This window comes from Streptomyces novaecaesareae (assembly GCF_000716875.1).
Taxonomy (GTDB): Bacteria; Actinomycetota; Actinomycetes; order Streptomycetales; family Streptomycetaceae; genus Kitasatospora; species Kitasatospora novaecaesareae.
This window is the reverse complement of sequence record NZ_JNWQ01000049.1, coordinates 1-53141: the sequence shown is the minus strand read 5'-3', so window position 1 is coordinate 53141 and position 53141 is coordinate 1. Positions and strand designations below refer to the sequence as shown.

Here is a 53141-nt window from a genome sequence, read left to right as displayed (position 1 = left end):
TGAACTCCCCCGAGTACCTCGCAGTACCCATGAGGACATCCTCTCCACGGACCCCAAGATCCGCTTCTCAGAAGTGTCCACAAACCGGGGTAAAGCCCACTGAAAGCCTTCACCCGAAAGAGCGAACGCCCCGACCTGTGAGTCTCACAGGGGTGGCATAAATGCCACCCCTGTGCCATCGAAGCTGAGACTGTGCCACGAAAGCTGAGACCCTACAGTGGCCCGGGCTCAGTCCCGGGTCATGTCGACGAAGCGCGAGTAGTGGCCCTGGAAGGCCACCGTGATGGTCGCGGTCGGGCCGTTACGGTGCTTGGCGACGATCAGGTCGGCCTCGCCCGCGCGCGGGGACTCCTTCTCGTAGGCGTCCTCGCGGTGCAGCAGGATGACCATGTCGGCGTCCTGCTCGATCGAGCCGGACTCTCGCAGGTCCGAGACCATCGGCCGCTTGTCGGTGCGCTGCTCGGGGCCACGGTTCAGCTGGGAGAGCGCGATGACGGGGACTTCCAGCTCCTTGGCCAGCAGCTTGAGGTTTCGGGACATGTCCGAGACCTCCTGCTGGCGGTTCTCGGCCCGGCGGGAGCCGCCGGACTGCATCAGCTGGAGGTAGTCGATGACGACCAGCTTGATGTCGTTGCGCTGCTTGAGCCTGCGGCACTTGGCGCGGATCTCCATCATCGACAGGTTGGGCGAGTCGTCGATGAACAGCGGTGCCTCGCTGACGTCCGGCATCCGGCGGGCGACCCGGGTCCAGTCGTCGTCCGTCATGCTGCCGGAGCGCATGTGGTGCAGCGCCACCCGGGCCTCGGCGGACAGCAGGCGCATGGCGATCTCGTTGCGCCCCATTTCGAGCGAGAAGATCACGCTCGGCAGCTTGTGGTGGATCGAGCAGGCCCGGGCGAAGTCCAGCGCGAGCGTGGACTTACCCATGGCGGGGCGGGCCGCGATGACGATCATCTGACCGGGGTGCAGCCCGTTGGTGAGCGCGTCGAAGTCGGCGAAGCCGGTCGGCACGCCGGACATCTGGCCGTTGCGGGAGCCGATCGACTCGATCTCGTCGAGGGCGCCCTCCATGATGTCGGCGAGCGGGGCGTAGTCCTCGTTGGTGCGCTGCTCGGTGACGGCGTAGATCTCCGCCTGGGCGGCGTTGACGATCTCGTCCACGTCGCCCTCGGCCGCGTAGCCCATGCCCGCGATCCGGGTGCCGGCCTCGACCAGTCGGCGCAGCACCGCGCGCTCGTGGACGATCTGGGCGTAGTACTCGGCGTTGGCCGCCGTCGGGACGGAGTTGACCAGGGTGTGCAGGTACGGGGCGCCGCCGACCCGCTGCAGCTCGCCGCGCTTGGTCAGCTCGCCGGCCACGGTGATCGGGTCGGCCGGCTCGCCGCGGGCGTAGAGGTCGAGGATCGCGCCGTGGATCAGCTCGTGCGCGGGCCGGTAGTAGTCGGCGGGCTTGAGCACCTCGACCACGTCGGCGATGGCGTCCTTGGAGAGCAGCATGCCGCCGAGGACGGACTGCTCGGCGGCGAGGTCCTGCGGGGGGACGCGCTCGAAGCCGTCCGCGCCGCCCTCGCCGTCGCCCTCGCCGCGGCGCTGCCAGCCGCCGTCCCGCTGGCCGCCCTCGCGCGAGGAGCCGTTCCGGCCGCCCTTGCCGCCCTGGAAGCCGCCCTTCTGGAAGCCGTCGCGGCCACCGCCCTGACCGCCGCCCTGACCGCTGCGGCCGCGCGAGACCGGGAGGCGGTCACCGGGGCCGTCCGGGAAGGGCGCGTCGTCGAAGGCGCCGGCCGGGAAGGGGTCCTCGGCGGTCTGCCAGTCCTCCTCCGGCGGCGGGGCGTCGTGGTCGTCGTACTGGGGGCCGGTCACGCGTGTTCCCCGATCAGCGAGTGGTGCGAGTTGGAGCGGGCCTTGCCGGTGGCTGGGTGGAGCGGATCCGATCCTCTTTGTACGCCACGGCTCCGACAAATCGGACGCCGGGGGCGGTGGGAGTGTCGGGCGGAGAGCCCACGCTAAGGCGCCGGGCACCCTTGCGCCAAGGCGGTTATCCACAGGGGGTGTGGATGAACGGCCCCGTCCTGTGGAGAACTGCACCAAAGCTGTGGACGCCCCTGTGGACGTCCCTGTGGATAACCCGACGATCGCTCCACCGTCAACCTGCTGACCTGGGATTACCTCTTCTCGGGCCTGTGCATGAGAAAAACTTCACACACCTCCGAACGGCTGTGGGCGCAGAGCGGACGAACGACGCCGCTCAAGATTTCGAGTAATGGGCACAACCTACTGGCGTCCATTACCTGTGGATGAGTAGCCTGGAGCCCATGACCGCCTCGCCCCCAACCCCCGTCCCCGCGAGACGCCGGCACGACCGGGAGATCCTCGCCCTGGCCGTCCCGGCCTTCGGCGCGCTGGTCGCCGAGCCGCTCTTCCTGATGGCCGACTCGGCGATCGTCGGCCACCTGGGCACCCCGCAGCTGGCCGGGGTCGGCGTCGCCTCCGCCGCGCTCACCACCGCGACCGGGGTGTTCGTCTTCCTCGCCTACGCCACCACCGCGGCGGTCGCCCGCCGGATCGGCGCCGGGGACCGCCGGGGCGCCGTGCAGCAGGGCATCGACGGCATCTGGCTCGCGTTCGGCCTGGCCGTCCCGGTGGTGCTGCTGACCCTGCTGACGGCCCCCTGGGTGGCCGACGTGCTGGGCGCCTCGCCGACCGCGGCGCCCTACGCCGTGACGTACCTGCGGATCAGCTCCCTGGGGATCCCGGCGATGCTCATGGTGCTGGCCGCCACCGGCGTGCTGCGCGGGCTCCAGGACACCCGGACACCGCTGCTGGTGGCCGTCGCGGGCTTCGCCGCCAACATCGGCCTGAACGCCGGACTGGTGTACGGCGCCGGGCTCGGGGTGGCCGGCTCGGCCTGGGGCACCGTCATCACGCAGACCGGGATGGCCGCCGTCTACCTGGTCGTGGTGGTCCGCGGCGCCCGCCGGGAGCGGGCCTCGCTGCGGCCGGACGCGACGGGCATCCGGGCGAGCGCCAGGGCCGGCGGCCCGCTGCTGGTCCGGACGATCAGCCTGCGCGCGGTGCTGATGATCGCCACCGCGGTGGCCGCCCGGCTGGGCGACGACCAGGTGGCCGCGCATCAGATCACCATGACGCTGTTCAGCTTCCTGGCCTTCGCGCTGGACGCCATCGCGATCGCCGGTCAGGCCATCATCGGCCGTTACCTGGGCGCCTCGGACGTCCCGGGCGCCAGGGCCGCCACCCGGCGGATGGTCGAGTGGGGCATCGGCTCCGGGGTGGTGCTCGGCCTGCTGGTGGTGGTCGCCCGCCCGCTGTACGTCCCGCTGTTCACGCCCGATCCGGCCGTGCGGTCACAGCTGGCCACCGCGCTGCTGCTGCTCGCGCTCAGCCAGCCGGTCGCCGGCCTGGTCTTCGTGCTGGACGGGGTGCTGATGGGCGCCGGGGACGGCCCGTACCTGGCCTGGGCGGCGCTCGCGACCCTGGCGGTGTTCGCCCCGGCGGCCCTCGCGGTGCCGGCCACCGGCGCCGGGCTGGCCGGGCTCTGGTGGGCGATGAACCTGTTCATGCTGGTCCGCGCCGCCTTCCTGGTGCGGCGCGCCCGCGGCGGCAGGTGGCTGGTCACCGGAGCCGTCCGCGGCTAGCACGGGCTCCCCGCGCGCCCCGGGCCCCGCGCGTCCCGGGAACGACCGAGGGCCGGACTCCCGGAGGAGTCCGGCCCTCAGGCCACTGCTACGGAACTCAGGCAGCGACGACCGCGATGTCCAGGTTGGCCTGGACGTCGGAGTGCAGCTTGACCGAGACCTTGTGGGTGCCCACGGTCTTGATCGGCGAGGCGATCGCGACGGCGCGCTTGTCGACCGACGGGCCGCCGGCGGCCTTGATGGCCTCGACGACGTCGGACTGGGTCACCGAGCCGAACAGACGGCCGGCCTCACCCGAGCGAACGGCCAGCTTGACCTGGACGCCCTCCAGCTTGCCCTTGACCTCGTTGGCGGCCTCAAGGGTCTGGATCTCGTGGATCTTGCGGGCGCGACGGATGGCGTCGACGTCCTTCTGACCACCCTTGGTCCAGCGGATGGCGTAGCCACGCGGAACCAGGTAGTTGCGGGCGTAGCCGTCCTTGACCTCGACGACCTCGCCGGCGGAGCCGAGACCCGGCACCTCGTGCGTGAGGATGATCTTCATTACTTGGTCACCCTCTCTTAGCGCGCGGTGCTGGTGTAGGGCAGCAGCGCCATCTCACGGCTGTTCTTCACGGCCGTGGCGACGTCACGCTGGTGCTGGGTGCAGTTGCCGGTGACCCGGCGGGCACGGATCTTGCCACGGTCGGAGATGTACTTCCGCAGCAGGTTCGTGTCCTTGTAGTCAACGTAGTTGACCTTGTCCTTGCAGAAGACGCAAACCTTCTTCTTCGGCTTGCGAGCAGGCGGCTTCGCCATTGTGTGCTCCATTTGGGGTTCACGGCCCGGCGGGCGTCCGAGGACGCCGACGGCCGGGCCGCACGAAATCTGTCAGCTCTTTAGAACGGGGGTTCTTCCGAGTAGCCGCCGCCACCGGACGGCGCGGCACCCCAGCCGCCACCACCCTGGTTGCCGCCGGACGGGGCGCTGGACGCCCACGGGTCGTCGGAGGGGCCGGACTGGCCACCGGAGTTTCCACCCCAGTTGCCGCCCTGCTGGCCGCCACCGCCGCCCCAACCGCCCTGGCCGCCACCCGGCTGGCCGCCGAAGCCGCCACCGGGGCCGCCCTGGCCGCCGGACCGGTTGGCCCGGGTGACCTTGGCGGTCGCCGAGCGCAGGCTCGGACCGACCTCGTCGACCTCGACCTCGAAGACCGTCCGCTTCTCGCCTTCCTTGGTCTCGTAAGACCGCTGGCGCAGTCGGCCCTGCACGATGACGCGCATGCCGCGCTGCAGCGACTCGGCCACGTTCTCCGCCGGCTGCCGCCAGACGTTGCACGTGAGGAAGAGGCTCTCGCCGTCCTTCCACTCGTTCGTCTGACGGTCGAAGGTGCGGGGGGTGGACGCGATACGGAACTTCGCGACCGCCGCACCCGACGGGGTGAAGCGCAGCTCGGGGTCGTCGACGAGATTGCCGACGAGGGTGATGACGGTCTCGCCTGCCATGGTGGTGATGACCTCTCGGGAAGATGTCCGTTCACCGCTGTTTCACGTGAAACAGCGGACGCGAGCTACCCGAGACCCGAAGGCCTCAGAGGTGGCTCAGTGGGTGTCCGGGCGCAGGACCTTGGTCCGCAGAACCGACTCGCTCAGGCCCATCTGGCGGTCGAGCTCCTTGACGACCTCAGGCGTGGCCTTCAGGTCGATGACCGAGTAGATGCCCTCGGACTGCTTGTTGATCTCGTAAGCCAGACGGCGACGACCCCAGGTGTCGACCTTCTCCACCTTGCCGCCGCCGTTGCGGACGACAGTGAGGAAGTTCTCGATCAGGGGGGAGACAGCGCGCTCCTCGACCGACGGGTCGAGGATCACCATGATCTCGTAGTGACGCATGGGTAACCCACCTCCTTTGGACTCAGCGGCCACGGTCTCTCCGTGGCAGGAGGGTTGTGCGTAGCGTCGGCACCGGTGCGGTGACGACTCCGGCCACCGTAGCGGCCGGGTCGGACAGTCGGGCCCCGCACCACCCGGAAGGGGGTGGCACCCGGAAGAGGGCGCAGGGGGGCACAACTACACCAGTGCAGACGGCACAGCCTACCCGCACCCGGACGGCCGAACAAAACGCATAGGGGTTGTGAGACCGACCCAACCGCCGCAATCTGGACGGAACGGGATTCCTGCCCGTTCGTCTCCACGCCTGGAGGTGGGACTCATGGCCCAGTCCGTCCACCGCATGCCCGCGCTCACGCTGAACACCGACGGCCACCCGCACCCCCGCGAGAACACCCTGGTGGCACTCACCGCCGTCCTGGGCGTGATCGCCTTCACCACCTCGTTCTTCTACAACCTCCACCTGCTGACCTCGTGGACCGGCCTGGCCGGCATCGTCACGGGCCTGTGGGGCATGTTCGTCTCGGTCACCACCGCCGAACGCTTCGTCCTGATGATCACGCTCGGCGCCTCCGCGATCGGCTTCTACCTCGGCATCGCCCGCGGCGGCCTCTGGGGCTGAGCCCGCAGGAAGGCCGCCCAGGAACCCTCGGCGCCCCCGTCGCGTATCTGCAAGGAGACAGGTACGCGACGGGGGCGCCGTCCTGCCCGCCAGGGTGGGCGCCCGGGCCCCGGACGATAGGGTCAAGCCCGAGAACCTGGGGCCACCGCAGCCCGACCGACGAGGAGCACCGAGCAATGAGCCTGCGCCTGAGGACGATCACCCGCGAGGAGCACCTCGCCTTCATCAGGAGCCGTGCCTCGGCCAGCCACATGCAGGTGCCGTCGTGGGGCGACGTCAAGGCCGAGTGGCGGTCCGAGTCGATCGGCTGGTTCGACGACGCCAACCAGCTCGTCGGCGCCGGCCTGGTGCTCTACCGCCAGCTGCCGAAGCTCAAGCGCTACCTCGCCTACCTGCCCGAGGGCCCGGTCATCGACTGGTTCGACCGCGACCTCGACCGCTGGCTCTCCCCGATGCTGGCGCACCTGAAGGCGCAGGGCGCGTTCTCGGTGAAGATGGGCCCGCCGGTGGTGATCCGCCGCTGGAACGCCCCCACCATCAAGGAGGCCATCGCCGCCAAGCAGGCCAAGCGCCTGCGCGACGTCGAGGCCGACTGGTACGAGGCGCGCGCCTTCGAGGTGGCCGACCGGCTGCGCAAGGCCGGCTGGCTGCAGGGCGAGGACGGCGGCGCCGGCTTCGGCGACGTCCAGCCCCGCTACGTCTTCCAGGTGCCGCTGGCCAACCGCTCGCTGGACGACATCCACAAGAACTTCAACCAGCTGTGGCGCCGCAACATCAAGAAGGCCGAGAAGAGCGGCGTCGAGGTGTTCCAGGGCGGCTACGACGAGCTGCCGATCTTCCACCAGCTCTACCTGGTCACCGCCGAGCGCGACAAGTTCACCCCGCGCCCGCTGTCCTACTTCCAGCGGATGTGGAAGGCCCTCACCGCCGAGGACCCGAACCGCATGCGGCTCTACATCGCCTACCACGAGGGCGAGCCGCTGGCCGCGACCACGATGCTCGTGGTCGGCGAGCACGTCTGGTATTCCTACGGCGCCTCGGCCAACCACAAGCGCGAGGTCAAGCCGTCCAACGCCATCCAGTGGCGGATGATGCGCGACTCCTACGCCCTCGGCGGCGGGGTGTACGACCTGCGCGGCATCAGTGACACCCTGGACGAGAACGACCACCTGTTCGGCCTGATCCAGTTCAAGGTCGGCACCGGCGGCCAGGCGGCCGAGTACCTCGGCGAGTGGGACTTCCCGCTCAACAAGCTGCTGCACAAGGCCCTCGACCTCTACATGTCCCGCCGCTGAGGAGGCTGCCCGATGACGCTGTCGCTCTACCTCGACACCGAACGCTGGCGCACCCACCAGCGCTCCGTCCTCGCCGAGTTCCCCGGCCTGGTGCCGGTCGCCAAGGGGAACGGCTACGGCCTGGGCAACCACCGGCTGGCCGAGGAGGCGACTCTGCTGGGCACCGGGGTGCTCGCCGTCGGTACCGCGTACGAGGCGGCCGACGCCGCCGAGTGGTACGGCGGTGAGCTGCTGGTGCTCACCCCGTACCGGGTCGGCGAGGAGGTGCTGCCGCTGCCGCACGCCCGGGTGATCCGTACGGTGGCGAGCCTGGACGCGCTGCGGGCGCTGCACGGCGCCCGGGTGGTGCTGGAGTGCATGACCACCATGCGCCGGCACGGCGTGAGCGCCGACGACCTGCGGACCGTCGCCGCCGAGCTGGACGGCGTCGGCTTCGAGGGCCTGGCGCTGCACCTGCCGATGGACCGGCCGGACGGCTCCAGCCCGGTCGAGGAGGTCGCGTACTGGGTGGACACCGCCCGGGCGGCGGGCATCCCGGTGCACACCGTGTTCGTCAGCCACCTCGGCGCGGCCGGCATGGAGCAGCTGGCCCAGCGCTACCCGGAGACCGTCTTCCGGGCCCGGATCGGCACCCGGCTCTGGCTGGGCGACCACGCCGCGCTGGAGGTCCGGGCCACCGTCCTGGACGTCACCCCGGTGCGCAAGGGCGACCGCTACGGCTACCGCCAGCACCCGGCGCCGACCGACGGCCACATCCTGGTGGTCGCCGGCGGCACCGCGCACGGCATCGGCCTGGAGGCGCCCAAGTACGTGCAGAGCATGGCCTCACGGGCCAAGGGCATCGCCCGGGCCGGCCTGGCGACCGTCAACAAGACCAAGTCGCCGTTCCACTGGTCCGGCAAGCAGCTCTGGTTCGCCGAGCCCCCGCACATGCAGGTGTCGCTGCTGTTCCTGGACGGCGAGACCAAGCCCCCCGCGATCGGCGAGGAGCTCGGTCTGCAGGTCCGCCACACCACCACGCACTTCGACCGCGTGGTGGACCGCTAGGCACCTCTTGATGGCGCTCGGCTCGCCTCTCAAATAGCGCTCGCTCGCGTTACGGCTTCTCGGCCGGCTCCAGCAGTTCCGGCTCGCCCAGCCACTGCTCGGGGCCGGCCGGCGCGTACGCGGCGTAGGTCTCCTCCTCGCGCAGCCGGCGGGCGGTGCCCAGCACGAACACGTCCGGGGCGCGGTCGAGTACCCCGCCGGAGGGGTCGTCGCTGCCGTCCCAGCGGACCGGGTCGCGGTCCGGGTGCAGGACGTCGCGGACGACGAGGGTGACCAGGTAGAGCGTGCCGATCAGGTGCAGCCCGATCGCGAAGTGGTACCAGGCCTCGCCGATCCCGTGCTGCTTGGGCCCGGTGACGAAGCCCAGGTGGGACCAGATGCCGAGGGTGTAGAGCACCTCACAGGCCTGCCAGATCAGGATGTCCCGCCAGCGCGGCCGGGCCAGCGCCGCCAGCGGCAGCAGCCAGAGCGCGTACTGCGGTGAGTACACCTTGTTGACCAGCACGAACAGCGCGACCACCAGGAAGGCCAGCTGCGCGAAGCGCGGGCGGCGGGGCGCCGAGAGGCCGAGCCACGCTATGGCCGCGCAGCCCAGCACCATCAGCACGCCGATGTAGACGTCGAGGTCGGCCAGGCCGACGCCGCGGGTCTGCATCAGGATCAGCCAGACCGAGCCGTAGTCCTCGCCGCGGTGCTTGCTGAACACGTAGAACGTCGACCAGCCCTGCCAGTTGGCCAGCATGACCGGCAGGTCGACCAGCAGCCAGGAGCCCACCGCGCCGGCCAGCACCAGCCGGAACTCGCGCCACTTGCCGGCCCGCCAGCAGAGCACCAGCAGCGGGCCGATCAGCAGCACCGGGTAGAGCTTGGCGGCGGTGGCCAGGCCGATGAAGACGCCGGCCCAGCCCGGCCGGGAGCGGGCCCACCAGGCCATCGCCACGGCGGCCAGGGCGACGGCGAGCAGGTCCCAGTTGACCGTGCCGTTGAGCAGCAGGACGGGCGAGAGCGCGAACAGCACGGCGTCCCAGGGCCGGCGGCGGTGGGTGCGCGAGAGCGCCACGACGGCGATCACCGCGCAGGCCATCAGCATCCCGGCGTTGATCGCCCAGAACCACTGCTCCTGGCTCTGCTGGTCCCCGCCGCCGGACGTCAGCCAGGCCGCGACCTGCATGAACAGGCCGGTCAGCACCGGGTACTCCAGGTACTGCAGGTCCCCCGAGGAGCCCGGGATGCGGTCCACGTACGGGTGCAGCCCGGCCGCGAAGCCGCGCCCGGAGTACAGGTGCGGGATGTCGCTGTAGCAGGCGTGGATGTACTGCGGCGAGCCCGGCTGGAACCAGGCCTGCTCGTAGCAGGGCAGCTTCTGCACCATGCCGAGCACCGAGACCACGATCACCGCGAGCGCCAGGAAGCGCGCCGGGATCCACCACGAGACGCCGAGCAGCGCCCGGCGTCCGGGCGGCCCGCCGATCACCTCGCTGCCGGCCGCCGCCACCGGGTCCTCGTCGGCCGGGACGACCACGGTGTCGGCCGCCGGTGCGGCCGTGGCGACGGCTGCCGGGGAGGGCCCTGCGGCGGCGCCGGACCCGACCGGGCCGGCGGTTTCGTCACGATCGCTCGACGTCATGCCGGACATCCTGCCGCACCGTCCCCGCCGGAACGAGGAGGCCCCCGCGACGGCCTGCGGTGCTGCGCGGCGGCCCGGGCCGCGAATCGTGACGAAAACGGCGGCGGCGGCCCTCCGGGGAGGACCGCCGCCGCCGTCGCGGGTCTGCCGGGGCTACTGCCCCGCGGCGCCCTGCGCGGCGCCGGTGGAACTCGGCGTCGGCTTGGTCGGCTTGCCACCGCCGCCCGGCGTGGTGGTGTCCGTGGGCGTCGGCTGCGTCGGGCAGTTGATCAGCGGGATGCAGGTGCTGGTCGGACCGGGCGTCTTGGTCGGCTTGTGGGTCGGCTGGTCGCCGGGGCAGTCCACGCCCGGCACGCAGTTCTGGGTGGGCTGCGGCGGCTGCGGCTGGCTGGGCTGCGTCGGCGGCTGGGTCTGCACCGGGGCCGGCGGGGTGTCGGTCATGGTCGGCGTCGGCACTGCCGAGGCCGTGGACGGCGCACCGGAGGAGTCGACCTCGCTGCCGACCGGTTGCGGGTTCGGGAAGTCCATCTTCTTCTCGTTGGCCAGCGCGACCTTCATGTACCGGGTGAAGACGTCGGTCGGGAGGGCACCACCGTGGATGGACTCCTGGCCGGCGGTGCCGTTGAGCGACTGCCGCTCGTGCTTGGTCGGGTCCTCGCGCCACATCGCGACGCTGGTCACCAGCTGCGGGGTGTAACCCACCCACCAGGCCGACTTGTTCTGGTCGGTGGTACCGGTCTTGCCGGCCACCGGGCGGCCCAGCTCCTTGGCCTTGGAACCGGTGCCGTTCTTCACCACGTTCACCAGGACGTCGGTGACGTTGTCGGCGACGGCCGGCTCCAGCGCGACCTTGGCGTCCTTCTTGCCGAAGCCCGGCCGCTCCACACCGTTCAGCTCGACCTTGGTGACCGAGTAGGGCTCGGCCTCCTTGCCGCTGGCCGCCAGGGTTCCGTAGGCGGTGGCCATCCGGATCGGGCTGATGGTGGAGGTGCCGAGCGGGAAGGTCGCGGTCTTCGGGTCGGCGAGGCTCTCCTTCTTGACGCCCATCTGCACCGCCATGTCGGCCACGTTCTGGCCGCCGACGTCCTGGTTGAGCTGGACGAAGGGCACGTTGTACGAGTACTGCATGGCCTGCCGCAGCGAGACGAAGCCGTGCTTGCTGGAGTCCTCGTTCTTCTGCCGGTAGGGCTTGCCGTCGTCGCCGATCACCAGCGAGTTGTCCGGCTTGCGGATCTCGGACATGTCGTCGGCCAGGTAGCGGCTGTCGGCGTTGATCCGCTTCGGCTTGCCGTCGTCGCCCTTCGCGGTCTGCACGCCGACCTGCATCGCGGTGGCCAGCACGAAGGGCTTGAAGGTCGAGCCGACCTGGACGCCGGAGGCGTCGGCGTTGTTGTCGAAGTGCCCGTTCTCCACGCCGTCGCCGCCGTAGAGGGCGATGATCGCGCCGTCGCCGGGGCGGATGCTGGCGGAGCCGAACTGGATGTTGGTGTCGTTGTCCGGACGCTTCTGCGGGTTGAGGTTCTCCGCCTTGACGTCGTCCACGGCCTTCTTCAGAGCGTCGACCTTGTCCTTCTCGAAGGTCGTGTAGATCTTCAGGCCGCCCCGGTCGATCACCTGCTGGGTGATCGTCTTGTCGTTGTTCAGCACGTACTTGTTGGCGGTGTCGACCAGGTAGCTGATCTCACCGTTCATGTTGGAGCTGGGCTTCAGCGGGATCGGGTCCGGGAACGCGGCGCACTTGGCCCGGTCCTCCGGGGTGATGGCCTTGATCTTGACCATGTTGTCGAGGATCCAGGACCACCGGCCCTGGGCCCGCTCCTTGTTGGCCGGGTTGGTGGGGTCGTAGTACGCCGCACCCTTCAGCAGGCCGGCCAGCATGGCGCTCTGACAGACGTTGAGGTCCTTGGCGTCCACCCCGTAGTACGCCTGGGCGGCGGCCTGGGCACCGTTCGCACCGCGGCCGAACCAGCTGGTGTTCAGGTAGCCCGTGAGGATCTCGTCCTTCTCCTTGCTCTGGTCGATCTTCAGCGTGATGAAGAACTCCTTCACCTTGCGGCTGAGCGTCTGCTCCTGGCTCAGGTAGGCGTTCTTCACGTACTGCTGAGTGATCGTCGAGGCGCCCTGGGTCTCACCTCCCTTCGCCATGTTGTAGACGGCGCGGAGCATGCCCTTGGGGTCGATGCCGTGGTCGGTGCGGAAGTCCTGGTTCTCCGCGGCGATGACGGCGTTCTGCAGGTTGGGGCTGATGTCCTTGAGCTCGACGATCTGGCGGTTCGTCGAGCCCTTGCGGGTCATCTCGCTGCCGTCGGCCCAGTAGTAGATGGTGTTCTGGTTGTTCACCAGCTCGTTCAGCTCGGGGACCCTGGTGGTCTGGTACAGGTAGAACACCAGGCCGACGAAGCAGCCGAAGACCAGCAGGAAGCCGCTCAGCCACTGCTTCCAGGACGGCAGCCAGCGCCGGATCCCGGTCTTGCCGAACCGCGGGTAGTCGATGAAGCGCTTCTTGCCGGGCCCGGCCGCCGCCGCGGAGGCCGCGGCGGCACCGCCCCGGCCGACCTTGCCCTTCTCGCCCTTGCCCTTCTTCTGGGCGGCCTTGCGCATCTCCGCCCGACCCATCCGGGGTTGCTGAGCGGTCTCCCGAACGCCCGGCGGGCGCCGGCGGCCGACCCCGTCGGAGCGCAGCTCGTCGGGGCCCGGCGCTCCTTGACGGTCGCCGCCGCCTCCCGGGGGCTGCTGCCCGTCACCGCCCGGGTTGGGCGTCCTTCGCCGTCGCTCGCTCATCTTCCAGCACTCCTCGTCAGGCGTTTCCAGCCTGAAGGCAGGGTTCACGTCCGATGCCCGCAAACCGCCTAACCCCGGAGGTGGTCCTCGTGCACACGCGACAGCGTACGCAGCACTGAATTACTACTAATCGGGCATCAGTCGCCAATAACCGCAAAACGGCGACAGATCATTACACGCCCGTTGCCAAGCCCACCCGCGGGTCGGCTTGTGATCACATTCACGCGTGCCCCCCTTGCCCGTTCCCGGGGCCGGGTTTACTGTTCTCGATATATCGAGCCGATACATCGAAGCGGAATACCGCCGGATGCAGCGGCCGGACGAAGGCCGACAGGGAGGAGGACGACGGCAGTGGGCAGGCGCTCAGGAGTGCTGGAGTTCGCCGTTCTCGGCCTGCTCCACGACGCCCCGATGCACGGCTACGAGCTGCGCAAACGGCTCAACATCCTGCTCGGCACGTTCCGGGCACTGTCCTACGGAACGCTCTACCCGTGCCTGAAGAGCCTGGTCGCCCAGGGCTTCCTGGTCGAGGACAACCCGGACGTCGAGTACGTCCCGGCCACCGCGCTCAACGGCAAGCGGTCCAAGATCGTCTACCGGCTCTCCGCCGAGGGGAAGCAGCGCTTCGAGGAGCTGCTCGCCGACTCCGGCCCCGACGCCTGGGAGGACGAACACTTCGGCGTCCACTTCGCGTTCTTCGGTCAGACCGACCGGGCCGTCCGGATGCGCGTCCTGGAGGGGCGCCGCAGCCGGCTGGAGGAGCGCCTGGAGCGGATGCGCAACTCGCTGGCCCGCGCCCGCGAACGGTTCGACGACTACACCGTCGAGCTCCAGCGGCACGGACTGGAATCCGTGGAGCGCGAGGTCCGCTGGCTCAACGAGCTGATCGAGACCGAGCGGTCCAACCGCACCGGCCGGACCGGGCCCACCACCACCGGTGCCCCCGCCGGGAACCCCGGCACCACCGCCGTACCCCACAAGACTTCGGACGGCCGTGGCCAGGAGACCGGGTCCTCGGACCCGTCCGGGCCACCGTACGACCGCCCGGGGCGCTCCGCCGAGGAGCGCTGACACCGCGCCAGCCCTGTGCCGCGCGGCAGGAGTGGGCGCCTCGCGCCCCGCAAACAGTCATCGAAGAAGCAGGACGAGTGCCGCCGACCCCGGCGGTCCTCATGAGATCACAGGGAGCAACCGGAAATGGGTTCGGTTCGCGTAGCCATCGTGGGCGTGGGCAACTGCGCCGCGTCGCTGGTGCAGGGTGTCGAGTACTACAAGGACGCCGACCCGGCCGGCAAGGTCCCCGGGCTGATGCACGTCCAGTTCGGTGAGTACCACGTCCGTGACGTGGAGTTCGTCGCCGCCTTCGACGTCGACGCCAAGAAGGTCGGCTTCGACCTGGCCGACGCCATCGGCAACAGCGAGAACAACACCATCAAGATCTGCGACGTGCCGCCGACCGGCGTCACCGTGCAGCGCGGCCACACCCTCGACGGCCTGGGCAAGTACTACCTGGAGACCATCGAGGAGTCGGACGAGGCCCCGGTCGACGTCGTCCAGGTCCTCAAGGACCAGCAGGTCGACGTCCTGGTCTGCTACCTGCCGGTGGGATCCGAGAACGCCGCCAAGTTCTACGCCCAGTGCGCCATCGACGCCAAGGTCGCCTTCGTGAACGCCCTGCCGGTGTTCATCGCGGGCACCAAGGAGTGGGCGGACAAGTTCACCGAGGCCGGCGTGCCGATCGTCGGTGACGACATCAAGTCCCAGGTCGGCGCCACCATCACGCACCGCGTGATGGCCAAGCTGTTCGAGGACCGCGGTGTCATCCTCGAGCGCACCATGCAGCTGAACGTCGGCGGCAACATGGACTTCAAGAACATGCTCGAGCGCGAGCGCCTGGAGTCCAAGAAGATCTCCAAGACCCAGGCCGTCACCTCGCAGATCCGCGACCGCGAGCTGGGCGCCAAGAACGTCCACATCGGCCCCTCGGACTACGTGGCCTGGCTGGACGACCGCAAGTGGGCCTACGTCCGCCTGGAGGGTCGTGCGTTCGGCGACGTCCCGCTGAACCTGGAGTACAAGCTGGAGGTCTGGGACTCCCCGAACTCCGCCGGTGTCATCATCGACGCCGTGCGCGCCGCGAAGATCGCCAAGGACCGCGGCATCGGTGGCCCGATCCTGTCGGCCTCCTCGTACTTCATGAAGTCCCCGCCGGTCCAGTACTTCGACGACGAGGCCAAGGAGAACGTCGAGAAGTTCATCCGCGGTGAGGTCGAGCGCTGAGCGCTGAGCGGCTGACTCGCTGCTAGCTCTCCGGAAGGGCCCACGATCGCCTGATCGTGGGCCCTTCACCATTTCGCAGCCAATGTTTCACGTGAAACGTCGGCCGGTTCCATGGCACCCTGGGCACGTGGCGATCACCGAGAACGGCAGCACCCACCAGTCCGCGCACCGCGCCACGCTCGTCGATCTGCTCCGGGGCCGCGACTTCCGGCGGCTGCTGACCGCCCGGGTGCTCTCCCAACTCTCGGACGGCGTCTTCCAGGTCTCGCTCGCCGCGTACGTGGTCTTCTCCCCCGAGAAGCAGTCGTCCCCCGCCGACATCGCCTCGGTGCTGGCCGTGATGCTGCTGCCGTTCTCGGTGATCGGCCCGTTCGCCGGGGTCCTGCTGGACCGCTGGCGCCGCCGGCAGGTGCTGTACGTCGGCAACCTGGCCCGCTTCGGGCTGGGCCTGGGCACCGGCGCGCTGCTCCTGGCCGAGGCGCCGACCTGGCTGTTCTTCGCCTCGGCCCTGCTGGTCACCGCGCTCAACCGGTTCATCCTGGCCGGTCTGTCCGCCGCGCTGCCCCGGGTGGTGGAGCAGGACCAACTGGTCACCGCCAACGCGCTCTCCCCCACCCTCGGGACGGTCGCCGCCGCCTTGGGCGGGGGCATCGGCTTCCTGCTGCACCAGGTGATGGCGCCCGGGCCCACGGCGGACGCCGCGCTGGTCACGGTCGCCTCGCTGCTCTACCTGTCGGCCGCGCTGGCCGCCCGGCGGATGGACCGCGACCTGCTCGGCCCGGACCAGCACGCCGACCGCCCGTCGCTCGGCCAGGCCCTGGTGCGGGCCGCGGTCGAACTGGGCGCCGCGGTGCGCCACCTGGTGCGGGACTGCCGGCCCGCCGTGCACGCGCTGGCCGCCGTCACCGCGGCCCGGTTCTGCTACGGCGTGCTGATCGTGGTCGTGGTGATGCTCGCCCGCTACACCTTCAACGACCCGGCCGACAGCGCGGCCGGTCTGGTCACCCTCGGCCAGGCGGTCGGCCTCTCCGCCGCCGGGTTCTTCGTCGCCGCGGTGGTCAGCCCCTGGTGCACCCGCCGGCTCGGTCTGACCGGCTGGATGACGGTCTGCCTGGTCGCCCCGGTGGTCTTCGTCCCGGCGCTCGGGCTGGGCTTCACCCTGGTGCCCTGTCTGATCGCCGCCCTGCTGCTCGGGGTGGTCACCCAGGGCACCAAGATCTGCGCCGACACCGTGGTGCAGGAGTCGGTCGAGGACGAGTTCCGCGGCCGGGTCTTCGCCATCTACGACGTGCTGTTCAACGTCGCCTTCGTCGCCGCCGCCCTGGTCACCGCGCTGGTGCTGCCGCTGTCCGGACGCTCGGTCACGGTGGTCGTCGGGGTCTCCGCCGTGTACGCCCTCACCGCCGTCCTCTACCTGCGCGCCGCCCGCCGCCGCCCACTGCCCTGACCAGCACTCCCGGAATCCCCGGGACTCGGGACGGATGGCGTCCGACCGACTCGCTAAGGTGTCAGACCTGTCGAAGCGACAGCACTCTGTCTCGGGGGACGAACTGATGAGCACACCGCCCAACCCGTACGGGCCGCCAGGCGCACCGCCGTACGGTGCGCCCGTCCCCCCGCCGACCGCACCGTACGGACCCCCGCCGGCCGCGCCCTACGGGCCTCCCCCCGCCTACGGGCAGCCCACGCCGCCGGCCCCGCCGGGCTACGGGCCGCCGCCGTCGTACGGGCAACAGCCGTACGGACAGCCCCAGTACGGGCAGCAGCCGTACGGGCAGCAGCCGCCCGCCGGGCCGTACGGGTACCCGCAGCCCTCCGCTCCGGCACCGGCCGCGCCGACCGCACCGGGCGCACCCGCGAAGAAGCTCGGCACCAAGTCCAAGCTGAAGGCCGTCGGCCTGGTCGGCGGCGGCATGGCCCTGGTGGTCGGGTACTTCGTCGCCGGGCCGAGCGTCAGCAGCGCCAAGCCCGGCGACTGTGTGCGGGTGAGCGGCTCCCGTGATGTCGAGATCGTCAAGTGCACGGATTCCAAGGCGAATTACCGCGTCCTGTCGAAGTTCGAAGGCACCACCGACGTGAACCGCTGCAAGCAGACTCCGCAGACCACGAGCGCCGTCTCCGGCAAGAGCGGCCGCCGCTGGAACAAGAAGCGGTACGTGCTCTGCCTCGGTCCGATGACACCCGCCACCACCGGCGTCCCGCCGGTGAAGAAGTCCTGAACTCTTCCGCCACTCCTTCCCGGGGGACCACCTTGTCCGTTCCGCCTCCGCCCCAGATGCCGTACGGTCCGCCACCCGGCGACGGCAACCCGTACTCCTCCGGCGGCGCCTACGGCGCACCGCCCCCGCCGCCCGGCCAGCCCGGGTACGGCTACCCGAGCCCCCCGCCGCCGCCCGAGCAGCCCTACGGCTACCAGCAGCCCGCGCCCGGCTACGGCTACGGGTACCCGCCGCCGGCCCCCACGGACGGCCTGACCTGCCGGTTCTGCGGCGGCTACCCGGCGGTGCAGGCCACCGTCCGCGGCCACCAGGGCCTGCTCGTGGCCTACCGGATGCTGCGGATGTCCGGCCCGTTCTGCCGCACCTGCGGAACGGCCACCGTTCGCGACATGTCCGCCCGCACGCTGGTCCAGGGCTGGTGGAGCCTGGTGTCGTGGCTGCTGACCCCGATCACCCTGCTGCTGAACCTCGTCCCGCACAGCAAGTTCAAGCAGCTGCAGCCGCCCGTCCCGGGCACCCACGGCCCGCAGCTCGACCCGGGCGTCCCGCTGACCCGCCGCCCGCACATCGCGATGCTGCTGGTGCCGGTCTCGCTGGCGGTCACCGTCGTGCTGGCCGGCGCCGGGGTGCTCGGCCCGACGAAGAACGACGGCCCCTCCGACCCGATCACCGCGGCACCCTCGCCGTCGGCCTCCACCTTCACCTTCTCGCCCCCGCCGGCCTTCCCCTCGCCGACCTTCACGCTGCCGGTGGTGCCGAGCATCACCCTGCCGCCGGTCACCACCCCGAGCGACCCGGCCGACAGCGTCGACACCGCCAAGGCGGGCGACTGCCTGCGCAACGAGAACGGCACCGTCGGCGCGACCACGGACACCCACCCCAAGGTCTCGGTGCTGCCCTGCACGGACGCCAAGGCCCAGTACAAGGTGATCTACAAGTACCCGGCCACGTCCGACGAGAAGGTCTGCGAGCAGCAGCCGAAGGCGGACAGCTGGTACACCCGCACCTACACCAACCTCCCGGCCCTGAACTACGTGCTCTGCCTCAAGAAGCTCAAGTAGCCCGGCCCACGCGCGAGGGGTGGCCCCGGCCGAGTGCCGGGACCACCCCTCGCGTCGTCGTGGCCGGAGCCGGGGCCGCAGCCCGAACACGGGCCGGGATCAGCCCTGCTGCTGCTCCGCCCACCAGGCCCGCAGCGCCGTGACCGCCTCGTCGTGCTCCATCGGGCCGTGCTCCAGGCGGAGTTCGAGCATGTGCTTGTACGCCTTGCCGACCTGCGGGCCTGGCTTGAGGCCGAGCAGCTCCATGATCTGGTTGCCGTCCAGCGCCGGGCGGACGGCGTCCAGCTCCTCCTGCTCCTTCAGCTCGGCGATCCGCTTCTCCAGGCCGTCGTAGGTCCGCGAGAGGGTGGCCGCCTTCTTCCGGTTGCGGGTGGTGCAGTCGGAGCGGGTCAGCTTGTGCAGGCGCTCCAGCAGCGGCCCGGCGTCGGTGACGTAGCGGCGCACCGCGGAGTCGGTCCACTCGCCGCCGCCGTAGCCGTGGAAGCGCAGGTGCAGCTCGACCAGGCGCGAGACGTCCTCGATGAGCTCCTTGGAGTACTTGAGGTCGCGCATCCGCTTGCGGGTCATCTTGGCGCCGACCACCTCGTGGTGGTGGAAGGAGACCCGGCCGTCCGACTCGAAGCGGCGGGTGCGCGGTTTGCCGATGTCGTGCAGCAGCGCGGCCAGCCGCAGGGTGAGGTCCGGGCCGTCCTGCTCCAGGTCGACGGCCTGCTCCAGGACGGTCAGCGAGTGCTCGTAGACGTCCTTGTGCCGGTGGTGCTCGTCGCGCTCCAGCCGCAGCGCGGGCAGCTCGGGCAGCACGTGGTCGGCCAGGCCGGTGTCGACCAGCAGCCGCAGGCCCTTCACCGGGTGCTTGGCCAGCAGCAGCTTGTTGAGCTCGGCCTGGACGCGCTCGGCGGAGACGATGGTGATCCGCTCGGCCATCGCGGTCATTGCGGCGACCACCTCGGGCGCCGGGTCGAAGTCGAGCTGGGCGGCGAAACGGGCGGCCCGCATCATCCGCAGCGGGTCGTCGGAGAAGGACTCCTCGGGGGTGGCGGGGGTGCGCAGCACCCGGGCCTCCAGGTCGTCCAGGCCGTGGTGCGGGTCGACGAAGCCCCGGCCGGGCAGGTCGACGGCCATCGCGTTGACCGTGAAGTCCCGGCGGACGAGGTCCTGCTCGATGGTGTCGCCGTAGGTGACCTCGGGCTTGCGGGAGGTGCGGTCGTACGCCTCGGAGCGGTAGGTGGTGATCTCGATCAGGAAGGACCCCTCGGCGGTGTCCTTGCGGGCGCCGACGGTGCCGAAGGCGATGCCGACGTCCCAGACCGCGTCCGCCCAGCCCTTGACCAGCTTGAGGACCTGATGCGGGCGGGCGTCGGTGGTGAAGTCGAGGTCGTTGCCGAGCCGGCCGAGCAGCGCGTCCCGTACCGAGCCGCCGACCAGCGCGAGCCGGTGGCCGGCCGCCTCGAAGCGGCGGGCGATCTCGTCGGCGACCGGCGACACCCGCAGCAGCTCTTGCAGGCCCAGGGTCTGGGCCTCGCTCAGGCCTGGTACGACCTGGACGGCGGTGCTGGAACGGTCGGTGCGCGCGGTGGACTCATTGGCAGTGGACACGGCTCACAAGGGTACGTGCCCCGGCAGGTCAACCGCCCGCGCGTTTTGGGCGTCTCACCCCACAGCCCGCAACACTGCATCCCGGGCTGCATCGTTACCATGCCGGTGGACGAGTCTCGGGCACCGGACAGGGGATGCGGTGTCGCGTGCCGCCACGACCTGCGGGACCCCCGCGGCAGCGGTGCGGCGACGGCGTCGGGCGAAGAGTTCCAGAAGAGTTCCAAGCGTTTCAGAATTCCAAGGTTTCCAAGCGAAGAACGTCGGGCGCACCGCGCCGGGCGACCAGCATCAGCGGCAAGCGATCGAGAACGGCGAGGGCGAAGCGAGTGAGTGAGCCGACACGGCACTCGGGCCTGGGGGCGCACCGACAGCCTGGACGGGCCGAGAGCCCCGCCGGACGACGGCATCCCGTCCGTCGTGCCGGTCTGCGCCTCGCCGCCGCCTGCGCGGCCGCCCTGACCCTCCTCGCGGCCGCCCCGGCCGGTGCCCTGCCCACCGGTGGCGACGTCCATCCGGCCGCCGACTCCACCGGCTCCGCCGAGTTCCCGGTGGTCGTGACCATCGAGACGCTGGCCCCGCAGGTCGCCGCCCCGAACGGCACCGTGACGATCAGCGGGCACGTCACCAACGCCGGCAAGTCGGCGCTCAAGGGCGCCCACGCCGCCGTCCGCAAGCCGTACTCCGGTCGTCCGCTGGACCGGCGCAGCGACCTGGCCAACGTGGCCGGCCGCTCCACGCCGAGCGGCGTGGACGGCGTGGAGCTGGACAGCCCGCAGTACGCCCTGCCGGAGCTCAACCCGGGCCAGACGCTGCCGTACACGCTGAGCGTCGCGGTGAACGAGCTCGGAATGTCCGCGAGCGGCGTGTACGAGCTCGCGGTGGACGCCTGGGGCTCGACCGCGGACAACTCGCACGACCGGGCCCTGGGCATCGCCCGGACCTTCCTGCCGTTCAACCCCGGCGGTGCCGAGGCGCAGCCGACGAAGGTCGCCGCGCTCTGGCCGCTGACGCACGCGCCGGTGCTGGCCGCGCAGACCGTCGCCGACAACGACCAGTCCGTCCCGGTCCTGCGCGACGACAGCCTCGCCACCGAGTTCGCCCCCGGCGGGCGGCTGTACGAGCTGGTCGACACCGGCGCCAAGCTGAACGGGCTGACCTGGGTGATCGACCCGGACCTGCTGGACGCCGCGCTCGCGATGACCAAGCCGTACCGGGTGCAGAACCCGGGCACCGAGTCCGCGGGCAAGCCGGCCAGGGAGGACAACACCGTCCTGGTCAACGGCTCGGCCGCCGCCACCGCCTGGCTGGACAAGCTGCGGGCCGCCGTCGCCAAGCCGGGCAGCGAGGTGGTCTCGCTGCCGTACGCCGACCCGGACCTCGCCTCGATCGCGCACAACGGCGCCGACCTGACCGCGGTGACCACCGCGCTGGGCAAGGCGGCCACGGCCGGGCGGCTGACCGTCGAGGGCCGGCTCTCCGTGGACACCCGCTCCGACGTCGCCTGGCCCTACCAGGGCTTCGTCGACCAGCAGATCACCGGCCTCGCCCAGCAGGCGGGCAGCGGGCTGGTGCTGGTCAACGGGGCGAGCATGCCGGAGCCGGACTCGCTCACCTACACCCCCAACGCGGTGCGCCCGATCGGCAACGGGCAGAGCGCCGTGGTCGCCGACGAGACGGTCTCCGCGCTGTTCCACGGCGACCTCAGCACCCCCAAGGACCAGACCGAGGCGACCCAGCGCTTCCTCGCCGAGACCTTCGCGATCACCCACGAGCAGCCGCAGAACCAGCGCGGCCTGCTGGTCATGCCGCCGCGCGAGATGAGCGTCAACACCGCCAAGGTGCTGGCGACCGCCCTGCAGACGGCCTCCGACAAGTGGATCGCCCCGGTCAAGCTGGACACGGTGGCGCAGTCCGCGCCCGACCCGAAGGCCAACACCGACGTCCCGGCGGCCGCCGACTACCCGAACCAGGCGCGGGCCTCGGAGCTGCCGGCCTCCGACCTCACCAGCACCGCCGACATCCAGTTCGGCCTGGACACGCTGATGCGGGTGCTCACCCTGCCGCAGCGGGTGCGCGGCCCGTTCAGCGCCGCCATGGTCCGCTCGCTGTCCACCGAGTGGCGCACCCAGGCACCGGCCGGCGCCGCCTACCGCACCGGTGTCACCACGTACCTGAAGGAGCTGACCAAGGCCGTCCAGGTGCCGCCGAAGAAGGTGGTCACCCTGGCCGGCGACACCGGTCTGCTCCAGGTCAGCGTCCGCAACGACCTCACCCAGACGGTGACCAACCTGAAGCTGGTGCTCACCTCGACCCAGCCGAACAGGCTGCGGGTGGGCAAGGAGGAGGAGCTGGTCCTCCCGGCCTCGCAGAGCGCCACCCTCCGCTTCCAGGCCGAGGCGCACAACAACGGGCCGGTCAACATGACCGCCCAGCTGTGGACCACCGGCCCCAACCCGAGGCCGTACGGCGACGCCCAGCCGTTCACGGTGGAGGTCACCTCGGTGACCAACGGCGTGCTGTACGTCTTCGCGGGCGCCGGCCTACTGCTGCTGCTGGCCGCGCTGCGCTTCATGCGCCAGCGCAAGCGGCGGGGCGGGCAACCGCACGAGGACGGCGACCAGCCGGTCGGTGACGACCCGGTGACGGGCGGAGCCGCGGCGCGGGTGCCGACCGCGGACGAGGCCGACGGGACGGCCGGAGCTGGCGCGTCCGACGCCGCCACCAGGGCCGACGGGGACGCCCCGACGGGCGACGCCGCCGGTGACGGTCCTGCGCAGACACCGCGCGGCAGCAGCCCGGATGGCCGGGATAGGGCCGCCAGTGATGAGAAGGTTGGTCCTTGATACCGCCGACCCCCCGTAACCCCGGGCCGGCCTCCCCCCACGACAGCGAAGAGGTGACATGACCGGGCGCAGCGAGGAGCGGCCGCCGGGCCGCGGTGAGAGCCGGCCGGGCGCCGAGTCGCCGTCCGGCGACTGGTACGTGGCCGACACCTACGCCCAGGACCCGTACGCGGCCGACGCCTACGGGAACCAGCAGGACGGCCAGGACCCGTACGGTCTGCAGGCCGGTCGGCCGGCTGCCCCGCAGCCGCCGGCCGCCGCGTACGACGTGCCGCCGCAGCTGCCGCCGCAGGGTGGCGGCTACCCGACGCCGGTGCCTCCGGTCCCGTACCCGGCGGCGGAGCAGTTCTCGCCCCCGGTGCCGCCGGTGCAGTCCGGCTGGGACGCCCCGGCGCAGGGCGCCTGGCAGCAGGAGTCGGCCCCGGCTCCGGGCGGCGGCCACTGGGGCGGCACCGAGCAGCCCCGGCAGCAGTGGCAGCCCGGCCCGGCGCACTCCGCCTGGGACAGCGAGACCACCGAGTACGTCGGGGTGGACGCGCTGTTCGGCGGCCGTCCGGCGGAGGCCGCGGCCCCGCCGCCGCAACCCTTCCCGGCCCCGCACCCGGCCCAGCCGACGGCCGCCCAGGGCGCCCAGGGCGCCCCCGGCAGCGTGCCGCCCGGCGCGCCCGCGCCGTACCCGCCGATGGGCGGTTACCCGGCCCGGCCGCAGCACGCCGGTACGGACGGGCCGCGCCCCTTCGTGCCGCCGATCGAGTTCGACCCGCCGCTCTCCGAGGAGGAGGCCACCATGCAGGTGGCCGCCGTCGCGGTGCCCCCGGCGGTCGAACCGCTGGCCGACATCGTCGCCGAGGAGCAGGCCGCGCAGCAGCAGCCCGCGGCCGCGCCCGCCCCGGCGGCCGGTGGTGGCGGCGGCAAGGTCGCCAACCTGCTGAACTCCAGCGCGCTCATGGCGGCCGGCACACTGGTCTCCCGCGGCACCGGCTTCGTCCGGACCATGGTGATCACCGCGGCCATCGGCGTCGGCGTGATGGGTGACTCGTACAACGCGGCGAACACCCTGCCGACCCTGCTGTACATCCTGATCGGCGGCGGCGCGCTGAACGCGGTCTTCGTGCCGCAGCTGGTGCGCAGCATGAAGAACGACGACGACGGCGGGACCGCCTACGCCAACCGGCTGCTCACCCTGGTGATGGTCGGGCTCGGCGGCGTGGTGTTCCTGGCCGTGTTCGGCGCACCCGTGCTGGTCCAGCTGATCGCCCACCCGATGATGGCCACCCCGGAGCGCGCCGAGACCACGGTCGCGATGGCCCGCTACTGCCTGCCCACCATCTTCTTCATGGGCATCCACGTGGTGATGGGCCAGATCCTCAACGCCCGCGGCCGGTTCGGCGCGATGATGTGGACCCCGGTCCTCAACAACATCGTGGTGATCTTCACCTTCTCCGCGTACATCTGGGTCTACGGCGGCTTCGGCACCACCCACGTCACCCCCGAGTCCATCTCGCCCGAGGGCGTCCGGCTGCTCGGCCTGGGCACCCTGGTCGGCCTGGTCGTCCAGTCGCTGGCGATGATCCCGTACCTGCGGGCGGCCGACTTCCGCTTCCGGCCCCGCTTCGACTGGCGCGGCCACGGCCTGGGCAAGGCCGCCCGGCTGGCCAAGTGGACGTTCTTCTTCGTGCTCGCCAACCAGGCCGGCTACCTGGTGATCACCCAGCTGTCCACCAAGGCCGGTGACGCCGCCGCGGCGGCCGGCCACAACGGCGTCGGCCTGGCCGCGTTCTCCAACGCCCTGCTGATCTGGCAGCTCCCGCAGGCCGTGATCACCGTCTCGATCATGAGCGCGGTGCTCCCCCGGCTCTCCCGGGCGGCCGCCGACGAGGACGCCGGAGCCGTCCGCGACGACATCTCCTACGGCCTGCGCACCACGGCGGTGGCGGTCGTCCCGGGGGCGTTCCTGTTCCTCTCGCTCGGGCCGGTGATCGGCCGTTCGATCTACGCGGTCGGCGGCAACGAGACCGTCCTGACCGACGCCACCAACGTCGGCCTGATGCTCTCCGCCTTCGCCCTGGGCCTGATCCCGTACTCGGCCCAGTACGTGATGCTGCGCGGCTTCTACGCCTACGAGGACACCCGGACGCCGTTCTCGAACACCGTCTGGGTCGCGGTCTGCCAGGCCGGCTTCTCGGTGCTGTGCTGGCTGCTGCTGCCCGCCGAGTGGACGGTGGTCGGCATGGCCTTCGGCTACGGCCTCGCGTACGCCGTCGGGGTGACGGTGGCCGTGCCGAAGCTGAAGAAGAAGATCGGCGGACTGGACACCAAGCGGATCGGCAGGACCTACAGCCGGCTGGCCGCCGCCTGCGTCCCGGCCGCACTGGTCGGCCTCGGCGCCAGCCTCGGGGTCCAGCGGGTGCTCGGCGGTTGGCCGGGCAGCGTGGCCGCGCTGGTCGTGGCCGGCGGCCTGCAGCTGGGCGTCTTCGTGCTGATCGCGAAGCGCCTGCGGATCGAGGAACTGAACGCCATGCTGGGCATGGTCCGCGGCCGACTGGGCCGCTGACCGTCCGACGACCGGCCGGACGAGCGGGCGCCCTGACCGGGCGTCAACCGGAGCGCACGGCTCCTCCGCTCGTCCGGCCGAGTGCTGGGCCGCCGGCCCGCCCGGGTACGCCCGGCCGCGAGATGGCGACCCGGTGTCGGTTCTGCACCACATCTCTCCACCCGCACGCAACCGAGCGGACCCCTCAGCGGTCGTACCCGGTGGAGAAGAGTGGGCACAATTGTCCTGGAGCACAGGGCCGCCAACCCGCGGGCTCCAGCGACTCTCTCAGGCCGGGGCGACACAAGGGGAGGCAGGACCACGGTGGCTGATGGCACCAAGGCGGTCGTCGACACGTCAACAGCTGACGCGGCGGCGGACGAGGCCGCGCTGGCCGCGGCGGTCGACGGGCTCGCGGTCGCGAAGGACGCCCACGGGCGCGCCCGCGCGGACGCCGGCAGGAGCGCCTCCACCGCTGCCGCCGACTCCGAGGACGCCCGCGAGGACGGCGAGGACTCCGGCGACGGCCCCGACTCCGCCTCCAACTCTGACTCAGGCCCCAACTCCGACGCCGACTCCGCCTCCGACTCCCGCGAGGACGGCGCGCGGTCCGCCGGACCGGAGGCCTCCGTCTCCGAGGAGACCTCGGAGATCACCGCTCCGCTCTCGGTCCAGGAGATCCGCGCCGAACTGGGCGCCGACGCCCCCCGGAAGAGGCCGGCCCCCGCCCCCGAGCCCGCGCCCGCCAAGCGCCTCCCCACCGACCCGCAGCCCACCGTCGACCCGCGCGACACCGCCACGCTCCCGCGCACCCTCCCCGCGCCGCAGCGCCGCAGCGGCGACATGATCGGCCACCGGTACCGGCTGGAGGAGTGCATCTCCCAGACCGAGACCTTCAGCAGCTGGCGCGCCGTCGACGAGAAGCTGCGCCGGGCCGTCGGCGTCCACCTGATGGCCTCCGGCCACCAGCGGGCCCGCAAGGTGCTGGCCGCGGCCAAGTCCGCCGCCCTGCTCGGCGACCCGCGCTTCGTCCAGGTCCTGGACGCCGTCCAGGAGGGCGAGCTGGTCTACGTCGTCCGGGAGTGGCTGCCGCACTCCTCCGACCTGGCCAGGCTGCTCGCCAACGGCCCGATGGAGCCGCACGAGGCGTACCAGATGGTCCGCCAGGTCGCCGACGCCGTCGCGGCCGCCCACCGCCGCGGCCAGGCCCACCTGCGGCTCACCCCGCGCTGCGTGCTGCGCACCGACAGCGGTCAGTACCGGATCAACGGCATCGCGGTGGACGCCGCCCTGCGCGGGCTGTCCACCGAGGGGACGGCCGAGGACGCCCAGCGCGCCGACACCCGCGCGATCGGCGCCCTGCTGTTCGCCGCGCTCACCCACCGCTGGCCGTACCCGGAGGACCGCTACGACCTCCAGGGCCTGCCGAAGGGCCTTCAGAACGCCACTCCGGACCAGGTCCGCGCCGGGGTCCACAAGGGCCTGTCCGAGCTCGCCGCGCGGGCCCTGTTCGACCACCCGCCGCACCACGCCGAGCCGATCACCACCCCGGAGGAGCTGGTCCGGGCGATCGCGCAGATGCCCCGGATCCGCCAGCCCGAACCGGAGCTGCCCGCCTTCCCGACGCCGCCCCGGCACAACACCCACGCCCTGCCCACCGCGCCCAACCCCACCCGGGTGGCCGACACCACGGTCGCCCCGCTGCCGGCCTCCTCCCGCCCGACGGCCTCCCGGCGCACCCGCCGGCGGCTGCGCCGGGCGGTCAAGGCCACCGCCTGGACGGTCGCCCTGGGCGCGATCGGCGTCGCCTCCTGGCAGTTCGTCGACAACCTGCGCCACACCGGGGGCGCCGTCGCCTCCCCGCTGCCCTCGGTCAGCAGCAGCAGCACGCCGACCACGCACCCGCCGACGCACGCGCCGGTGCCGGTCGCCATCAAGGAGGCGCAGTCGTACAACCCCCTGGGTGACGGGCCGGAGGGCACCGAGTCCGTCGGCAAGTCCATCGACGGCGACCCGAACACCTCCTGGACCACCGGCTGGTACGTCGACCAGCTCGGCCCCAACCGGCCCTCCCTCAAGTCGGGCACCGGCCTGCTGATCGACCTCGGCTCGCCGCAGCTGGTCTCCTCGGTGAACGTCCAGTTCGCGGGCGGCGAGCAGGCCGCCGAGCTGCGGGTGCCCACCCCGGCCGCCGCCGCAAACCCGATGCAGGCCAGGCCCGAGGGTTTCACCGTCGTCGGGAAGAAGTCCGGGCCCAACGTCGAGTACACCCTCGACAACCCGGTCACCACGCGCTACCTCTTGATCTGGCTGACCAGCCTGACGAAGGATGCCGACGGCAGGTTCCGCGGCCACGTCGCCGAGGTGAAGGTCACCGGCTGACCCGCCGGTCACGGTGGACCGTCCGACGACGCGCGCGGACGACGAGTACCAAGGAGTGGCGGTGACGGACGGCGTGGACCGGGCGGACGACGACGCGACGCTGCTCGCCCGGCACGTCGCCGGTGACCAGGAGGCCTTCGGCCTGCTGGTGAACCGCCACCGTGACCGGCTCTGGGCGGTCGCCCTGCGCACCCTGGGCGACCGCGAGGAGGCCGCCGACGCCCTCCAGGACGCCCTGGTCTCCGCCTTCCGCGCCGCCGCCGGGTTCCAGGGCCGCTCGGCGGTCACCACCTGGCTGCACCGGATCGTGGTCAACGCCTGCCTGGACCGCGCCCGGCGCACCGCCACCCGCCGCACCACCCCGCTCGACGAGGACCCGCAGCGGCTCGACACCCTGGTCGGCGCCGCCGAGCCGGCCGACTCCCCGGTGGTCCGGGCCGAGCTGCACCGCGAGCTGACCACCGCGCTCGCCGCGCTGCCCGTCGAACAGCGGGCCGCCCTGGTCCTGGTCGACATGCAGGGCTACCCGGTCGCCGAGGCCGCCGAGCTGCTGGGCGTCGCGGTGGGCACCGTGAAGAGCCGCTGCGCGCGCGGCCGCGCCCGGCTGCTCCCGCTGGTCCGGCACCTGCGCGAGAACGACGGCGGGACGGGTGTTTCACGTGAAACAGCGGGCGCCCCCGGCTCGGCCCCGCCGCCGCGACCGGACGCCCCGGGGAACCCGAAGGGCCCCCGCACCGTCACAGGAACAGGCCCGAGCACCGGTCGGACGATTCTGGAAGGAGACGCGAGCACGCGATGACCGCCCATCTCTCCTCCCCCGACCACGCCGGGGACCACCCGCCGATCGAGCAGCTGGCCGACCTCGCCGAGGGGCTGGTCGACTCCCCCGACGCCGTCGAGACGCTGCGGCGGCACCTGGCCGGCTGCACCGAGTGCCGGGAGACGGTCGAGGCGCTCGCCGAGGTCCGGGAACTGCTGGGCGCCGTCGAGGCCCCTCCGATGCCCGCCGACGTCGCAGCCCGGCTGGACGCCGCACTCGCCGCGGCGGCCGAGGCCGAGGCCGGCGTCGAACGCGGAGCCGAGCGCGAGGCCGCCGACCGCCCGCAGGAGGCCCCCGCCGCCGCCCGCCGGGCCTCCGCCCCGGCCCCGGCCGTACGCCCCGCCGCGGGGCCTTCCGCGCCCTCCCGGCCCGCGGCCCGGCCCGGCGCCCCCACCGGCCCCGGCCGTGGCCGCCCGAGGCGCCGACGGATCGGCCTGCTGCTCGCCGCCGCCGCGCTGGCCGCCATCGGCCTCGGCGGAGCGCTGCTGCTGCACCCCGACGACCGCTCCGGTGGCACCGCGGTCACCGCGGGCGCCCCGGCGGGCACCGCAGCCGCCGAGCAGAGCGCCCGCACCCCGCACGCGGCCGGCCCCGGCACCGTGTACCAGGCTGACCGGCTCGCCACCCAGATCCAGCAGTTGCTGGCCCGCTCGGGGAGTGCCCCGGGGCTGCGGGCGACCGGGCCCGCCAAGTCCGACGCCGCCCTCCCGGCCGAGGGCGCCCGGCCGGAGCTCTCCTCCCCCGGTTCCCCCGCCACCACGCCGTCCACGTCTCCGCCCGCCTCCCCGTCCTGCCAGGGCCCCGCTTCCGGCATACCGCTGGCCACCGATCGGGGCAGCTACCAGGGCGCCCCGGTCGACGTCCTGGTCTACCCCGCCCCCGACCGGCCCGGCTTCGTCGAGGTCTACCTGCGCGCCGCCGACTGCGGGCCGGTCGTCCTGCAGGAGGTCGTTCCCAGCCGTTGACCGAAGGTTCCCATGCGATCCACGCCCAGCGCGGCACGCCGCTTCCGGAGTCCGGGCACCTGGTACTGATCCGCCTGGGAATGCGAGACACTGGGCAATCGTTGTCCCGGGCGGCGGAGCAGGACCGCCCTCCCCGCAGCTAACGCGGGTCGCGATGCGAACCAGGAGATGCAGTGAGCGACGTCCGTAACGTGATCATCATCGGTTCCGGCCCGGCCGGGTACACGGCCGCTCTCTACACGGCCCGGGCTTCCCTGAAGCCGCTGGTCTTCGAAGGCGCCGTCACCGCCGGCGGTGCCCTGATGAACACCACCGAGGTCGAGAACTTCCCCGGCTTCCGGGACGGCATCATGGGCCCCGAGCTGATGGACAACATGCGGGCCCAGGCCGAGCGCTTCGGCGCCGAGCTGATCCCGGACGACATCGTCGCGGTCGACCTCACCGGCGACATCAAGACCGTCACCGACTCCGAGGGCAACGTCCACAAGGCCCGTGCCGTGATCGTCACCACCGGTTCCCAGCACCGCAAGCTCGGCCTGCCGAACGAGGACAAGCTCTCCGGCCGCGGCGTCTCCTGGTGCGCGACCTGCGACGGCTTCTTCTTCCGCGACCAGGACATCGCGGTGGTCGGCGGCGGCGACACCGCCCTGGAGGAGGCGACCTTCCTCTCCCGCTTCGCCAGGAGCGTCACGATCATCCACCGCCGCGACACCCTGCGCGCCTCCAAGGCCATGCAGGAGCGCGCCTTCGCCGACCCGAAGATCCGCTTCGAGTGGGACAGCGCCGTCGAGGCGATCCACGGCGACCCGAAGCTGACCGGTGTCACCCTGCGCGACACCACCACCGGTGAGACCCGCGAGCTGGCCGTCACCGGCCTGTTCATCGCGATCGGCCACGACCCCCGCACCGAGCTGTTCAAGGGCCAGCTGGACCTCGACGCCGAGGGCTACCTCAAGGTCGAGGCCCCCTCGACCCGCACCAACATCCCGGGTGTCTTCGGCGCCGGCGACGTCGTGGACCACACCTACCGCCAGGCCATCACCGCCTCCGGCACCGGCTGCTCCTCCGCCCTGGACGCCGAGCGCTACCTCGCCGCGCTGGACGACCTGGAGGCCAAGGCCGCGGCCGTCGCGGTCTGACCCCAGGGCCACCGACCCACCCCCGCGGGGGTGTTTCACGTGAAACACCCCCGCCCCGGCCAGGCAGAAACAGAACGGGCCCGTCCGTTGTTCACCTGGCAGCAGCCCCCTCCGTCCTAACCCGAGGAGTTCCCGTGGCCGGCGCCACCACCACCGTCACCGACGCGTCCTTCCAGACCGACGTCCTGAAGAGCGACAAGCCCGTGCTGGTCGACTTCTGGGCCACCTGGTGCGGCCCGTGCCGCCAGGTCGCCCCGATCCTCGACGAGATCGCGGCCGAGCACGGCGACAAGCTCACCATCGCCAAGCTCGACGTGGACGCCAACCAGGCGACCGCCGCCCAGTACGGCGTCATCTCGATCCCGACCCTGATCGTCTACAAGGACGGCGAGCCGGTGAAGTCCATCACCGGTGCCCGTCCGAAGGCCGCGCTGCTGCGCGAGCTGGCCGACTTCATCTAGGTCGCCAGGACGTCGACCGTACGGCGGCGGGGCTCCCCAGGTGGGGACCCCCGCCGCCGTCGTTGTCCGGGGTCCGGGGTCCGGGGTCCGGCTAGAGCGGCCGCAGCGCGGGCTCCTTGCGCCCGCCGCCGAGCAGCCGCTCCAGTGCCCCCTCCACGTCCCCCCGCCAGGAGAGCGTGCTCCGCGCCTCCAGCCGAAGCCGCGGGTAGCGGTGGTGCGGCCGGACGGTCTTGAAGCCGACCGCGAGCAGGTGGTCGGCCGGCAGCACGCAGCTGGTCGGCGGCCGTCCGACCGAGCCGAAGGCCTCGATCGCCCGCACCCCGCGCCCGATCAGGTCCTTGGCCACGGTCTGCACCAGCACCCGGCCGAGCCCCTGGCGCTGGTAGCCCGGCAGCACCCGGCTGACCATCAGCTGAACGGCGTCCGGCGAGACCGGGCTGGTCGGGAAGGACTGCGAGCGGGGCACGTACGCGGGCGGCGCGTAGAGCACGAACCCGGCGGGCTGGTCGTCCACGTAGACGATCCGGCCGCAGGAACCCCACTCCAGCAGCACCGTGGAGATCCACCCCTCCTTCTCCAGCTCCGGCTTCCCGGACTCCACCGCCTCCTTGGCGCTGACCGGGTCCAGCTCCCAGAACACACAGGAGCGGCAGCCGTCCGGCAGGTCCCCGAGGTTGTCCAGCGTCAGCGGAGCGATCCGGCGTCCCATGCCCGCACCTCCTCCTCCACTCCACGGTCGAGCATTCCCCCACAAACACCGATGGGTGCATGTTCCACGTGAAACAGCGCTCACGTGAAGCATGCACCCATCGGGTCGGTGCCCTCGGCCCCACTGCCCGGGTCAGCCCTGCGACAGCCGCAGACCGTCCTCGCCGGGGGCCATGCTGTCCAGGATCCGGTTGAGGTCCTCGACCGAACCGAACTCCAGCACCACCTTGCCCTTGCCCAGCTTGCCGCCGCGCTGCGACACCTCGACCTTGACCCGGGTGTCGAAGCGGTCCGACAGCCGGCTCGCCAGGTCGTTGAAGGCCGGGGAGATCAGCTTGCCCGCCTTCGGCGCCTGGCGCGCGGGCTTCTGCTCCAGCTTCATCACCTTGACGATCTCCTCGATGTTGCGCACCGTGAGACCCTCCGCGATGATCCGCTTGGCCAGCCGCTCCTGCTCATCGGCGTCCGGCACACCGAGCAGTGCCCGCGCGTGCCCGGCCATCAGCGTTCCGGCCACCAGCCGGCGCTGGACGGACGGCGTGAGCTTCATCAGCCGCAGCGTGTTGGAGACGTGCTCGCGGGAGCGGCCGATCCGCTCGGCCAGCTCCTCGTGGGTGCAGGAGAAGTCCCGCAGCAGCTGGTCGTAGGCGGCGGCCTCCTCCAGCGGGTTCAGCTCGGCCCGGTGCAGGTTCTCCAGGAGGGCGTCCAGCAGCAGCTTGTCGTCCTCGGTGGCCCGGACGATCGCCGGGATCCGCTCCAGTCCGGCCTCCCGGGAGGCGCGCCAGCGACGCTCGCCCATGATCAGCTCGAAGCTGTCCACCCCGGTCTGACGCACCACGATCGGCTGGAGCAGGCCCACCTCCTTGATGGAGTTGACCAGCTCGACCAGCTTGTCCTCGTCGAAGACCTCACGCGGCTGGCGCGGGTTGGGGGTGATCGCGTCCAGCGGCAGCTCGGCGAACCGCGCCCCGGCGACCTCGGCCGGCTCGGCCCTCCGGTCGGCCATCTCCCGCCGGCTCTCGGTACGGGCCCGATCAGCCACCGTCCCCCGGCCGGACGGCAGCACCGGCGCGGCGGCCGGCGAGACCGTTCCGGCCGTCACCACCGAGGCCGGTACGGGCGCGGCCGTGGCGGGCTGTCCCGCCGCCCCGCCGACCTCCGGCGGAGCCGACGGGAGCAGCGCCCCGAGCCCCCTGCCCAGACCAACCCTGCGACCACTCACTGATGACCCTCCGTCGTGCCGTGCTGTGCCACCGGGGCGCCGTGCCCCTGCTGGCCGTCCCGCTGCTGCCCCACCAGCGAGCCACCCTGGCCCGCCGCACGCAGCGCGAGCTCACGGGCGGCCTCCAGGTACGACAGCGCCCCGGTCGAACCCGGGTCGTAGGTGAGCACCGTCTGCCCGTAGCTGGGCGCCTCCGAGATGCGCACCGAGCGAGGGATCGCCGTGCTCAGCACCTCTTGCTGGAAGTGGGTCCGGACCTCCTCGGCGACCTGGGCGGCCAGCCTGGTCCGGGCGTCGTACATGGTGAGCAGGATGGTCGACACGTGCAGCTCGGGGTTGAGGTGCGCGCGTACCAGCTCGACGTTGCGCAGCAGCTGGCCGAGGCCCTCCAGCGCGTAGTACTCGCACTGGATCGGGATCAGCACCTCCCGGCCGGCGACCAGGGCGTTGACCGTCAGCAGGCCCAGCGAGGGCGGGCAGTCGATCAGGATGTAGTCGAGCGGCTGCTCGTAGGCCGCGATGGCGCGCTGGAGGCGACTCTCCCGGGCCACCAGCGAGACCAACTCGATCTCGGCGCCGGCCAGGTCGATGGTGGCGGGGACACAGAACAGCCCCTCGACGTCGTGCACCGGCTGCACCACGTCGGCCAGGGGCTTGCCCTCCACCAGGACGTCGTAGATGGACGGCACCTCGGCGTGGTGGTCGATGCCGAGCGCGGTGGAGGCGTTCCCCTGCGGGTCGAGGTCGACGACCAGGACGCGCAGCCCGTGCATGGCCAGCGAGGCGGCCATGTTCACGGTGGTGGTGGTCTTGCCCACCCCGCCCTTCTGGTTGGCGACCACGATCACCCGGGTGGCGGCGGGCCGGGGAAGCCCCTCCCCCGCTCGGCCGATCGCCTGAACCGCAGCCTGGGCAGCCCGTGCGATGGGCGTGTCATCGATCTGGTCGATGGTCTCCGAGTCCTGCATGGGGGTCAGTGTTTCACGTGAAACCGGAGCGGCAACAGTCGCCGCCCGGTCACGGCGGAGGATGCCCGAGAGCAAGGAGCGACGTTTCACGTGAAACACCATGCCCGCTATGCCGGAAATCTGACGTTGCGACACTCCGGTGTCCGGGGGCACCTCCCGGCCGAAGGCTGGGGGAGCCTCGCCCCGCCCGTCGCCGGGACGACGACGGGCGGACGGTTCCCCCGTTCAGGAGATCCGTCCGCCCGTGCCAGTGGCCGCCCGTGTCAGCGGCCGTCCGTGCCAGTGGCCTTCAGTGGCCGCCCGCGCCCGCCCGGCTCAGCGGCTGCGGCGCCGCCCGCCCCGACCGCGCTCGCCGCCGTTGCGGACGGTCGCGTTGCGGCCCGCCCGGGCCGCCTTGGCGCGCCGGGTCGCGGCCTTCACCCCGCCGGGGCTCTCCCCCGCCTTGACCTGGACCACCCGGGTGGAGGTCTCCAGGGTGCCCTCGCCGACCGAGATGACGCTCCACTCGACCGCGCCCAGCTTGGTCAGCCCGGCGCGCGAGTCGGCCAGCTCCTGCTCGGCGCTGTCGCCCTTGAGCGCCAGCATCTGGCCGTGCGGCCGCAGCAGCGGCATGCCCCAGCCGGCCAGCCGATCGAGCGGCGCCACCGCCCGGGCGGTCACCACGTCCACCGCGAGCTTGCCGATCATCTCCTCGGCACGGCCGCGCAGCACGGTGACGTTCTCCAGCCCCAGCTCCCGGACGACCTCCTCCAGGAAGGTGGTCCGGCGCAGCAGCGGCTCCAGCAGCGTCACCGAGACGTCCGGACGGGCCAGCGCCACCGGGATGCCGGGCAGGCCGGCGCCCGAGCCGACGTCGCACAGGGTGATGCCGCTCGGCAGCAGCTCGGCCAGCACCGCGCAGTTGAGGACGTGGCGGTCCCAGAGCCGGGGCACCTCACGCGGCCCGATCAGCCCACGCTGGACGCCCGCGGTGGCCAGCAGCTCGGTGTACCGGACCGCGGCGTCGAAACGGTCGCCGAACACCTCCCTGGCAGCGGCCGGCGCCTCGCCCGGCCCGACCGCCTCGCCCGGCACAGCCACCTCGGCGGTCCGGCCCTCGGCGGCCGGATCCACGTCCGCCCCCGGCCGGCCGCCAGCCGCGTTCTCCGTGTCCATCTCGACCTCTCCGATCCCCGGATCCACCGACCCGCTCAACGCACTGTTTCACGTGAAACGTCTCCCGCCGGGCCGCTCCCCGCGGAAGGGACGACGACCCCGCCCGCACGAGGCGGACGGGGTCGCGTCCGGTGAAGCTCTCCGGCCGCCAGCGCGACCGGTCATCGACCTGCCGGCCTCAGGCCGGCAGCACGACCACGCACCGCTGGGGCTCCTCGCCCTCGGACTCGCTGCGCAGCCCGGCCGCCGCGACCGCGTCGTGGACGACCTTGCGCTCGAACGGCGTCATCGGCTGCAGCTTGACCTGCTCGCCGGTGCTCTTCGCCTGCTCGGCGGCCTTGGCGCCGAGCGTGGCCAGCTCGGTGCGCTTGCGGGCCCGGAAGCCGGCAATGTCCAGCATGAGGCGGCTGCGCTCGCCGGTCTCCCGGTGGACAGCCAACCGGGTCAGCTCCTGCAGGGCCTCCAGCACCTCGCCGTCCTGGCCGACCAGGCGCTGCAGCGCGCGGTCGTTGCCGTCGCTGACGATGGACACCAGGGCACGGTCACCCTCGACATCCATGTCGATGTCACCGTCGAGGTCCGCGATGTCGAGCAGACCCTCCAGGTAGTCCGCCGCGATGTCGCCCTCCTGCTCCAGGCGGGCGATGACGTTCTCGTCGGCGCTGGCGGCGGCCTCGGCCTCGACGGCGGAGGTGGTGCCTTCCGTCACTGATGGACTCCTTCGGAGATGGGCCCGTCTGGCGGGCCGGGAACGAAGCTCTTCGCGGCTGTCACAACAGGCCCGGGGCCGGTCAGGACTTCTTCTTCGGCCGTTGGCCGCCACCACGCTTCGGCTGCTGCCGGGTGCCCTGCTTGGTGCCGGTGGGCTTCGCCGCGGCCTGCTTGGCGGCCGCCGGCTTGGTGCCCGAGTCGGTCGGGGCGGCGTCCTCGGGTTCCTCGGCCGGAGCGTCCTTGCTCAGCTCGGCGGTCGGCTGACCGGCGACGCCGTGCTGGCGCTGCGACTTGCTCTGCCGGCGGGGCTGCTGGCGGCGCGCCTGCACCGACTCCTCGATCGCGGCCGACGCGGCGGACGCGGCGCTGAGGGCGTCCTTGGACGGGGGCAGCATGCCCCAGAGCGCACCCTTGATCTCCGTGCCGTCCGGACGCAGCCGGCCGGCCTTCTTGAGCCGCTCCTGGCGCTCCTGGAAGGCCTTGCTGCCCGGGGTCGGGTTGTTGTGGATGACGATCAGCTGCTGGCCCATCGACCAGACGTTGGTGGTCAGCCAGTAGACGAGGACACCGACCGGGAAGTTGATGCCCATCACGGCGAACATCACCGGGAAGACGTACATCAGCATCTTCTGCTGCTGCATGAACGGCGTCTTCACCGTGAGGTCGACGTTCTTGGTCATCAGCTGGCGCTGCGTGACGAACTGCGACAGCGACATCATGATGATCATCACCGCGGTGACGATCTTGACGCTGGTCTCGCTGCTGCCGAGGAAGGTCGCGGAGAGCGGGGCACCGAAGATGTGCGCCTTGCCGGCGCTCACCAGCAGGCCGCCGTGGATGACGCCGATGTCCTGGCCCTTGGCGACCTTGGCGAGCACGCCGTAGAGGGCGGTGAAGAACGGCGCCTGCACGAGGATGGGAAGGCAGCTGGAGAACGGGTTGGTACCCGCCTCCTTGTACAGCTTCATCATCTCTTCGGACTGGCGCTGCCGGTCGTTCTTGTAGCGCTCCTGGATGGCCTTCATCTTCGGCTGGATCGCCTGCATGGCCCGGGTCGCCTTGATCTGCTTCACGAACAGCGGGATCAGGCAGATCCGGATGACGACCACCATGGAGGCGATGGCCAGGCCCCAGGCCCAGCCACCGTCCGGGTCGAAGACGTGGCTGTACAGCGAGTGGAACTGGACGATGATCCAGGACACCGCTGTGTAGAGGGGACTCAGAAAACCGAAGGTCACCGGTCAGACTCCTTGGGCATCGGGCTTCGCCACCGGCTCCGGCTCGGCGGTCCCGCTCTTGGGGCTCAGCAGATCACGCAGCCGGCGGTGCCACACCGGGTGCTTGCGGGGCGGTACGTGGTCCACCCCGCCAGGCGACCAGGGGTTGCACCGGAGGATGCGCCAAGCGGTCAGTCCGCCGCCCTTCACCGCCCCGTGCACCTTCACGGCCTCGTAGCCGTAGTGCGAGCAGGAGGGGTAGTAACGGCACACCGGACCGAGCAGTGGGCTGATGGTCCACTGGTAGACCCTGATCAGACCCATCAGCAGGTACTTCATCGCCCTGCTCCCGTCGGCGCCGTGGCGGCGGGCTCGGCCTTCAGCAGCCGCTTCAGCGCCGCGTCCAGGTCACGTTCCAGGTCCTGGTACGAGGCGGACGCGGCCTGGGGCAGCGCACGCACCACTATCAGGCTACCGGCGGGCAGCCTGGACAGACGATCACGGACGAGATGGCGCAGCCGGCGCTTCACGAGGTTCCGGACCACCGCCGGGCCGACGGCCTTGCTCACGACGAAACCCGCACGCGCCGAAGGAGTCCCCTCGGCGACGTGCGGGCGGGAGTCGCTGGTCCGGTCGGTCTGCCCCTGGAGGTCACCATCTCTGCTGAGATGGACGACCAACAGGGGCCGGCCTGCCCGACGACCGCGTTTCACCGCGGTCGCGAAGTCCTGGCGCCGCCGCAGCCGATTCTCGGAGGGCAGCACAACAGACTCTGGCGCGGATCAGGCGGACAGGCTGGCGCGGCCCTTGCCACGGCGGGCAGCCAGGATGGCGCGGCCGGCGCGGGTACGCATACGCAGCCGGAAGCCGTGGGTCTTCGCGCGACGACGGTTGTTCGGCTGGAAGGTGCGCTTGCTCACTCGGGGGCTCCTGAGGTGAATCGTAGGATGACGGGGGGTCGCTTGGCCGTCACCGTGCGTCCGCGTGATCTCCCCTGATTCGGAAATCCGGCCCATCGCCCCAGTTCGGCTGGGGTCTGAGGCAATCCACGGCGCCCGTGCTGCGCGCCTTATGGAGCGGGTGGACCCGCGGACATGCGGCAGCGGCCATCGACAACTCGACCTGGTTACGGTACGCGGGACGGGGCACGAGGGTCAAACCAGCCCTCCGGGCCCGGTTTACCCACAGCCTGTGGACAACGACTTGATCCCGCCCTGTTCGCTGACTACCGTTGCAGAACTTGTCTGGTTTGTTCTTGGAAAGCGTGCACCAGTGGCTGATGTCAACAGCGACCTCGTCCCGGTCTGGGCCAGGGTCGTCGAGCGGCTGGTCAACGACCCCGATGTCGGGGAGATGGACAAACAGTGGGTGCAGCGCACCCAGCCGATGTGGATGATGCACGACACCGCCCTGCTGGCGACCCCGAACGAGCGGGCCAAGCAGGTGCTGGAGGGCCGGCTGCTGCCGCAGCTGACCGAGGCGCTCAGCCGTGAGCTCAGCCGCCCGGTCCGGATCGCCGTGATGGTCGACGCCAACGCCGTGCCGACCACCCCCGCCTCCCAGGCCCCCGCCGAGCCGTACCCCGGCCCGGCCGAGGACGCCGGCGGCTACGGCGGCCAGGACTACCAGCGGTCGTACGAGCAGGACCAGCCGTACGAGCAGAACCAGCCCTACGGCCAGGACCAGCCGTACGGGCAGCAGGACTACGAGCGCCCCCGTTACGACACCGGCGGCTACGAGCAGCGCCAGGCGCCCTACGGCGGGCCGGCCACCGGTCCGCAGGGCTGGCAGGGCTACCAGGAGCAGCCCGCGGGCTACCACGAGTCCGAGGAGCCCGCGCCCCGCCCGGCGCCGCGTCCCCTCCCCGGCCCGCCCGCGACCACCCAGGGCGACCTGTTCGGCGGCGCCTACGGCCCCGGCCCGAACGAGCAGCCCCGGGCCGGCGTCGGCCGCCGCTCCGCCGGCTCGCGGCCCTCGGGCGGCCGTCCGCCGGAGAAGGCCGCCCCGGAGCGGGTCGGCGACCGTCCCGCCGTCCCCGGGGTGCCCGCCCCGCCCGGCGCTCCCCCGGCCGGCGGCTCGCGCAAGGACGAGCCGGCCGCCCGGCTGAACCCCAAGTACCTCTTCGACACCTTCGTCATCGGCGCCAGCAACCGCTTCGCGCACGCGGCGGCGGTGGCGGTCGCCGAGGCCCCGGCCAAGGCGTACAACCCGCTCTTCATCTACGGCGAGTCCGGGCTGGGCAAGACCCACCTGCTGCACGCCATCGGGCACTACTCGCGCAGCCTCTTCCCGGGCACCCGGGTGCGCTACGTGTCCTCGGAGGAGTTCACCAACGAGTTCATCAACTCGATCCGGGACGGCAAGGCGGACACCTTCCGCCGCCGCTACCGGGACATGGACATCCTGCTCGTGGACGACGTGCAGTTCCTGGCGAGCAAGGAGTCCACGCAGGAGGAGTTCTTCCACACCTTCAACACCCTGCACAACGCGAACAAGCAGATCGTCCTCTCGTCGGACCGGCCGCCCAAGCTGCTGACCACGCTGGAGGACCGGCTGCGCAACCGCTTCGAGTGGGGTCTGATCACCGACGTCACCCCGCCGGAGCTGGAGACCCGGATCGCGATCCTGCGCAAGAAGGCGATCCAGGAGCAACTCAACGCCCCCGCCGACGTGTTGGAGTTCATCGCGTCCCGGATCACCCGCAACATCCGGGAGTTGGAGGGCGCCCTGATCCGGGTCACCGCCTTCGCCAACCTCAACCGGGCGCCGGTGGACTTGGAGTTGGCCGGCATCGTCCTCAAGGACCTGATCCCGGGCGGGGACGAGGACGCCGGCCCGGAGATCACCGCGCAGGTCATCATGCAGCAGACCGCCGCGTACTTCGGCCTGGGTGTGGACGACCTCTGCGGATCCTCGCGCAGCCGGGTGCTGGTGACGGCCCGCCAGATCGCGATGTACCTGTGCCGGGAGCTCACCGACCTCTCGCTGCCGAAGATCGGCGCGCAGTTCGGCGGCCGCGACCACACCACGGTCATGCACGCCGACCGCAAGATCCGCTCGCTGATGGCCGAGCGTCGCTCGATCTACAACCAGGTCACCGAACTCACCAACCGCATCAAGAGCTAGCCACCGCCGCGGAGCGCGGCCCGGAGGGCGTCAGGAGCGATCCTGACGCCCTTTTCGGCATGTCCACAGGTGTGCGTCGCGCGCCGGCTGGGCAGGGATGCGTCGACGGACGTTCCGCCAGTCCACAGCCCGCGCCGAACAACTGACCGGTGATTCGAAAACCGGGGGCGCGCACGGCAGTTGTCCACAGGACGGGCGCCTTCCCCACAGTCCACAGGCCGGGGAGTCCGGAGTTATCCAGAATTCGTCCACAGGCCGGTCGCCGCTACGCTCTTCCGCGCAGGTCAGGTGCCTGTGGACTTGTGCACAACGGTTATCCACAGGTTGTGGACAATTGACGGCCCGCCAGTGGGCCGTCCGGGTTATCCACCGGTTGTCCCCAGGCAGGGGGCGGTTATCCCCAGGTTGTCCACAGTGGTGTCCACAGTTCGACAACCGTGGGCTATCGTTCATGCCCTGGTGTGAAAGCCGTCACGTAAAGTTGACCGGCCCCCGTGGATAACCCACCCCGGATCTGGGGACAGGGCTGGGGATAACCTGTGGATACCCAGCGTGGCCTGTGGGTAACGCTCGGCTGTCCACAGCGCGGCCTGTCCGTCCACAGCCGCCGTCCACAGTCACTGTGGACAAAATTCGGGCTCTGACCTGCGGAAACGGGGTTATCCACGGTTTCCACAGGCCCTACTACTACCACTACACATTTAGACCGAGGACTTGCTTTCAAAGCAGGTGGGCGCCGAATCTGTGGACAACCGGGCCCCGACATCTGTTCGGGTTGCTTCCGCCCGTCTGCCCCGTCTGTCGGCGGAGTACGTCAGACTGTCCCTTGCGACTGGAAGCGGAGTGGCAGAGCTCGGCGGACAGCCGAACCGACGATCAAGATCAGACGAACCAGAGTGCGAGCGGGAGCGCTCGATCCAGGAGGCGGTTACCGGTGAAGTTCCGGGTGGAGCGTGACGTCCTCGCGGAGGCGGTGGCCTGGGCTGCCCGCAGCCTCCCGGCACGGCCGCCGGTGCCGGTGCTGGCCGGCCTGCTGCTGACGGCGCAGGAGGGCAGCCTGGCGCTGTCCGGCTTCGACTACGAGGTCTCGGCCCGGGTCGAGCTGGAGGCGGACGTCGAGGAGGCCGGCACCGTCCTGGTCTCCGGCCGGCTGCTGAACGACATCTCCCGCAACCTCCCCAACAGGCCTGTGGAGATCTCCACCGACGGCCAGCGGGTCAGCGTGGTCTGCGGCAGCTCCCGCTTCACGCTCCCCACCCTCCCCGTGGACGAGTACCCGGCCCTGCCCCAGATGCCGACCGCCACCGGCACCGTCCCCGGCGACGTCTTCGCCTCCGCCGTCAGCCAGGCCGCGGTCGCCGCCGGCCGGGACGACACCCTCCCGGTGCTCACCGGCGTCCGGGTCGAGATCGAGGGCGACCGGATCACCCTGGCCGCCACCGACCGCTACCGCTTCGCCGTCCGCGAGCTGCTGTGGAAGCCCGAGCAGTCGGACATCTCCGCCGTCGCCCTGGTCCCGGCCAAGACCCTGCAGGACATCGCCAAGTCCCTGGGCAGCGGCGACAACGTCTCCATCGCGCTCTCCTCGGGCGGCGCGGGCGAGGGCCTGATCGGCTTCGAGGGCGCCGGCCGCCGGACCACCACCCGGCTGCTGGAGGGCGAGTTCCCCAAGTTCCGCAGCCTGTTCCCGACGGAGTTCAACGCCATCGCGGCGATCCAGACCCAGCCCTTCCTGGAGGCGCTCAAGCGCGTCTCGCTGGTCGCCGAGCGCAACACCCCGGTCCGGCTGAACTTCGAGGAGGGCGTGCTGACGCTGGAGGCCGGCTCCGGCGACGACGCCCAGGCCACCGAGCGGATCGACGCCTCCCTGGAGGGCGACGCCATCTCGATCGCCTTCAACCCGGGCTACCTGGAGGAGGGCCTCAAGGCCATCGACTCCGCCTACGCCCAGCTGAGCTTCACCACCCCGACCAAGCCCGCGCTGCTCAGCGGCAAGGCCGCGGTGGACGCCGAGGCGGACGAGGCCTACCAGTACCTGATCATGCCGGTGCGCCTCTCCGGCTGAGCCGCCCCCGCGTGAGACGTCCACAGGCTGTGCACACCCGCTGTGCACAGCCTGTGGACGTCTCCCCCGGTCGGCCCGACCGCAGGCGGGCCTCGGCGGTTCAGCGCGTAGGCTCGGGGAGTGCGGCAACGGCGCCGCCGGCAGGCACGTCACCACAGGTAAGGACTTGGTCATGGAGCTCGGCCTCATCGGTCTCGGCAAGATGGGCGGCAACATGCGCGAGCGGATCCGCCGCGCCGGCCACACCGTCATCGGCTACGACCGCAACCCGGACATCTCCGATGTCGAGAGCCTGCAGGAACTCGTCACCAAGCTGGAGGGCCCGCGCGTGGTCTGGGTGATGGTCCCGGCCGGCGCCGCCACCCAGGCGACCGTCGACGAGCTCGCCGAGCTGCTCTCCCCCGGCGACGTGGTCGTCGACGGCGGCAACTCCCGCTGGACCGACGACATCAAGCACGCCGAGGCGCTGGCCGCCAAGGGCATCGGCTTCGTGGACTGCGGCGTCTCCGGTGGCGTCTGGGGCCTGGAGAACGGCTACGCCCTGATGTACGGCGGCGACGCCGAGCACGTCGCCCTCGCCAAGCCGATCTTCGACGCGCTCAAGCCCGAGGGCGAGTTCGGCGACGTGCACGCGGGCAGCGTCGGCGCCGGCCACTTCGCCAAGATGGTCCACAACGGCATCGAGTACGCGATGATGCAGGCCTTCGCCGAGGGCTGGGAGCTGCTGGAGGCCGCCCCCGAGGTCACCGACGTGCGCGAGGTCTTCCGCAGCTGGCAGGAGGGCACCGTGATCCGCTCCTGGCTGCTGGACCTCGCCGTCCGTGCCCTGGACGAGGACGAGCACCTGGCCAAGCTGCGCGGCTGGGCCGCCGACTCCGGCGAGGGCCGCTGGACCGTCGAGGCCGCGATCGACCACGCCGTGCCGCTGCCGGCGATCACCGCCTCGCTGTTCGCCCGGTTCGCCTCCCGCCAGGACGACTCGCCGCAGATGAAGATGATCGCCGCGCTGCGCAACCAGTTCGGCGGCCACGCGGTCGAGTCGAAGTAGTCCCCACCGGGGCCGAGCCCCACCCGGGGCGCGGCCCCGGTTCGTCCACAGAAGGCGGGCACAGTCCACAGCCATGCATGTTGCGCATCTGTCGCTCGCCGACTTCCGGTCGTACGCCCGGGCCGAGGTTCCCCTCGACCCGGGCGTGACGGCCTTCGTCGGGCCCAACGGCCAGGGCAAGACCAACCTGGTCGAGGCGATCGGCTACGTCGCCACCCTGGGCAGCCACCGGGTCGCCACCGACGCCCCGCTGATCCGGCTGGGCGCCGAGCGGGCGGTGATCCGCACCTCGGTGGTGGACCGCGGCCGCTCCACCCTGGTCGAGCTGGAGCTCACCCCGGGCAAGGCCAACCGGGCCCGGATCAACCGCTCCGACAACGTCCGCCCGCGCGATGTGCTGGGCCTGCTGCGCACCGTGCTGTTCGCCCCCGAGGACCTCAGCCTGGTCAAGGGCGACCCCGGCGAGCGGCGGCGCTTCCTGGACGAGCTGCTGACCGCCCGCGCGCCCCGGCTGGCCGGCGTGCGGCAGGACTACGAGCGGGTGCTCAAGCAGCGCAACGCCCTGCTGAAGACCGCCGCGATGGCCCGCCGGGCCGGCGGCGGCAAGGGCGCCGACCTGTCCACGCTGGAGGTCTGGGACGGCCATCTGGCTCGTTCCGGGGCCGAGTTGACGGCCTTCCGGATCCAGCTGGTGGCCGCCCTGCAGCCGCTGGTGACGGCCGCGTACGGGCAGCTGGCCCCCGGTGGCGGGGAGACGGCGCTGGAGTACCGCAGCTCCTTCGAGGGCGAGCTGCCGACCAGCCGTGAGCAGGCCGAGGAGCAGCTCCTGGGGGCGCTGCAGGCGGTCCGCAAGCAGGAGGTCGACCGCGGGGTCACCCTGGTCGGCCCGCACCGCGACGAGCTGGTGCTCAAGCTCGGCCCGCTGCCCGCCAAGGGCTACGCCAGCCACGGTGAGTCCTGGTCGTTCGCGCTCGCGCTGCGGCTGGCCTCGTACGAGCTGCTGCGCGCCGACGGCGGCGAGCCGGTGCTGATCCTGGACGACGTGTTCGCCGAGCTGGACGCCGCCCGCCGGGACCGGCTGGCCGAACTGGTGGCCGACGGCGAGCAGGTGCTGGTGACCGCGGCGGTCGCCGAGGACGTGCCGAAGGCGCTGGCCGGGGCCCGGTTCTCGGTCTGCGACGGCGCCGTCCGCCGGGTCGACGCCTGACCGCGCACCCGCCCCGCGACCACCACCCCGGGCCGTGGCGCCCGAGCGCTCCCGTAGGCTGGACGGCTCGGCGGGCGCGCGACCGCGACCGTTGTCCACAGGCTGGGGAAAGGAGTTCGCCGTGAGCGAGCCGACGGAACGCTCCCCCGAGCCCGGCGCCCCCGAGCCGACCGGCGCCGACCTCGCCCGCTCCGCACTGCGGGCCGCCCGCGCCCAGGCCCGCCAGCGCGGCGAGCAGGTCCGGGAGAAGCGCGAGGCGAAGCGGCACGGCCTGCGCAGCGGTGCCCGCTCGGACGGCCGCGACCCGGTCCCGCTGGGCACGGCGCTGAACCGGCTGCTGACCGAACGCGGCTGGGAGTCCTCGGCCGCCGTCGGCGGGGTGATGGGCCGCTGGCCGCAGATCGTCGGCCCGGACATCGCCGCGCACTGCCACCCCTCCTCCTACGACGAGGCCGCCGCGGTGCTCACCGTGCAGTGCGACTCCACCGCCTGGGCCACTCAACTCCGCTGGCTGGCACGCCAGTTGGTGGCACGTCTGAACCACGAGCTGGGCCACGGGACGGTCAAGACCATCAAGGTGCTGGGCCCGGCGGCGCCCGCCCGCGGCTACGGCCGGCTGCGTGCGCCGGGGAGCAAGGGGCCGGGCGACACCTGGGGGTGACGGGCGTCGGCCCGGTGCGGATCGGATGGCGATCTTCCGGAACCCCTGGCAGCCCTCCCAGGCGCTCCGGGGCCCCCGGTCGAGTATCGGGACATGTGCAGAGGGGATTCAGGGCGGCATATCTGCCTTCAAGGGCTGCCAAACGCCCATCTCTGTCAGTCGTACCGGTAGACTGAAAGCCAAACACTGTTGCTAGTGGCAACCGAGTCGAAACGCCGTGGTCGCACGCTCGCCCGCACGGGGCGGGAATGCGGCCCGTGCTGTGCCAGAGAGGGCGCTTCGTGGCCGATTCCGGCAACCCCAGCCAGACCCCAGACCAGTCCGACCAGGCTTCCTACAACGCCAGCAACATCCAGGTGCTGGAGGGCCTCGACGCCGTCCGCAAGCGTCCCGGCATGTACATCGGCTCGACCGGTGAGCGTGGCCTGCACCACCTGGTGCAGGAGGTCGTGGACAACTCCGTCGACGAGGCCATGGCCGGGCACGCCGACACCATCGACGTCACGATCCTGCCGGACGGCGGCGTGCGGGTGGTCGACAACGGACGTGGCATCCCGGTCGGCATCGTCCCCGGGCAGGAGAAGCCGGCCGTCGAGGTCGTGCTCACCGTGCTGCACGCGGGCGGCAAGTTCGGCGGCGGCGGGTACGCGGTCTCCGGCGGTCTGCACGGCGTCGGCGTCTCGGTGGTGAACGCGCTCTCCACCAGGCTCGCGGTGGAGATCCACACCGACGGCCACCGCTGGACGCAGGACTACAAGATGGGCGCGCCGACCGCGTCGCTGGCCAAGAACGAGGCCACCGACCGGACCGGCACCAGCGTCACCTTCTGGGCCGACCCGGACATCTTCGAGACCACGGTCTACTCCTTCGAGACGCTCTCCCGGCGCTTCCAGGAGATGGCCTTCCTCAACAAGGGCCTGTCGATCTCGCTGACCGACGAGCGCCCCGAGCACGTGGACGAGGACGGCAAGCCGCTCACCGTCGCGTACAAGTACGACGGCGGCATCGCCGACTTCGTCGCCCACCTCAACTCCCGCAAGGGCGAGGTGATCCACCCCTCGGTCATCGACTTCGAGGCGGAGGACAAGGACAAGGCGATCTCGGTGGAGGTCGCGATGCAGTGGAACTCCTCCTACACCGAGGGGGTCTACAGCTTCGCCAACACCATCCACACCCACGGCGGCGGCACCCACGAGGAGGGCTTCCGCGCGGCGCTGACCGGCCTGGTCAACCGCTACGCGCGGGACAAGAAGCTGCTCCGCGAGAAGGACGACAACCTCTCCGGCGAGGACATCCGCGAGGGCCTGACCGCGATCATCTCGGTCAAGCTCGGCGAGCCGCAGTTCGAGGGCCAGACCAAGGACAAGCTCGGCAACACCGAGGCCAAGACCTTCGTCCAGAAGGTCGTCCACGAGCAGCTCAACGACTGGCTGGACCGCAACCCCAACGAGGCCGCGGACATCATCCGCAAGTCCATCCAGGCCGCCACCGCGCGCGTCGCCGCCCGCAAGGCCCGCGACCTGACCCGCCGCAAGGGCCTGCTGGAGTCCGCCTCGCTGCCGGGCAAGCTCTCGGACTGCCAGTCCAAGGACCCGTCCGAGTGCGAGATCTTCATCGTCGAGGGTGACTCCGCCGGCGGCTCGGCCAAGCAGGGCCGCGACCCGCGCACCCAGGCCATCCTGCCGATCCGCGGCAAGATCCTGAACGTCGAGAAGGCCCGGATCGACAAGGTGCTGCAGAACACCGAGGTCCAGGCGCTGATCTCGGCCTTCGGCTGCGGCATCCAGGAGGACTACGACGAGTCCAAGCTCCGGTACCACAAGATCGTCCTGATGGCCGACGCCGACGTCGACGGTCAGCACATCCGCACCCTGCTGCTGACCCTGCTGTTCCGCTTCATGCGGCCGCTGGTCGAGTCCGGGTACGTCTACCTCGCCATGCCGCCGCTGTACAAGATCAAGTGGGGCAAGGACGACTTCGAGTACGCCTACTCCGACCGCGAGCGCGACGCGCTGATCGCCGCCGGGGTGGAGGCCGGACGCCGGCTGCCCAAGGACGACGCGATCCAGCGGTTCAAGGGTCTCGGCGAGATGAACGCCGAGGAGCTCCGGGTCACCACCATGGACGCCGAGCACCGCCTGCTGCTCCAGGTCACCCTGGAGGACGCCGCCCGTGCCGACGAGCTGTTCTCCGTGCTGATGGGCGAGGACGTCGAGGCGCGCCGCTCCTTCATCCAGCGCAACGCCAAGGACGTCCGCTTCCTGGACGTGTGACGCCTGCACCCCAGGCCCCGCACGTACCAGTCCGCGTGAAAGGAAACTGACCACCAGTGGTCGACGACAACCGTCCCGACGGCGAACAGCCCGAGACCCCCGAGGCCGCCGAGGCCACCGCCCAGGCGACCATGCGGATCGAGCCGGTCGAGCTCGAGACCGAGATGCAGCGCTCGTACCTCGACTACGCGATGAGCGTGATCGTCAGCCGTGCGCTGCCCGAGGTCCGCGACGGCCTCAAGCCGGTGCACCGGCGCGTGCTCTACGCGATGTACGACGGCGGGTACCGCCCCGAGAAGGGCTACTACAAGTGCGCCCGCGTCGTCGGCGACGTCATGGGCAACTACCACCCGCACGGTGACACCTCGATCTACGACACCGTGGTCCGCCTGGCCCAGCCGTGGTCGATGCGGATGCCGCTGGTGGACGGCAACGGCAACTTCGGCTCCCCGGGCAACGACCCGGCCGCGGCCATGCGCTACACCGAGTGCAAGATGATGCCGCTGGCCATGGAGATGATGCGCGACATCGACGAGGAGACCGTCGACTTCGCCGCCAACTACGACGGCCGCTCGCAGGAGCCCACCGTCCTGCCGGCCCGCATCCCCAACCTGCTGGTCAACGGTGCCACCGGCATCGCGGTCGGCATGGCCACCAACATCCCGCCGCACAACCTCCGCGAGGTCGCCTCCGGCGCGCTCTGGTACCTGGAGAACCCGGAGTCCTCCAACGAGGAGCTGCTGGATGCCCTGGTCGAGCGGATCAAGGGCCCCGACTTCCCGACCGGCGCGCTGATCGTCGGCCGCCGCGGGATCGACGACTACTACCGCACCGGCCGCGGCTCGGTCACCATGCGCGCCGTCGTCGAGGTCGAGGAGATCCAGGGCCGCCAGTGCCTGGTCATCACCGAGCTGCCGTACCAGGTCAACCCGGACAACCTCGCGCTGAAGATCGCCGACCTGGTCAAGGACGGCAAGATCGCCGGCATCGCCGACGTCCGCGACGAGTCCTCCTCGCGCACCGGCCAGCGCCTGGTGGTCGTGCTCAAGCGCGACGCGGTCGCCAAGGTCGTGCTCAACAACCTGTACAAGCACACCGAGCTGCAGACCAACTTCGGCGCCAACATGCTGGCCCTGGTCGACGGCGTGCCGCGCACCCTGTCGCTGGACGCCTTCATCCGGCACTGGGTCAACCACCAGGTCGAGGTCATCGTCCGGCGCACCCGCTTCCGGCTGCGCAAGGCCGAGGAGCGCGCCCACATCCTGCGTGCGCTGCTGCGCGCCCTGGACATGATCGACGAGGTCATCGCGCTGATCCGGGCCTCGGCGAGCGCCGACGCCGCCCGCACCGGCCTGATGGGCCTGCTCGACATCGACGAGCTCCAGGCCAACGCCATCCTGGAGATGCAGCTGCGCCGCCTGGCCGCCCTGGAGCGCCAGCGGATCATGGACGAGCACGACGAGCTGCAGCGCAAGATCGACGAGTACAACGCGATCCTGGCCTCGCCGACCCGTCAGCGGGAGATCATCTCCGAGGAGCTCACCGCGATCGTCGAGAAGTACGGCGACGAGCGGCGCTCCACCCTCATCCCCTCCGACGGCGACCTCTCCATCGAGGACCTCATCGCCGAGGAGGACATCGTCGTCACGATCACCCGTGGCGGCTACGTCAAGCGGACCCGCTCCGACCTCTACCGCTCGCAGAAGCGCGGCGGCAAGGGCGTGCGTGGCGCCCAGCTGAAGCAGGACGACATCGTCGACCACTTCTTCGTGACGACCACCCACAACTGGATCCTGTTCTTCACCAACAAGGGCCGGGTCTACCGCGCCAAGGGCTACGAGCTGCCGGACGCCGGCCGCGACGCCCGCGGGCAGCACGTGGCCAACCTGCTGGCCTTCCAGCCGGAGGAGCACATCACCCAGGTGATGGCCGTCCGCACCTACGAGGACAAGCCGTACCTGGTCCTCGCCACCCGGGCCGGCCTGGTCAAGAAGTCCGCGCTGAAGGACTACGACTCCCCGCGCTCCGGCGGCCTGATCGCGATCAACCTGCGCCAGGACGAGCACGGCCGGGACGACGAGCTGATCGGCGCCGAGCTGGTCTCCGCCGAGGACGACCTGCTGCTGGTCTCGAAGAAGGCCCAGTCGATCCGCTTCACCGCGACCGACGACGCCCTGCGGCCCACCGGCCGCGCCACCTCCGGAGTCAAGGGCATGTCCTTCCGCGAGGACGACGAGCTGTTGTCGATGAACGTCGTCCGTCCGGGGACGTACGTCTTCACCGCCACGGACGGCGGCTACGCCAAGCGCACCGGTGTGGACGAGTACCGTGTCCAGGGACGCGGCGGCTTCGGCACCAAGGCGGCGAAGATCGTCGAGGGCCGGGGTTCGCTCGTCGGCGCGCTCGTGGTCGACGAAACCGACGAGATCATGGCGATCACCCTCTCGGGCGGGGTGATCCGCACCAGGGTTTCCGAGGTTCGTGAAACCGGACGTGACACCATGGGCGTCCAACTGATCAACCTCGGAAAGCGCGACGCGGTCGTGGGCATGGCCCGCAACGCGGAGGCCGAGGACGAGGAGACGGCGGAGGACGAGGTCGCGGGCACCGAGTCCACCGAGACGGCCGAAGGGACGGAGACGGCGGTCGGCGGAGACGTCGAGGCCTGAACCGAACCGCAGACGGCTCCGCCGCGTCCACACAGTGGGGCGCGGCGGAGCCGGACGCCGACCAGTACCGGGCAATCCCGCCGGGCGCTGGATGACGAGTGACGAAGCAGGGCGGCGCCGCCGCCCTGGTGGGAAGTGCGGGAGGACCAGGTGAGTGGAGCCACGGGTGCTGCGGGAGGAACCTCCGGCGGCCGTCCGGGCGCGCAGGGCGGGGGTTCTTACGGCGTGCCGCAGCCGCCGACCGAGCACTCGGCCGCGTCCACCTCGCTGATGCCGCCGGTCGGCGGCGCGGGCCAGAGCGGCGCGACCTACGGCGGTCAGACGCCCCCGCCGCCGGGTGCCCCGGCGAGCGGCTCGGGCGGCTTCTCGCAGCCGACCACGTACGCCAAGGGGCAGCCGACCCCGGCCCGGGGCACCCGGACCTCCGGCAACACCCCGCCGGGCGGCACCCCCGTGCCCGGGGCGGCCCGCCGCCCCGCCGCCGCGCCCGCGGCCGCCCCCGCGGGCCCCGGCCTCGGCCGGACCCGCAAGGCCCGGCTGCGGGTGACCAAGGTCGACCCGTGGTCCGTGATGAAGGTCAGCTTCCTGCTGTCGCTGGCCGTCGGCATCATCCTCATCGTGGCCTCGGCGGTGCTGTGGATGACGCTGGACTCGCTCGGCGTCTTCGACTCGCTGACCAAGACCCTCAAGGACGTCACCGGCTCGGACAGCACCGGCGGCGTCAACCTGATGGACTACGTCGGCTTCGGCAAGGTCATGACCTTCAGCACGCTGATCTCCGTGGTCGACGTCGTCCTGCTGACCGCGCTGTCCACCCTCTCCGCGTTCATCTACAACGCGGCGGCCGGCTTCACCGGCGGTGTCGAGCTGACCCTGGCCGAGGAGGACTGATCCCGGCCGGATCCTGACCGCCACTCAGTTCGCCCTCCGCGGACGGAATGTACGGGCCCCACAGGCTGTTGCAGCCGGTGGGGCCCGTCGGCATTTCGGGTGACAGCCGGCAGCCCGCGGCGTGCCGCCCGGAATCGGGCCGAGCGCCGTGGGATTTGCTGGGTGCCGCCCGTTCCGCGCCTGGGAGTGCCGCAGGCCGCCCCCGGTCCGCACGACCGGGTCAGGTGAGTTCAGCAGGACGACTGGACGGAGGCGCGCGGTGGCGAAGCTCGCAGGTCAACTGGTCGAGGCCCTGGACGGGCTGCTGGGGGTTCCGGTACCGCTGCGGGTACAGGCCTGGGACGGCAGCGTCGCCGGGCCGCCGGGGGCGCCCACCGTCGTCCTGCGCAACCGCCGGGCACTGCGCCGCCTGCTCTGGCAGCCGGGCGAGCTGGGCCTCGCCCGGGCCTACGTCGCGGGGGACCTGGAGATCGCCCCCGGCACCGACCTCTACGAGGTGCTCTCGGTGGTCGGCACGTTCACCGAGCTGCCGGAGATCCGCACGCTGGACCTCGGGCCGCGCGACGCCCTCGGCGCGCCCGGCCGCCGGGCCGTCGCGGCCCTCCTGCGGGCCGGGGCGATCGGCCCCGAGCCGGCACCGCCCCTGGAGGAGGTCCGCACGGCCAGGGGGCGGCTGCACAGCCGCGGCCGGGACCGCGCGGCCATCAGCCACCACTACGACGTCGGGAACGACTTCTACGGCCTCGTGCTGGGCCCCTCGATGGTCTACTCGTGCGCCTACTGGACACCGGAGGCGAAGAGCCTGGAGGCCGCCCAGGCGGCCAAGCTCGACCTGATCTGCCGCAAGCTCGGCCTACGGCCCGGAATGCGGCTGCTGGACGTCGGCTGCGGCTGGGGATCGCTGCTGCTGCACGCGGCCGAGCACTACGGCGTCACCGCCGTCGGCGTCTCCATCTCCAGGGAGCAGGTCGCGCTGGCCCGCGCCCGGCTGGAGGAGGCCGGCCTGGCCGACCGGGTCGAGGTCCGGCTCCAGGACTACCGGGAGATCACCGACGGGCCGTTCGACGCGATCTCCAGCGTCGGGATGGCCGAGCACGTCGGCTCCGAGCAGTACCGCATCTACGCCGAGGGCCTGTACCGGCTGCTCGTGCCCGGCGGCCGGCTGCTCAACCACCAGATCGCCCGCCGCCCCGACCACCCCGGAGAACCGCACCGCACCAGCCCCTTCATCGACCGCTACGTCTTCCCGGACGGCGAGCTCTCCCCGGTCGGTTCCACCGTGGCCCGGCTGGAGGAGGCCGGCTTCGAGGTCCGTGACGTCGAGTCGCTGCGGGAGCACTACGGGCTGACCCTGCGCGAGTGGGTGGCCAACCTGGAGGCGCACTGGACGGAGGCGGTCGGGCTGGTCGGCCGCGGCCGGGCCAGGGTCTGGCGGCTGTACATGGCCGCCTCCGCGCTGGCCTTCGAGCAGAACCGGATCGGGATCAACCAGGTCCTCGCCGTCCGCAGCACCGAGCACGGCGCGGCCGGCCTGCCGCCGACCCGCGCGGAGTGGCTGCTGCGCCCCGCCACCGGCACGCCGCAGCCGGTCACCGGGGTCGGCGCCGCAGCCCCGGCCGACGCGGATTTGGGAGATCGGCCGTCGGTCCGCTAATCTTTCAGTGCGGCAAGGGCCTATAGCTCAGACGGTTAGAGCGCTTCCCTGATAAGGAAGAGGCCACAGGTTCAAGTCCTGTTAGGCCCACCACCGCGAAGGCCCCGGAGTGATCCACTCCGGGGCCTTCGACGTTTTCGCGGATCGGGCGGATTCCGGTACGCTCTCTGTTCGGCGAGGGCCTATAGCTCAGACGGTTAGAGCGCTTCCCTGATAAGGAAGAGGCCACAGGTTCAAGTCCTGTTAGGCCCACCTCCCCGAAGGCCCCGGAGTGATCTTGGGTTCAAGGGGTCGTCGCAACACCACTTGGTTTCAGGTGGTGAGTAGATCACGTAGACGCTCGGCTGGGGTATCCCAGCCGAGCGTCTTGCGTG

The 53141-nt window shown here is 71.5% G+C and carries 42 protein-coding genes and 2 tRNA genes; 27 read left to right on the top strand and 17 right to left on the bottom strand.

Features of this window, described 5'->3' with window-relative positions; translation table 11 throughout:
* Positions 1-228: 228 nt before the first annotated feature.
* Positions 229-1860 (bottom strand): replicative DNA helicase, encoded by a 1632-nt coding sequence (gene dnaB / locus OP86_RS19860; protein WP_078589274.1) that lies wholly within the window; start codon positions 1858-1860, stop codon positions 229-231.
* A gap of 452 nt (positions 1861-2312) precedes the next feature.
* Between dnaB and OP86_RS19855 the strand changes: the two genes are divergently transcribed.
* Positions 2313-3653: an MATE family efflux transporter gene (locus OP86_RS19855; RefSeq protein ID WP_030059638.1), complete on the top strand. Its 1341-nt coding sequence runs from the start codon at positions 2313-2315 to the stop codon at positions 3651-3653.
* 97 nt (positions 3654-3750) lie between these two features.
* Here OP86_RS19855 and rplI read toward each other — a convergent pair whose 3' ends face one another.
* The 4 genes from rplI to rpsF form a co-directional block, all read right to left on the bottom strand.
* Positions 3751-4197 carry a 50S ribosomal protein L9 gene (gene rplI, locus OP86_RS19850; protein ID WP_030059639.1) on the bottom strand — a complete coding sequence of 149 codons (447 nt, stop codon included), beginning with the start codon at positions 4195-4197 and terminating at the stop codon, positions 3751-3753.
* Between the two features lie 17 nt (positions 4198-4214).
* Complete coding sequence (gene rpsR / locus OP86_RS19845) at positions 4215-4451, bottom strand: 30S ribosomal protein S18 (protein WP_030059640.1); 237 nt, start codon at positions 4449-4451, stop codon at positions 4215-4217.
* A gap of 80 nt (positions 4452-4531) precedes the next feature.
* Complete coding sequence (locus tag OP86_RS19840) at positions 4532-5137, bottom strand: single-stranded DNA-binding protein (protein WP_030059641.1); 606 nt, start codon at positions 5135-5137, stop codon at positions 4532-4534.
* 96 nt (positions 5138-5233) lie between these two features.
* Positions 5234-5524, bottom strand: coding sequence for a 30S ribosomal protein S6 (rpsF, locus tag OP86_RS19835; protein ID WP_030059642.1), 291 nt, complete (start codon positions 5522-5524; stop codon positions 5234-5236).
* Between the two features lie 319 nt (positions 5525-5843).
* On the opposite strand from rpsF, the gene OP86_RS19830 reads away from it, so the two are divergent.
* From OP86_RS19830 to OP86_RS19820, 3 genes are all read left to right on the top strand, one after another.
* Positions 5844-6143, top strand: coding sequence for a hypothetical protein (locus OP86_RS19830; RefSeq protein WP_030059643.1), 300 nt, complete (start codon positions 5844-5846; stop codon positions 6141-6143).
* A gap of 176 nt (positions 6144-6319) precedes the next feature.
* A complete protein-coding gene (locus OP86_RS19825; RefSeq protein ID WP_030059644.1) occupies positions 6320-7438 on the top strand; it encodes a lipid II:glycine glycyltransferase FemX in 1119 nt (372 codons plus the stop codon).
* 12 nt (positions 7439-7450) lie between these two features.
* A complete protein-coding gene (locus OP86_RS19820; protein WP_030059645.1) occupies positions 7451-8485 on the top strand; it encodes an alanine racemase in 1035 nt (344 codons plus the stop codon).
* 49 nt (positions 8486-8534) lie between these two features.
* Here the strand turns inward: OP86_RS19820 and OP86_RS19815 are convergent, their stop codons facing one another.
* Positions 8535-10112, bottom strand: coding sequence for a glycosyltransferase family 87 protein (locus tag OP86_RS19815; protein WP_051830299.1), 1578 nt, complete (start codon positions 10110-10112; stop codon positions 8535-8537).
* A 153-nt stretch (positions 10113-10265) separates the two neighbouring features.
* Positions 10266-12893, bottom strand: a complete 2628-nt coding sequence (locus OP86_RS19810; protein WP_106973459.1) for a transglycosylase domain-containing protein — start codon at positions 12891-12893, stop codon at positions 10266-10268.
* 351 nt (positions 12894-13244) lie between these two features.
* Here OP86_RS19810 and OP86_RS19805 point away from each other — a divergent pair, with 351 nt between their 5' ends.
* The 5 genes from OP86_RS19805 (at position 13245) to OP86_RS33685 (ending at position 18453) form a co-directional block, all read left to right on the top strand.
* Positions 13245-13964 carry a PadR family transcriptional regulator gene (locus OP86_RS19805; protein ID WP_030059648.1) on the top strand — a complete coding sequence of 240 codons (720 nt, stop codon included), beginning with the start codon at positions 13245-13247 and terminating at the stop codon, positions 13962-13964.
* 126 nt (positions 13965-14090) lie between these two features.
* Positions 14091-15173, top strand: coding sequence for an inositol-3-phosphate synthase (locus OP86_RS19800; protein ID WP_030059649.1), 1083 nt, complete (start codon positions 14091-14093; stop codon positions 15171-15173).
* A 127-nt stretch (positions 15174-15300) separates the two neighbouring features.
* The gene (locus OP86_RS19795; RefSeq protein ID WP_234435058.1) at positions 15301-16620 is read left to right on the top strand and encodes an MFS transporter; all 1320 of its coding nucleotides are present in this window, start codon (positions 15301-15303) and stop codon (positions 16618-16620) included.
* 106 nt (positions 16621-16726) lie between these two features.
* Positions 16727-17392, top strand: coding sequence for an LppU/SCO3897 family protein (locus OP86_RS37505; RefSeq protein ID WP_030059651.1), 666 nt, complete (start codon positions 16727-16729; stop codon positions 17390-17392).
* Positions 17393-17424: 32 nt separating this feature from the next.
* Positions 17425-18453, top strand: a complete 1029-nt coding sequence (locus OP86_RS33685) for an LppU/SCO3897 family protein (protein ID WP_157849786.1) — start codon at positions 17425-17427, stop codon at positions 18451-18453.
* Between the two features lie 99 nt (positions 18454-18552).
* On the opposite strand, the gene OP86_RS19780 is transcribed toward OP86_RS33685, so the two are convergent.
* Positions 18553-19980: a CCA tRNA nucleotidyltransferase gene (locus tag OP86_RS19780; RefSeq protein WP_030259797.1), complete on the bottom strand. Its 1428-nt coding sequence runs from the start codon at positions 19978-19980 to the stop codon at positions 18553-18555.
* A 395-nt stretch (positions 19981-20375) separates the two neighbouring features.
* Here OP86_RS19780 and OP86_RS19775 point away from each other — a divergent pair, with 395 nt between their 5' ends.
* The 7 genes from OP86_RS19775 to trxA all read left to right on the top strand — a co-directional run bounded on the left by OP86_RS19775 (position 20376) and on the right by trxA (position 31192).
* On the top strand, positions 20376-22892 hold the full coding sequence (locus OP86_RS19775) for a DUF6049 family protein (protein ID WP_051830296.1): 2517 nt from the start codon (positions 20376-20378) through the stop codon (positions 22890-22892).
* A gap of 58 nt (positions 22893-22950) precedes the next feature.
* Complete coding sequence (murJ, locus tag OP86_RS19770) at positions 22951-25446, top strand: murein biosynthesis integral membrane protein MurJ (protein WP_051830295.1); 2496 nt, start codon at positions 22951-22953, stop codon at positions 25444-25446.
* A gap of 303 nt (positions 25447-25749) precedes the next feature.
* Positions 25750-27807: a protein kinase family protein gene (locus OP86_RS19765; RefSeq protein WP_051830294.1), complete on the top strand. Its 2058-nt coding sequence runs from the start codon at positions 25750-25752 to the stop codon at positions 27805-27807.
* Between the two features lie 61 nt (positions 27808-27868).
* Positions 27869-28606 (top strand): RNA polymerase sigma factor SigM, encoded by a 738-nt coding sequence (gene sigM / locus OP86_RS19760; RefSeq protein ID WP_030259785.1) that lies wholly within the window; start codon positions 27869-27871, stop codon positions 28604-28606.
* Entirely contained in the window at positions 28603-29592 is a 990-nt protein-coding gene (locus OP86_RS33680; RefSeq protein ID WP_051830293.1) for an anti-sigma factor, read from the top strand. Before sigM ends, OP86_RS33680 begins: the two co-directional genes overlap by 4 nt.
* 173 nt (positions 29593-29765) lie before the next feature.
* Entirely contained in the window at positions 29766-30731 is a 966-nt protein-coding gene (gene trxB, locus OP86_RS19750) for a thioredoxin-disulfide reductase (RefSeq protein ID WP_030059662.1), read from the top strand.
* A 134-nt stretch (positions 30732-30865) separates the two neighbouring features.
* Positions 30866-31192: a thioredoxin gene (gene trxA, locus OP86_RS19745; protein WP_030059663.1), complete on the top strand. Its 327-nt coding sequence runs from the start codon at positions 30866-30868 to the stop codon at positions 31190-31192.
* 91 nt (positions 31193-31283) lie between these two features.
* Here trxA and OP86_RS19740 read toward each other — a convergent pair whose 3' ends face one another.
* From OP86_RS19740 to rpmH, 9 genes are all read right to left on the bottom strand, one after another.
* Complete coding sequence (locus OP86_RS19740) at positions 31284-31901, bottom strand: GNAT family N-acetyltransferase (protein WP_030259782.1); 618 nt, start codon at positions 31899-31901, stop codon at positions 31284-31286.
* A 132-nt stretch (positions 31902-32033) separates the two neighbouring features.
* On the bottom strand, positions 32034-33122 hold the full coding sequence (locus OP86_RS19735; RefSeq protein ID WP_030059665.1) for a ParB/RepB/Spo0J family partition protein: 1089 nt from the start codon (positions 33120-33122) through the stop codon (positions 32034-32036).
* A complete protein-coding gene (locus OP86_RS19730; RefSeq protein WP_234435057.1) occupies positions 33119-34090 on the bottom strand; it encodes a ParA family protein in 972 nt (323 codons plus the stop codon). Before OP86_RS19730 ends, OP86_RS19735 begins: the two co-directional genes overlap by 4 nt.
* Before the next feature lie 315 nt (positions 34091-34405).
* Positions 34406-35245, bottom strand: coding sequence for a 16S rRNA (guanine(527)-N(7))-methyltransferase RsmG (gene rsmG, locus OP86_RS19725; RefSeq protein ID WP_030059667.1), 840 nt, complete (start codon positions 35243-35245; stop codon positions 34406-34408).
* Between the two features lie 178 nt (positions 35246-35423).
* Positions 35424-35954: a Jag family protein gene (locus tag OP86_RS19720; protein ID WP_030059668.1), complete on the bottom strand. Its 531-nt coding sequence runs from the start codon at positions 35952-35954 to the stop codon at positions 35424-35426.
* 82 nt (positions 35955-36036) lie between these two features.
* Complete coding sequence (gene yidC / locus OP86_RS19715) at positions 36037-37194, bottom strand: membrane protein insertase YidC (RefSeq protein ID WP_030059669.1); 1158 nt, start codon at positions 37192-37194, stop codon at positions 36037-36039.
* 3 nt (positions 37195-37197) lie between these two features.
* Positions 37198-37512 carry a membrane protein insertion efficiency factor YidD gene (yidD, locus tag OP86_RS19710; RefSeq protein WP_030059670.1) on the bottom strand — a complete coding sequence of 105 codons (315 nt, stop codon included), beginning with the start codon at positions 37510-37512 and terminating at the stop codon, positions 37198-37200.
* Positions 37509-37937, bottom strand: a complete 429-nt coding sequence (rnpA, locus tag OP86_RS19705; RefSeq protein WP_030059671.1) for a ribonuclease P protein component — start codon at positions 37935-37937, stop codon at positions 37509-37511. The genes yidD and rnpA overlap by 4 nt, the downstream gene beginning before the upstream one ends.
* Before the next feature lie 18 nt (positions 37938-37955).
* Positions 37956-38093: a 50S ribosomal protein L34 gene (rpmH, locus tag OP86_RS19700; RefSeq protein ID WP_030059672.1), complete on the bottom strand. Its 138-nt coding sequence runs from the start codon at positions 38091-38093 to the stop codon at positions 37956-37958.
* 352 nt (positions 38094-38445) lie between these two features.
* Here rpmH and dnaA point away from each other — a divergent pair, with 352 nt between their 5' ends.
* The 11 genes from dnaA to OP86_RS19645 all read left to right on the top strand — a co-directional run bounded on the left by dnaA (position 38446) and on the right by OP86_RS19645 (position 53019).
* Positions 38446-40299, top strand: coding sequence for a chromosomal replication initiator protein DnaA (dnaA, locus tag OP86_RS19695; protein ID WP_030259779.1), 1854 nt, complete (start codon positions 38446-38448; stop codon positions 40297-40299).
* Between the two features lie 934 nt (positions 40300-41233).
* Positions 41234-42364 (top strand): DNA polymerase III subunit beta, encoded by a 1131-nt coding sequence (gene dnaN / locus OP86_RS19690; RefSeq protein WP_030059675.1) that lies wholly within the window; start codon positions 41234-41236, stop codon positions 42362-42364.
* A gap of 172 nt (positions 42365-42536) precedes the next feature.
* The gene (gene gnd, locus OP86_RS19685; RefSeq protein WP_030259777.1) at positions 42537-43412 is read left to right on the top strand and encodes a phosphogluconate dehydrogenase (NAD(+)-dependent, decarboxylating); all 876 of its coding nucleotides are present in this window, start codon (positions 42537-42539) and stop codon (positions 43410-43412) included.
* A gap of 73 nt (positions 43413-43485) precedes the next feature.
* Entirely contained in the window at positions 43486-44619 is a 1134-nt protein-coding gene (recF, locus tag OP86_RS19680) for a DNA replication/repair protein RecF (protein WP_030259774.1), read from the top strand.
* Positions 44620-44740: 121 nt separating this feature from the next.
* Positions 44741-45280 (top strand): DciA family protein, encoded by a 540-nt coding sequence (locus OP86_RS19675; protein WP_030059677.1) that lies wholly within the window; start codon positions 44741-44743, stop codon positions 45278-45280.
* A 257-nt stretch (positions 45281-45537) separates the two neighbouring features.
* A complete protein-coding gene (gene gyrB, locus OP86_RS19670) occupies positions 45538-47553 on the top strand; it encodes a DNA topoisomerase (ATP-hydrolyzing) subunit B (protein WP_030059678.1) in 2016 nt (671 codons plus the stop codon).
* Positions 47554-47684: 131 nt separating this feature from the next.
* Positions 47685-50222 (top strand): DNA gyrase subunit A, encoded by a 2538-nt coding sequence (gene gyrA, locus OP86_RS19665; protein WP_051830301.1) that lies wholly within the window; start codon positions 47685-47687, stop codon positions 50220-50222.
* A 225-nt stretch (positions 50223-50447) separates the two neighbouring features.
* Positions 50448-51113, top strand: coding sequence for a DUF3566 domain-containing protein (locus OP86_RS19660; RefSeq protein WP_234435054.1), 666 nt, complete (start codon positions 50448-50450; stop codon positions 51111-51113).
* Positions 51114-51372: 259 nt separating this feature from the next.
* Positions 51373-52767: an SAM-dependent methyltransferase gene (locus tag OP86_RS19655; RefSeq protein ID WP_030259770.1), complete on the top strand. Its 1395-nt coding sequence runs from the start codon at positions 51373-51375 to the stop codon at positions 52765-52767.
* A 16-nt stretch (positions 52768-52783) separates the two neighbouring features.
* Positions 52784-52860 (top strand) — tRNA-Ile (locus tag OP86_RS19650).
* A gap of 85 nt (positions 52861-52945) precedes the next feature.
* Positions 52946-53019: transfer RNA gene (locus OP86_RS19645), tRNA-Ile, on the top strand.
* Positions 53020-53141 lie beyond the last annotated feature (122 nt).

What these genes read in the sequence shown, in the direction of transcription:
- OP86_RS19840 (WP_030059641.1), bottom strand. Translation starts at nt 5,137, where the DNA reads ATGGCAGGCGAGACCGTCATCACCCTCGTCGGCAATCTCGTCGACGAC.
- rplI (WP_030059639.1), bottom strand. Translation starts at nt 4,197, where the DNA reads ATGAAGATCATCCTCACGCACGAGGTGCCGGGTCTCGGCTCCGCCGGC.
- OP86_RS19820 (WP_030059645.1), top strand. Translation starts at nt 7,451, where the DNA reads ATGACGCTGTCGCTCTACCTCGACACCGAACGCTGGCGCACCCACCAG.
- OP86_RS19810 (WP_106973459.1), bottom strand. Translation starts at nt 12,893, where the DNA reads ATGAGCGAGCGACGGCGAAGGACGCCCAACCCGGGCGGTGACGGGCAG.
- rpsR (WP_030059640.1), bottom strand. Translation starts at nt 4,451, where the DNA reads ATGGCGAAGCCGCCTGCTCGCAAGCCGAAGAAGAAGGTTTGCGTCTTC.
- rpsF (WP_030059642.1), bottom strand. Translation starts at nt 5,524, where the DNA reads ATGCGTCACTACGAGATCATGGTGATCCTCGACCCGTCGGTCGAGGAG.
- OP86_RS19740 (WP_030259782.1), bottom strand. Translation starts at nt 31,901, where the DNA reads ATGGGACGCCGGATCGCTCCGCTGACGCTGGACAACCTCGGGGACCTG.
- rsmG (WP_030059667.1), bottom strand. Translation starts at nt 35,245, where the DNA reads ATGGACACGGAGAACGCGGCTGGCGGCCGGCCGGGGGCGGACGTGGAT.
- OP86_RS37505 (WP_030059651.1), top strand. Translation starts at nt 16,727, where the DNA reads ATGAGCACACCGCCCAACCCGTACGGGCCGCCAGGCGCACCGCCGTAC.
- OP86_RS19815 (WP_051830299.1), bottom strand. Translation starts at nt 10,112, where the DNA reads ATGACGTCGAGCGATCGTGACGAAACCGCCGGCCCGGTCGGGTCCGGC.
- OP86_RS19800 (WP_030059649.1), top strand. Translation starts at nt 14,091, where the DNA reads ATGGGTTCGGTTCGCGTAGCCATCGTGGGCGTGGGCAACTGCGCCGCG.
- OP86_RS19855 (WP_030059638.1), top strand. Translation starts at nt 2,313, where the DNA reads ATGACCGCCTCGCCCCCAACCCCCGTCCCCGCGAGACGCCGGCACGAC.
- gyrA (WP_051830301.1), top strand. Translation starts at nt 47,685, where the DNA reads ATGCGGATCGAGCCGGTCGAGCTCGAGACCGAGATGCAGCGCTCGTAC.
- yidD (WP_030059670.1), bottom strand. Translation starts at nt 37,512, where the DNA reads ATGAAGTACCTGCTGATGGGTCTGATCAGGGTCTACCAGTGGACCATC.
- murJ (WP_051830295.1), top strand. Translation starts at nt 22,951, where the DNA reads ATGACCGGGCGCAGCGAGGAGCGGCCGCCGGGCCGCGGTGAGAGCCGG.
- OP86_RS33680 (WP_051830293.1), top strand. Translation starts at nt 28,603, where the DNA reads ATGACCGCCCATCTCTCCTCCCCCGACCACGCCGGGGACCACCCGCCG.
- gnd (WP_030259777.1), top strand. Translation starts at nt 42,537, where the DNA reads ATGGAGCTCGGCCTCATCGGTCTCGGCAAGATGGGCGGCAACATGCGC.
- recF (WP_030259774.1), top strand. Translation starts at nt 43,486, where the DNA reads ATGCATGTTGCGCATCTGTCGCTCGCCGACTTCCGGTCGTACGCCCGG.
- OP86_RS19825 (WP_030059644.1), top strand. Translation starts at nt 6,320, where the DNA reads ATGAGCCTGCGCCTGAGGACGATCACCCGCGAGGAGCACCTCGCCTTC.
- OP86_RS19730 (WP_234435057.1), bottom strand. Translation starts at nt 34,090, where the DNA reads ATGCAGGACTCGGAGACCATCGACCAGATCGATGACACGCCCATCGCA.
- OP86_RS19830 (WP_030059643.1), top strand. Translation starts at nt 5,844, where the DNA reads ATGGCCCAGTCCGTCCACCGCATGCCCGCGCTCACGCTGAACACCGAC.